The organism is Streptomyces sp. NPDC039430, from assembly GCF_055639435.1.
This window is the reverse complement of sequence record NZ_JBVKAK010000001.1, coordinates 835,251-892,921: the sequence shown is the minus strand read 5'-3', so window position 1 is coordinate 892,921 and position 57,671 is coordinate 835,251. Positions and strand designations below refer to the sequence as shown.

At 70.9% G+C, this 57,671-nt stretch carries 41 protein-coding genes and 1 pseudogene (2 of these 42 cut by a window edge); 25 read left to right on the top strand and 17 right to left on the bottom strand.

The window, feature by feature from the left end; all coding sequences use genetic code 11:
• Window positions 1-847 carry the 3' portion of a beta-N-acetylhexosaminidase gene (locus tag ACZ7LS_RS03780; protein WP_385136708.1) on the top strand. Its footprint begins 836 nt before the window's first position, so 847 of the gene's 1,683 nt are visible here — the last part of the coding sequence; its start codon lies off the left edge, out of view; the stop codon is at window positions 845-847.
• Window positions 848-956: 109 nt separating this feature from the next.
• On the opposite strand, the gene ACZ7LS_RS03775 is transcribed toward ACZ7LS_RS03780, so the two are convergent.
• The 4 genes from ACZ7LS_RS03775 to ACZ7LS_RS03760 are packed head-to-tail and all read right to left on the bottom strand — an operon-like array spanning window position 957 to window position 6,696.
• Window positions 957-2,132 (bottom strand): acyl-CoA dehydrogenase family protein, encoded by a 1,176-nt coding sequence (locus ACZ7LS_RS03775; protein ID WP_382521431.1) that lies wholly within the window; start codon window positions 2,130-2,132, stop codon window positions 957-959.
• 6 nt (window positions 2,133-2,138) lie between these two features.
• The gene (locus ACZ7LS_RS03770; protein ID WP_385136710.1) at window positions 2,139-3,086 is read right to left on the bottom strand and encodes a hydroxymethylglutaryl-CoA lyase; all 948 of its coding nucleotides are present in this window, start codon (window positions 3,084-3,086) and stop codon (window positions 2,139-2,141) included.
• The gene (locus ACZ7LS_RS03765; protein ID WP_385136712.1) at window positions 3,083-5,056 is read right to left on the bottom strand and encodes an acetyl/propionyl/methylcrotonyl-CoA carboxylase subunit alpha; all 1,974 of its coding nucleotides are present in this window, start codon (window positions 5,054-5,056) and stop codon (window positions 3,083-3,085) included. The genes ACZ7LS_RS03770 and ACZ7LS_RS03765 overlap by 4 nt, the downstream gene beginning before the upstream one ends.
• An 8-nt stretch (window positions 5,057-5,064) precedes the next feature.
• Window positions 5,065-6,696, bottom strand: coding sequence for a carboxyl transferase domain-containing protein (locus ACZ7LS_RS03760; RefSeq protein WP_382521440.1), 1,632 nt, complete (start codon window positions 6,694-6,696; stop codon window positions 5,065-5,067).
• A gap of 155 nt (window positions 6,697-6,851) precedes the next feature.
• On the opposite strand from ACZ7LS_RS03760, the gene ACZ7LS_RS03755 reads away from it, so the two are divergent.
• Window positions 6,852-7,469, top strand: a complete 618-nt coding sequence (locus tag ACZ7LS_RS03755; RefSeq protein ID WP_382521443.1) for an SACE_7040 family transcriptional regulator — start codon at window positions 6,852-6,854, stop codon at window positions 7,467-7,469.
• A gap of 154 nt (window positions 7,470-7,623) precedes the next feature.
• Window positions 7,624-8,403: a phosphatase gene (locus tag ACZ7LS_RS03750; RefSeq protein WP_382666230.1), complete on the top strand. Its 780-nt coding sequence runs from the start codon at window positions 7,624-7,626 to the stop codon at window positions 8,401-8,403.
• 68 nt (window positions 8,404-8,471) lie between these two features.
• Here ACZ7LS_RS03750 and ACZ7LS_RS03745 read toward each other — a convergent pair whose 3' ends face one another.
• Together ACZ7LS_RS03745 and ACZ7LS_RS03740 are read right to left on the bottom strand one after the other, a co-directional pair.
• A complete protein-coding gene (locus ACZ7LS_RS03745; protein WP_382521448.1) occupies window positions 8,472-9,629 on the bottom strand; it encodes an acyl-CoA dehydrogenase family protein in 1,158 nt (385 codons plus the stop codon).
• A 195-nt stretch (window positions 9,630-9,824) separates the two neighbouring features.
• Window positions 9,825-11,261, bottom strand: a complete 1,437-nt coding sequence (locus ACZ7LS_RS03740) for a PucR family transcriptional regulator (protein WP_382521451.1) — start codon at window positions 11,259-11,261, stop codon at window positions 9,825-9,827.
• Window positions 11,262-11,389: 128 nt separating this feature from the next.
• Here ACZ7LS_RS03740 and ACZ7LS_RS03735 point away from each other — a divergent pair, with 128 nt between their 5' ends.
• From ACZ7LS_RS03735 to ACZ7LS_RS03705, 7 genes are all read left to right on the top strand, one after another.
• Window positions 11,390-12,886 carry a sodium:solute symporter family protein gene (locus tag ACZ7LS_RS03735; protein WP_382521454.1) on the top strand — a complete coding sequence of 499 codons (1,497 nt, stop codon included), beginning with the start codon at window positions 11,390-11,392 and terminating at the stop codon, window positions 12,884-12,886.
• 228 nt (window positions 12,887-13,114) lie between these two features.
• Window positions 13,115-14,149, top strand: coding sequence for an agmatinase (gene speB, locus ACZ7LS_RS03730; protein WP_382666225.1), 1,035 nt, complete (start codon window positions 13,115-13,117; stop codon window positions 14,147-14,149).
• Window positions 14,146-15,825 carry a thiamine pyrophosphate-binding protein gene (locus ACZ7LS_RS03725; RefSeq protein WP_385136715.1) on the top strand — a complete coding sequence of 560 codons (1,680 nt, stop codon included), beginning with the start codon at window positions 14,146-14,148 and terminating at the stop codon, window positions 15,823-15,825. Before speB ends, ACZ7LS_RS03725 begins: the two co-directional genes overlap by 4 nt.
• Before the next feature lie 255 nt (window positions 15,826-16,080).
• On the top strand, window positions 16,081-16,944 hold the full coding sequence (locus ACZ7LS_RS03720; protein ID WP_385136717.1) for a serine hydrolase: 864 nt from the start codon (window positions 16,081-16,083) through the stop codon (window positions 16,942-16,944).
• Window positions 16,945-17,043: 99 nt separating this feature from the next.
• Entirely contained in the window at window positions 17,044-21,057 is a 4,014-nt protein-coding gene (locus ACZ7LS_RS03715) for an ABC transporter ATP-binding protein (protein WP_385136719.1), read from the top strand.
• Window positions 21,058-21,262: 205 nt separating this feature from the next.
• Window positions 21,263-21,616 carry a hypothetical protein gene (locus tag ACZ7LS_RS03710; protein ID WP_382521659.1) on the top strand — a complete coding sequence of 118 codons (354 nt, stop codon included), beginning with the start codon at window positions 21,263-21,265 and terminating at the stop codon, window positions 21,614-21,616.
• A 104-nt stretch (window positions 21,617-21,720) separates the two neighbouring features.
• Window positions 21,721-23,160, top strand: a complete 1,440-nt coding sequence (locus tag ACZ7LS_RS03705) for a S28 family serine protease (RefSeq protein WP_382521469.1) — start codon at window positions 21,721-21,723, stop codon at window positions 23,158-23,160.
• A 169-nt stretch (window positions 23,161-23,329) separates the two neighbouring features.
• Here the strand turns inward: ACZ7LS_RS03705 and ACZ7LS_RS03700 are convergent, their stop codons facing one another.
• Window positions 23,330-25,198, bottom strand: coding sequence for a glycoside hydrolase family 3 protein (locus ACZ7LS_RS03700; RefSeq protein WP_385136721.1), 1,869 nt, complete (start codon window positions 25,196-25,198; stop codon window positions 23,330-23,332).
• 146 nt (window positions 25,199-25,344) lie between these two features.
• A complete protein-coding gene (locus ACZ7LS_RS03695; protein WP_382521475.1) occupies window positions 25,345-26,253 on the bottom strand; it encodes a LysR family transcriptional regulator in 909 nt (302 codons plus the stop codon).
• A gap of 98 nt (window positions 26,254-26,351) precedes the next feature.
• Here ACZ7LS_RS03695 and ACZ7LS_RS03690 point away from each other — a divergent pair, with 98 nt between their 5' ends.
• Entirely contained in the window at window positions 26,352-27,449 is a 1,098-nt protein-coding gene (locus ACZ7LS_RS03690; protein WP_385136723.1) for an EamA family transporter, read from the top strand.
• Window positions 27,450-27,584: 135 nt separating this feature from the next.
• Here ACZ7LS_RS03690 and ACZ7LS_RS03685 read toward each other — a convergent pair whose 3' ends face one another.
• From ACZ7LS_RS03685 to ACZ7LS_RS03675, 3 genes are all read right to left on the bottom strand, one after another.
• A complete protein-coding gene (locus ACZ7LS_RS03685) occupies window positions 27,585-28,382 on the bottom strand; it encodes a sugar phosphate isomerase/epimerase family protein (protein WP_385136730.1) in 798 nt (265 codons plus the stop codon).
• A gap of 2 nt (window positions 28,383-28,384) precedes the next feature.
• Window positions 28,385-29,362 carry a bifunctional helix-turn-helix transcriptional regulator/GNAT family N-acetyltransferase gene (locus ACZ7LS_RS03680; protein WP_382880260.1) on the bottom strand — a complete coding sequence of 326 codons (978 nt, stop codon included), beginning with the start codon at window positions 29,360-29,362 and terminating at the stop codon, window positions 28,385-28,387.
• Window positions 29,363-29,608: 246 nt separating this feature from the next.
• Entirely contained in the window at window positions 29,609-30,769 is a 1,161-nt protein-coding gene (locus ACZ7LS_RS03675; protein WP_382521485.1) for a LacI family DNA-binding transcriptional regulator, read from the bottom strand.
• Between the two features lie 167 nt (window positions 30,770-30,936).
• Between ACZ7LS_RS03675 and ACZ7LS_RS03670 the strand changes: the two genes are divergently transcribed.
• The 5 genes from ACZ7LS_RS03670 to ACZ7LS_RS03650 all read left to right on the top strand — a co-directional run bounded on the left by ACZ7LS_RS03670 (window position 30,937) and on the right by ACZ7LS_RS03650 (window position 38,120).
• Window positions 30,937-32,088 carry a Gfo/Idh/MocA family protein gene (locus ACZ7LS_RS03670; RefSeq protein WP_385136725.1) on the top strand — a complete coding sequence of 384 codons (1,152 nt, stop codon included), beginning with the start codon at window positions 30,937-30,939 and terminating at the stop codon, window positions 32,086-32,088.
• Window positions 32,085-33,254 carry a dihydrodipicolinate synthase family protein gene (locus tag ACZ7LS_RS03665; RefSeq protein WP_382875062.1) on the top strand — a complete coding sequence of 390 codons (1,170 nt, stop codon included), beginning with the start codon at window positions 32,085-32,087 and terminating at the stop codon, window positions 33,252-33,254. Before ACZ7LS_RS03670 ends, ACZ7LS_RS03665 begins: the two co-directional genes overlap by 4 nt.
• Window positions 33,255-33,298: 44 nt before the next feature.
• Window positions 33,299-34,090, top strand: a complete 792-nt coding sequence (locus tag ACZ7LS_RS03660) for a sugar phosphate isomerase/epimerase family protein (protein WP_382521661.1) — start codon at window positions 33,299-33,301, stop codon at window positions 34,088-34,090.
• 348 nt (window positions 34,091-34,438) lie between these two features.
• Window positions 34,439-36,697, top strand: a complete 2,259-nt coding sequence (gene recD2 / locus ACZ7LS_RS03655; protein ID WP_382521492.1) for an SF1B family DNA helicase RecD2 — start codon at window positions 34,439-34,441, stop codon at window positions 36,695-36,697.
• A 124-nt stretch (window positions 36,698-36,821) separates the two neighbouring features.
• Window positions 36,822-38,120 (top strand): citrate synthase, encoded by a 1,299-nt coding sequence (locus ACZ7LS_RS03650; protein ID WP_030352513.1) that lies wholly within the window; start codon window positions 36,822-36,824, stop codon window positions 38,118-38,120.
• 516 nt (window positions 38,121-38,636) lie between these two features.
• Here the strand turns inward: ACZ7LS_RS03650 and ACZ7LS_RS03645 are convergent.
• Together ACZ7LS_RS03645 and ACZ7LS_RS03640 are read right to left on the bottom strand one after the other, a co-directional pair.
• Window positions 38,637-38,861, bottom strand: coding sequence for a heavy-metal-associated domain-containing protein (locus ACZ7LS_RS03645; protein WP_382521496.1), 225 nt, complete (start codon window positions 38,859-38,861; stop codon window positions 38,637-38,639).
• 141 nt (window positions 38,862-39,002) lie between these two features.
• Complete coding sequence (locus ACZ7LS_RS03640) at window positions 39,003-39,644, bottom strand: TetR/AcrR family transcriptional regulator (RefSeq protein ID WP_382666206.1); 642 nt, start codon at window positions 39,642-39,644, stop codon at window positions 39,003-39,005.
• Window positions 39,645-39,788: 144 nt separating this feature from the next.
• Here ACZ7LS_RS03640 and ACZ7LS_RS03635 point away from each other — a divergent pair, with 144 nt between their 5' ends.
• Window positions 39,789-42,077: an MMPL family transporter gene (locus ACZ7LS_RS03635; protein WP_385136728.1), complete on the top strand. Its 2,289-nt coding sequence runs from the start codon at window positions 39,789-39,791 to the stop codon at window positions 42,075-42,077.
• Window positions 42,078-42,328: 251 nt separating this feature from the next.
• Here ACZ7LS_RS03635 and ACZ7LS_RS03630 read toward each other — a convergent pair whose 3' ends face one another.
• Entirely contained in the window at window positions 42,329-42,526 is a 198-nt protein-coding gene (locus ACZ7LS_RS03630; RefSeq protein ID WP_030352509.1) for a helix-turn-helix transcriptional regulator, read from the bottom strand.
• Between the two features lie 274 nt (window positions 42,527-42,800).
• Window positions 42,801-43,712, bottom strand: coding sequence for a sugar phosphate isomerase/epimerase family protein (locus ACZ7LS_RS03625; RefSeq protein WP_382521664.1), 912 nt, complete (start codon window positions 43,710-43,712; stop codon window positions 42,801-42,803).
• Window positions 43,713-43,867: 155 nt separating this feature from the next.
• On the opposite strand from ACZ7LS_RS03625, the gene iolC reads away from it, so the two are divergent.
• From iolC to ACZ7LS_RS03585, 8 genes are all read left to right on the top strand, one after another.
• Window positions 43,868-44,953: a 5-dehydro-2-deoxygluconokinase gene (iolC, locus tag ACZ7LS_RS03620; RefSeq protein ID WP_382876340.1), complete on the top strand. Its 1,086-nt coding sequence runs from the start codon at window positions 43,868-43,870 to the stop codon at window positions 44,951-44,953.
• The gene (locus ACZ7LS_RS03615; RefSeq protein ID WP_382521507.1) at window positions 44,950-45,831 is read left to right on the top strand and encodes a Cgl0159 family (beta/alpha)8-fold protein; all 882 of its coding nucleotides are present in this window, start codon (window positions 44,950-44,952) and stop codon (window positions 45,829-45,831) included. Before iolC ends, ACZ7LS_RS03615 begins: the two co-directional genes overlap by 4 nt.
• Window positions 45,832-45,847: 16 nt before the next feature.
• Window positions 45,848-46,906: a 5-deoxy-glucuronate isomerase gene (gene iolB, locus ACZ7LS_RS03610; protein ID WP_385136310.1), complete on the top strand. Its 1,059-nt coding sequence runs from the start codon at window positions 45,848-45,850 to the stop codon at window positions 46,904-46,906.
• Window positions 46,903-48,777 carry a 3D-(3,5/4)-trihydroxycyclohexane-1,2-dione acylhydrolase (decyclizing) gene (iolD, locus tag ACZ7LS_RS03605; RefSeq protein ID WP_382521512.1) on the top strand — a complete coding sequence of 625 codons (1,875 nt, stop codon included), beginning with the start codon at window positions 46,903-46,905 and terminating at the stop codon, window positions 48,775-48,777. The genes iolB and iolD overlap by 4 nt, the downstream gene beginning before the upstream one ends.
• A 14-nt stretch (window positions 48,778-48,791) precedes the next feature.
• Window positions 48,792-50,291 (top strand): CoA-acylating methylmalonate-semialdehyde dehydrogenase, encoded by a 1,500-nt coding sequence (mmsA, locus tag ACZ7LS_RS03600; RefSeq protein WP_385136313.1) that lies wholly within the window; start codon window positions 48,792-48,794, stop codon window positions 50,289-50,291.
• A 498-nt stretch (window positions 50,292-50,789) separates the two neighbouring features.
• Window positions 50,790-52,631 carry an asparagine synthase (glutamine-hydrolyzing) gene (asnB, locus tag ACZ7LS_RS03595; RefSeq protein WP_385136316.1) on the top strand — a complete coding sequence of 614 codons (1,842 nt, stop codon included), beginning with the start codon at window positions 50,790-50,792 and terminating at the stop codon, window positions 52,629-52,631.
• Window positions 52,632-52,830: 199 nt separating this feature from the next.
• Complete coding sequence (locus tag ACZ7LS_RS03590; protein ID WP_382521521.1) at window positions 52,831-55,467, top strand: alpha/beta fold hydrolase; 2,637 nt, start codon at window positions 52,831-52,833, stop codon at window positions 55,465-55,467.
• The gene (locus ACZ7LS_RS03585) at window positions 55,464-56,324 is read left to right on the top strand and encodes an ABC transporter permease (RefSeq protein WP_382521523.1); all 861 of its coding nucleotides are present in this window, start codon (window positions 55,464-55,466) and stop codon (window positions 56,322-56,324) included. The genes ACZ7LS_RS03590 and ACZ7LS_RS03585 overlap by 4 nt, the downstream gene beginning before the upstream one ends.
• Window positions 56,325-56,367: 43 nt before the next feature.
• Here ACZ7LS_RS03585 and ACZ7LS_RS03580 read toward each other — a convergent pair.
• Window positions 56,368-56,919: pseudogene (locus ACZ7LS_RS03580) on the bottom strand (transposase); the annotation flags it as partial.
• A 221-nt stretch (window positions 56,920-57,140) separates the two neighbouring features.
• On the bottom strand, window positions 57,141-57,671 hold the 3' portion of the coding sequence (locus tag ACZ7LS_RS03575) for an enoyl-CoA hydratase/isomerase family protein (protein ID WP_382521525.1). 330 nt of this gene lie beyond the right edge of the window; the window shows 531 of its 861 coding nt (coding positions 331-861); its start codon lies beyond the right edge, outside the window; the stop codon is at window positions 57,141-57,143.

Here is a 57,671-nt window from a genome sequence, read left to right as displayed (position 1 = left end):
GGTGAGCTACGCGGCCTCCCGGCACCTGGAGGTGATCCCGGAGATCGACATGCCGGGCCACACCAACGCCGCCCTCGCCTCGTACGCCGAGCTGAACTGCGACGGTGTCGCGCCCCCGCTCTACACCGGCACGGCGGTCGGCTTCAGCTCGCTGTGCGCCCCCAAGGAGGTGACGTACGACTTCGTGGACGACGTGGTCCGCGAGCTGGCCGCCCTCACCCCCGGGAAGTATCTCCACATCGGCGGCGACGAGGCCCACTCCACCAGCCACGCCGACTATGTGACCTTCATGGAGCGGACGCAGGCCGTCGTCCGGAAGTACGGGAAGACCGTCGTCGGCTGGCACCAGCTGACCGGCGCCACGCCGGTGAAGGGGGCCGTCGCCCAGTACTGGGGGTACGACGCCACGAGCGCCGCCGAGCGCGCGCAGGTCGCGGCGGCGACGAAGAAGGGCACCCGGCTGATCCTCTCCCCGGCGGACCGGGCGTACCTCGACATGAAGTACGACAGGAGCACCGTGCTGGGCCAGTCCTGGGCCGGTTACACGGAGGTGGACCGCTCGTACGACTGGGACCCGGCCACCTATCTCGCCGGCGCGGGTGTGTCCGAGGACGCGGTGCTCGGTGTCGAGGCGCCGCTCTGGACCGAGACCCTCGCGACCAACGACCAGCTGGAGTCCATGGCTTTCCCGCGGCTGCCCGGTATCGCCGAGCTGGGCTGGTCGCCGGCCGCCACGCACGACTGGGACACGTACAAGGCGCGGCTGGCGGCGCAGGGGCCGCGCATGACGGCGCTCGGGATCGACTACTACCGCTCGCCGCTGGTGAACTGGCCGGCCGGGCAATAGGCCCGGACGGGCGGAGCTTGGCCCGGACCGGCGGAGCCTGGCCCGGACCGGGAGAGCCGGAGAGGGCCGGGCGCCGGGGGATCCGCACACCCCCGGCGCCCGGGGCGCCTCAGCCCGTGGGACTCAGATCCGCCAGGCCCAGCTCCCGCGCGATCAGCATCCGCTGGACCTCGCTCGTCCCCTCGCCGATCTCCAGGATCTTGGAATCCCGCCACATCCGGGCGACCGGATACTCGTTCATGAAGCCGTATCCGCCGTGGATCTGGGTGGCCTCACGGGCGTTGTCGACCGCGACCGTCGACGAGTACAGCTTCGCCAGCGCGGCCTCCTTCTTGAACGGCTCGCCGTGCGTCAGCCGGGAGGCCGCGTCCCGCCAGCCGATCCGCGCCATGTGCGCGCGCATCTCCATGTCGGCGATCTTGAACTGGATGGCCTGGTTGGCGCCGATCGGCCGGCCGAACGCGTGCCGTTCGCGCGCGTACGCGACCGACTCGTCCACACACCCCTGGGCGAGCCCGGTCGCCAGCGCGGAGATCGCGATCCTGCCCTCGTCGAGGATGCGCAGGAACTGCGCGTATCCACGGCCCTCCTCGCCGAGCAGATTGGCCAGCGGGACGCGGACGTCCGCGAAGGACAGCTCGCGGGTGTCCGACGCGTTCCAGCCGACCTTCGAGTACGGGGCCGCGACCGTGAAGCCGGGGGTGCCCGACGGCACGATGATCGAGGAGATCTCCGGACGTCCGTCCTCCTTGCGGCCGGTGACGGCGGTGACCGTGACCAGACCCGTGATGTCCGTACCGGAGTTGGTGATGAAGCACTTGCTGCCGTTGATCACCCATGAGTCGCCGTCGCGCACGGCGGTCGTGCGCGTGCCGCCCGCGTCCGAACCGCAGTCCGGTTCCGTCAGGCCGAACGCGCCGAGCAGCTCGCCCGAACAGAGCCGGGGCAGCCACTCACGCTTCTGCTCCTCCGTACCGAAACGGTGGACGGGCATGGCGCCGAGCGAGACCCCGGCCTCCAGGGTGATCGCCACCGAGGAGTCGACGCGGGCCAGCTCCTCCAGGGCGATCCCGAGCGCGAGATAGTCGCCCCCCATGCCGCCGTACTCCTCCGGGAACGGCAGTCCGAACAGCCCCATCCGCCCCATCTCACGGACGATCTCGTAGGGGAACTCGTGCCGCTCGTAGAAGTCGCCGATCTTGGGCGCGACGACCTCGCGGGCGAACTCCTCGACAGTGCGGCGCAGTTCTTCGTGCTCGGCGGAGAGCCGGTGGTCCAGGGACATCGATGGTCACTCCTTGTGGGAGAGGGCGCGGACGGTACGGGAAGGGCTGGGGCGGCCCAGCCGTTCGGCCAGCCAGTCGCTGGTGGCGACGAGCCGGCCGAGATCGACGCCGGTTTCGATACCGAGGCCGTCGAGCATCCACACGAGGTCTTCGGTGGCGAGATTGCCGGTCGCGCTCTTCGCGTACGGGCAGCCGCCGAGGCCGCCCGCAGAGGCGTCCACGGTGGTCACTCCGTGCTGGAGCGCGGCGAGGGTGTTGGCGAGCGCCTGGCCGTACGTGTCGTGGAAGTGCACCGCGAGGGCGTCGGTCGGCACGCCCTCCTCGTTCAGCTCGGCCAGGAGCGTCTGCACATGGCCCGGGGTGGCGACGCCGATGGTGTCGCCGAGGCTCAGCTCGTCGCATCCCATGTCCCTGAGGGCCTTGGCGACCCTGACGACCTGATGGACCGGGACGGGCCCCTCCCAGGGGTCGCCGAAGCACATCGAGAGATAGCCGCGGACCGTCATGCGGTCCTCCCTGGCCCTCGCGACGACCGGCTCGAACATGGCGAGCGACTCGTCGACCGTCCGGTTGAGGTTGGCCTTGGCGAAGGATTCCGTGGCGCTGCCGAACACGGCGATACGGCGGGCGCCCAGCGCCATGGCGCGGTCCAGCCCGCGCCCGTTCGGCACGAGCACGGGAAGCTCGATATCGGGGGCCCCGCCGAGGTCGGCGAGCATCGGGAACAGCAGCTCGGCGTCGGCCAGCTGGGGCACCCACTCGGGGCGGACGAAGCTGGTCGCCTCGATGGTGGTCAGTCCGGCGTGGGCGAGGCGGTGGATGAACTCCGCCTTGACCTCGGTCGGTACGACGGTCTTCTCGTTCTGGAGCCCGTCGCGCGCGCCCACCTCATGGATACGGACCCGGGGCGGCAGGCCCTGCGCGGGCACCGCCATGGGCAGTCCTTCGGTCATGACTCCTCCTCGGCGGGGCCGGCCGGCGCGACGACGGCCAGCACCTGATCCATGGCGACGGTGGAGCCGGGGGTGACGTCCAGTTCGGTGACCGTGCCGTCGTGCGGCGCGGAGATGACGTGCTCCATCTTCATCGCCTCGACGACCAGCAGACTCTGTCCGGCCGTCACCTCGTCCCCGACGGCCACCTTCACGACGGTGACCGTCCCGGGCATCGGCGCCGTCAGCGCGTCCACACCGCCCGCCCCGGCGGCCCCGCGCAGGGCGGCCTCCACGGGGTCGAAGTCCTGGACGTGCCAGCTGTCCCCGTCCCTGCCGAGCCAGTCGCCCGCGCGGTGGAAGGTGTGGGTCACCCCGTCCACGGTGACCGTGACCCGGCCGGGCTCCACCCGGGACCGGTCCGCGGGCGGCGCCTCGCGTGTCACGGGGTCATGTCCCGGCACTCGCAGGGGATGGCCGACCGGGTGGGGCACGCCGCCCAGGCGCCAGCCGTCCGGTACGGAGAAGGGGTCCACCCATCCCGCCGTCGCGGGCGGCAGCAGCCCCGCCTGACGGACCGCCGCCGCGGCCGCGTACACCTCGGGCGGGACCGCCTCCGCCAGCAGCCCCGCCGCCTCGCGCTCGACCAGACCCGTGTCCAGCTCGCCCGCGACCACCGAGGGGTGGGCCAGCAGCCTGCGGAGGAACCCGGCGTTCGTCGGGACCCCGAGCGTGACCGTCTCCGCGAGCGCCGCGCGGAGTCTGCGCAGGGCCGTGGCGCGGTCGGGGCCGTACGCGATGACCTTGGAAAGCATCGGGTCGTACGCGCTGCCGACGTCCGCGCCCTCGGAGAGGCCCGAGTCGGTCCGTACGCCGTCGCCCTCCGGCTCGCGCAGGGCGAGGACCGTACCGCCGGAGGGCAGGAACCCGCGGGCGGGATCCTCGGCGCAGACGCGCGCCTCCACCGCGTGACCCTCGAACGCGATGTCGCCCTGGCCGAAGGGCAGTTCCTCGGCGGAGGCGATCCGCAGCTGCCACTCCACCAGATCCAGGCCGCGCCGTCCCCCGACCGACACCGCCAGCTCGGTCACCGGATGCTCGACCTGGAGGCGGGTGTTCATCTCCATGAAGAAGTACGACGACGGGTCGCCGCCGGGGACGATGAACTCGACCGTCCCCGCGCCCTCGTAGCCGCACGAGCGCGCCGCCCGGACCGCCGCCTCGCCCATCGCCGCGCGCGTCGCCCCGTCCAGCAGGACGGACGGCGCCTCCTCGACGACCTTCTGGTGGCGGCGCTGGAGCGAGCACTCGCGCTCGCCCAGATGCAGCACGTTCCCCCGGCCGTCCGCCAGGACCTGGATCTCGATATGGCGCGGGCGGTCCACCCACCGCTCCACCAGGAGCGTGTCGTCCCCGAAGGAGGAGCGCGCCTCGCGCCGGGCCGCCGCGATCTCCTCGGCGAGCGCCGCCTCGGCCCGCACCAGCCGCATGCCCTTGCCGCCGCCGCCCGCCGAGGGCTTCAGCAGCACCGGCATCCCGATCCCGCGCGCCGCCTCGGCCAGCTGGTCATCGCTCAGTCCGCCGCCGGAGGAGCCCGGCACCACCGGGACCCCGGCGGCCCGTACGGTCTCCTTGGCGCGGATCTTGTCGCCCATCAGCGCGATGGCGGGCGCGGGCGGGCCGACGAAGACCAGCCCCGCGTCCGCGCAGGCGCGCGCGAAGCCGGCGTTCTCGGCGAGGAAGCCGTAGCCGGGGTGGACCGCCTGCGCGCCGGTACGGGCCGCCGCCTCCAGCAGCCGGTCGACGCGGAGATAGCTCTCGGCCGCGGCGGCGGGCCCGATCCGTACCGCGGTGTCGGCCTCCCGTACATGCCGGGCGTCCGCGTCCGCGTCGCTGAACACCGCGACCGAGCGCACGCCCAGGGCCCGCAGGGTGCGGATCACGCGGACCGCGATCTCGCCGCGGTTGGCGATCAGAACCGTGTCGAACATTCCCACCCTCACATCCGGAAGACGCCGAAGCCGGGCGCCTCGCTGTCCCTCAGGGGCAGCGGGGCGTTGGCACACGCGGTCAGGGCCAGACCCACCACTTGGCGGGTGTCCAGCGGGTCGATGACGCCGTCGTCCCAGAGGCGCGCGGTCGCGTAGTAGGCGTTGCCCTGGGTCTCGTACTGCGCGCGGATCGGGTCCTTGAAGGACTCCTCGTCCCCGGCCGGCCACTCCTCGCCGCGCGCCTCGATCTGGTCGCGCTTGACGGTGGCCAGCACCGAGGCGGCCTGCTCGCCGCCCATCACCGAGATCTTCGCGTTGGGCCACATCCACAGGAAGCGGGGGGAGTAGGCCCGGCCGCACATCGAGTAGTTGCCCGCGCCGTACGAACCGCCGACCACGACCGTCAGCTTCGGCACCCGCGCGCAGGCGACGGCCGTCACCATCTTCGCGCCGTGCTTGGCGATCCCGCCCGCCTCGTAGTCCCGGCCGACCATGAAGCCCGAGATGTTCTGGAGGAAGAGCAGCGGGATGCCGCGCTGGTCGCACAGCTCGATGAAATGCGCGCCCTTCTGGGCGGACTCGGAGAACAGGATGCCGTTGTTGGCGACGACGCCCACCGGATGGCCGTGGATCCGCGCGAAGCCGGTGACCAGCGTCGTCCCGAACTCGGACTTGAACTCGGCGAACCGCGAGCCGTCGACCAGCCGCGCGATCACCTCGCGGACGTCATAGGGCGTACGGGAATCCACCGGCACCGCGCCGTACAGCCCGGCGGGGTCCACCTTCGGCTCCTCCACCGGCTCGACGGACCAGGGGAGCGGGCCGCGCGCGGGGAGCGTGGAGACGATCGTCCGGACGACGCGCAGCGCGTGCGCGTCGTCCTCGGCGAGATGGTCGGTGACCCCCGAGACCCGGGAGTGGACCTCGCCGCCGCCCAGCTCCTCGGCCGTGACGACCTCGCCGGTCGCCGCCTTCACCAGCGGCGGGCCGCCCAGGAAGATCGTGCCCTGCCCGCGGACGATCACGGCCTCGTCGCTCATCGCCGGGACGTACGCCCCGCCCGCCGTGCAGGAGCCGAGCACCGCGGCGATCTGCGGGATGCCGGCGCCGGACATCCGGGCCTGGTTGTAGAAGATCCGGCCGAAGTGGTCGCGGTCCGGGAAGACCTCGTCCTGCATCGGCAGGAAGGCGCCGCCGGAGTCGACCAGATACACACAGGGGAGGCGGTTCTCCAGAGCCACCTCCTGGGCGCGAAGGTGTTTCTTCACCGTCATCGGGTAGTACGTACCGCCCTTGACCGTGGCGTCATTGGCGACGATCACCACCTCGCGCCCGCTGACGCGGCCGATCCCGGCGATCACCCCGGCGGCCGGGGCCGCCCCGCCGTACATCCCCTCGGCCGCGAGCGGCGCCAGCTCCAGGAAGGGCGAGCCGGGGTCGAGGAGGGTGTCCACCCGGTCGCGCGGGAGCAGCTTCCCGCGCGCGGTGTGCCGGGCGCGGGCCTTCTCGCCGCCGCCGAGGCGCGCGGCGACGAGCCGGGAGCGCAGCCCGTCGGCCAGCTCCTGATGGGCCGCTTCGTTGGCCCGCCATGCCTCGGACGCCGGATCGGCGGCGCTCGCCAGCACTGGTGCCTGCCGCATCGCTCGTAGCCCCCCTCGCTGGGTTCAGTGGTGTGGTGGTGGTGCGTGCGTCGGTGCGTGTATCCGGTGTGTGTACCGGTGCGGAGTGTTAGTGAGCGTTAACGTGACGTCTCCAGGTTAACGACCGCTAACGGCCCTGTCTAGAATGATTTCCCATGAGCACCAGGACCGCGGCCCCGACCCGCCGCGAGCAGATCCTCAGCGAGGCCGCGCGCCTCTTCGCCGAGCGCGGCTTCCACGGCGTCGGTGTCGACGAGATAGGGGCGGCCGTCGGCATCAGCGGGCCCGGTCTGTACCGCCATTTCGCGGGCAAGGACGCGATGCTCGCCGAGCTGCTCGTCGGCATCAGCGGACGGCTGCTGGACGGCGGGAAGCTGCGCGTACGGGGCGCGGGCGCGGCCGGCGACCCGGCCGCCGTGCTGGCCTCGCTGATCGACGGGCATATCGACTTCGCCCTGGACGACCGCCCGCTCATCACCCTCCACGACCGCGAGCTGGACCGTCTGAGGGACAGCGACCGCAAGCTGGTGCGCCAGCTCCAGCGGCAGTACGTGGAGCTGTGGGTCACGGTCGTACGGGAGCTGTACCCGGCCGTCCCCGAATCCCAGGCGCGCGGCGCGGTCCACGCGGTCTTCGGCCTGCTGAACTCGACACCGCACCTCGGCTCGCCCGGCGGCGGCCTCCCGGGCCGCGCCGCGACGGAATCCCTGCTGCGCCGCCTGGCGCACGGCGCGTTCGCGGCGCTGGGCGCCACGGGCGAGCCCGCGCGGTAGGAGGCGGTCCGGGGGACGCCGCCGGTCGTGGGCGCGAGCGCGCGCCGCGACGACGGGCGGGTACCGGAGTCCGGGCTGGTCGAAGACCGGCCGAAGACAGTCCGGGAACGGGGACACCCGGCGCGGCGCGGGGGTCGGACGGCACAATGGACGCATGCCGATACCGAGCCGTGCCGCCCTTGTCGACCATCTCGTCCGAACGCGTATCGCCGGGGATGTCGCCACACCCCGCGACAACAACCTCTCCCACTACCGCAAGCTGGCCAATGGCGACCGCCACTACTGGCTGGGCCTGGAGCTGGGGGACCGCTGGACCGACGAGCAGGACGTGCTCGCCGTGATGGCCGAGCGGTGCGGGGTCAGCGACGACCCCGGGCACCGGGCCGGCCAGGACACCATCGATCCCGAGCTGACCGTGGACGGCCTGGAGCGGCTGGCCGCCCGGCTGCGCAAGGCAGTCGCGGGCAAGCAGCGCGTGCTGTTCGCGACCGGCCACCCGGGCGGGCTGCTGGACGTGCACCGGCAGACCGCGGACGCCCTGCGCGCCGCGGGCTGCGAGATCGTACGGATCCCGGGCGGGCTCACCGCCGACGAGGGCATGGTCTTCCAGTTCGCGGACATCGCGATGCTGGAGCGCGGCGCGACCCTCTGGCACACGCACTCCCCGGAGCCGATGCGGGCGATCCTGGACGGTCTGGAGCGCGAGGGCAGACCACAGCCCGATCTGGTGGTCGCGGACCACGGCTGGGCGGGATGCGCGGGACAGCGTGGCCTGGACTCGGTCGGATACGCGGACTGCAACGACCCGGCGCTCTTCATCGCCGAGGCGGAAGGCACGCTGGAGGTGACCGTTCCGCTCGACGACCATGTCACGGACCCGCGCTTCTACGACCCGATGACCGCCTACCTGCTGAACGAGGCGGGCCTGCTCTGACCGTACGGCCGAACCGGCCCGCCCCCTCTCTTGCAGCCTTACAGCTCCATCGACTTGCTCTTGCAGCCCTACAGCCCCATCGACTTGGCGATGATCATCTTCATGACCTCGCTGGTGCCGCCGTAGATCCGGTTGACGCGGTTGTCCGCGTACAGCCGGGCGATCGGGTACTCGTTCATATAGCCGTAGCCGCCGTGCAGCTGGAGGCACTTGTCGATGACGCGGTGCGCGACCTCGGTGGTGAAGAGCTTCGCGGACGCGGCCTCGGCCGCGGACAGCTCGCCCAGGTCATGGGCCTCCAGCGCGCGGTCGACCACAGCCTCCGCCGCGTCCACCTCGGCCTTGCACGCGGCCAGTTCGAACTTCGTGTTCTGGAACGACGCGACGCTCTTGCCGAAGACCGTCCGCTCCTGGACGTACGCCTGCGCGAACCGGACCGCCGCGGCGGCCTGCGCGTACGCGCCGACGGCGATGCCCAGCCGCTCCTGCGGCAGATTCTGGCCGAGGTAGGAGAAGCCCTTGTTCTCCTCGCCGAGCAGGTCCTCGACCGGGACCTTGACATCGGTGAAGGACAGCTCGGCGGTGTCGGAGATCCGCAGCCCCAGCTTGTCGAGCTTGCGGCCGACCGCGTACCCCTCGGACTTCGTGTCCACGACCAGCAGCGAGATGCCATGGCGGCGGTCCTCGGCGGTCGGGGCGGCGGTACGGGCGCAGACGATCACGCGGTCCGCGTGCACGCCGCCGGTGATGAACGTCTTCGAGCCGTTCAGGACGTAGTGCGTGCCGTCCTCGGAGAGCCTGGCGGTGGTCTTCATGCCGGCCAGGTCGGAGCCCGTGCCCGGCTCGGTCATGGCGATGGCGTACATCGCCCGGCCGCTGACGAAGTCCGGCAGCCAGCGCTTCTTCTGCTCGTCGGTGGCGTACGCCTTCAAGTAGGGCAGGCAGAGCGCCACATGGACCCCGGAGCCGCCGAAGGAGACACCCGCGCGTGCGCACTCCTCGGTGATGACCGCCTGGAACTTGAACGATTCCTCGCCCGCGCCGCCGTACTCCTCGGGCACCTCGATGCCGAAGACGCCCAGCTCGCCGAGTTGGTGGTAGAAGTCGCGGGGCGCCTGCCCCGCCGCGTACCACTCGTCGTGGACGGGGACGACCTCGGCCTCGATGAAGGCGCGGATGGTCTCCCGGAACGCCTCGTGGTCCTCGTTGTAGACGGTACGACGCACTGGAGTGCCTCCCCCTCGTGGCTAAGCGCTTGCTCATCCAAGTTACCCGGCGGTTCGTTCCGGTGTCCAGGCCCCGGGAACGGTCGGCTCATCGGCCGGCCGGGCAGCGCCTGCGGGCACGTCCGACGGACACGGCCTATGGACGCGGCCTGCGGACACGGCCTCTGGAGCCGCCCGCCTGACCGGCCCGCGCCGTCACGCCCAGCGCAGCGCGAACCACAGCTCCATCCGTACGTCGGCGTCGTCCAGGTCCGTGTCCAGCAGGGCCGCGCAGCGGGCGATCCGCTGGCGGACGGTGTTGCGGTGGACGGTCAGGGCCACCGCCGTACGGTCCCAGCTGCCGTGCAGCGAGAGCCAGACGCGCAGCGTCTCGGCCAGGGCCGGGGAGCCGGCAAGCGGCGCGAGGCGGGCGCGGGCGTGGGCGGCGGCCTCCTCGGGGGCGAACAGGCCGCTGAGTCCCTCCCCGTGGTGGCGCACGAGTGGGGTACGGGTGGCCTCGGCGCGGCGCAGCGCGCGCCCGGCGCGGGCGTCGGCCGCGGCCAGCTCCGCGGGTTCCACCGGCTCGCTGACGCCCAGGGTCCAGCCGGGCCTGGCGGTGACCTCGCGGTCGGTGATCACCCGGGTCGTGGTGCCGTCCGTCTCGACCAGCGCGCTGCCGAGCGCCGCCGCCAGGGCGCCCGCCGCGAAGGGCGTGGCGCCGCCGCGCGCGTGGACCACGCTCCACGGCCCCGGCCCGAGCAGCGGCGCGGCCTCGGCGGGTGTGGCCCCGAGCAGCATCCGTACGAGCGCCGCCGAGCGGCCCGCCTCGGCCGCGCTCTGATGGGGCGCCGTGAGCAGCGACAGCAGGACGACGGCGACGCCGGCGACGGTGTGGTCCCCGGCCTCCCGTCCGCCGGTGGCGACGCCGAGGACGAGGCCCTGGCCGCCGCCGAGCGCGTAGGCGGCGAGATGGGCGCCCTGGGCGGTGTCGGTGGCGGACGCCGGTCCGCCGCGTACCACGCGGGCCAGCCGCGCGAGGGCCGTGCGGACCCCGGGCGACGGAGCCTGGCCCGTGGTGTGCAGCTCCGCGCCGTCCGGCGCGAACAGCACCGCGCGGCCCCCCAGCCGCACCGCCAGCTGCCGCAGCACGGCGGGCACCGGGTCCTGGCGCGCGGCGGCGGCCGCCAGCCCCTGCTGTGCCTGGGTCACCCGGCGCAGTTCGCGGTGGCGTGCCTCCGCCATCAGCCGCCACACCCCGCGTGCGACGGTGGTGAACGGGGTACGCGGCGGTACTTCGAGCAGCGGCAGACCGTGCCGGTCGCAGGCCTCGACGAGCGCGGGCGGCACCGTGTCGTACACCGGCGTCACCCCGAAACCGAGCGCCGCCGCGCCCGCCTCGACCACCCGCGCCGCGTACTCGTCCGCGTACGCGTCGCTGAGCTGGACACCGGCGGTCAGCAGCAGCTCCCCGCCGAGCAGATACGGGTACGGGTCCGCCATCTCCGAGGTGTGCACCCAGTGCACCACCTGCGAGCCGTCGTCCGGCGGCCCGGCGATCCGGCGCAGCCCGAGATCCCGGTCCGCGAGCAGCGCGGCCAGCGGGATCGGCGGGGTGGGCGGGGGAGCGGCGGGGCGCGCGGTGGGGTTCGTCATGGACGTTCCATCCGTCATTCGTCTGCGAAATGGATGAAACGTACACTTCAGCGATGCTTTCCGGCCACCTACCGTCATGACCCACAAGAACGCGGGATGAAGAGTGTGAGTCGAGACGGAGGAAGCCCATGGCTGTCGATTACGCGGTGATCGTCGTCTATCTGGCCGGCATGCTGGCCATGGGCTGGTGGGGCATGCGCCGCGCCAAGTCCAAGAGCGAGTTCCTGGTCGCGGGCCGCAGGCTGGGCCCCTGGATGTACTCCGGCACGATGGCCGCGATCGTCCTCGGCGGCGCCTCCACGATCGGCGGGGTGGGCCTCGGCTACAAGCACGGGCTCTCCGGCGCCTGGATGGTCTTCACCATCGGCCTCGGCCTGCTCGCCCTCTCCGTCTTCTTCTCCGCGCGGATCGCCCGGCTGAAGGTCTACACCGTCTCCGAGATGCTCGATCTGCGCTACGGCGGCCGGGCCGGGGTCATCTCGGGCATCGTGATGTGGGCGTACACGCTGATGCTCGCGGTCACCTCGACCATCGCCTACGCCACGATCTTCGACGTCCTCTTCGATCTGAACCGCACCGTCGCGATCATCCTGGGCGGCGCGATCGTCGTCGCGTACTCGACGCTCGGCGGCATGTGGTCCATCACGCTCACCGACATGGTGCAGTTCGTCGTCAAGACCGTCGGCGTGCTGCTGCTCCTGCTGCCCATCGCGGTGGTCAAGGCGGGCGGGTTCGGCGAGATGAGGGCGCAGCTGCCGGACGAGTACTTCGCGCCGTTCGGCATCGGCGGCGAGACGATCTTCACCTATGTGCTGATCTACACCTTCGGCATGCTGATCGGACAGGACATCTGGCAGCGGGTGTTCACCGCGCGCGGCGACAAGGTGGCGCGCTGGGGCGGCACCGTCGCCGGTACGTACTGTCTGGTGTACGCGCTGGCCGGAGCGGTCATCGGGACCGCGGCCAAGGTGCTCTACCCCGATCTGGGCAGCGCGGACGACGCGTTCGCGACCATCGTCAAGGACGAACTGCCCATGGGCGTAAGGGGGCTGGTGCTGGCCGCCGCCCTCGCGGCCGTGATGTCGACCTCCTCCGGCGCGCTGATCGCCTGCGCGACCGTCGCGAACAACGACATCTGGTCGCGGCTGCGGAGGGCCGGCGGCCGGGGCGGCGGGGCGGACGGCGGACCGGGCGGCGCCGAGCACGACGAGGTCAGGGGCAACCGGCTGTTCATCCTGATCATGGGGACCGGCGTCATCGCCATCGCGATCGCGCTGAACGATGTCGTCGAGGCGCTCACCGTCGCGTACAACCTGCTCGTCGGCGGACTGCTGGTGCCGATCCTCGGCGGTCTGCTCTGGAAGCGCGGGACGGTGTACGGCGCGCTGGCGGGCGTGATCGTCGGCGGCGGGGCCGTGGTGGGGCTGATGGCGGCGTACGGCATCCTCGCCAACGAGCCCGTCTACTACGGACTGTTGTCCTCGCTGGCCGCCTATCTGATCGTCAGCCTGGCGACCAGGCCGACGGACGAGGCGGTGCTGGCCGCGTGGCGGCGCCGGCTCGCGGGCGAAGCGGATGACGAGAGCCCCGGGACCCCGTCCGAGCCGGCCCTTCCCGTGAGCTGAGGGCGGAACCCGCGGGCGAGACCCGAGGGCGGCGGACACGCGACCCGGACCGGCCCACTGTCAGTGGGCCGGTCCATCCTTGACAGAGCATCACACGGCATCACAGAGCATCACACAGCGGCACGCAGCGGCACGCAGCGGCTGTATCGGTACATGACAGTACGCAGTGGTGCTCGGCAACACACAGCCGCGCGGAGCCGCGCGAGCACTACCCGGAGAGGCCCGACGATGAGCGGCAACGGAAACGAACCCCAGGTCACTTCCCAGGTCACCGGCGACGGAGGCGGCGACGGAGGCCGCGACGGCGGTCCACGCGGCCCGGTCGACTCGTCCCGCGTCCCGAGGTACGCGGGCCCGGCCACCTTCGCCCGGCTGCCCCGGCTCGACGAGGTCGGCACCGCCGATGTCGCCGTCGTCGGCGTTCCCTTCGACACCGGCGTCTCCTACCGTCCCGGCGCCCGCTTCGGCGGAAACGCGATCCGGGAGGCGTCGCGCCTGCTGCGCCCGTACAACCCCGCCCAGGACGCCTCCCCGTTCGCGCTCGCGCAGGTCGCCGACGCCGGGGACATCGCCGCCAACCCGTTCAACATCAACGAGGCCGTCGACACCATCGAGGCCGCCGCCGACGAACTGCTCGGCACCGGCGCGCGCCTGATGACCCTCGGCGGCGACCACACCATCGCGCTCCCGCTGCTGCGCTCGGTGGCGAAGCGGCACGGCCCGGTCGCGCTGCTCCACTTCGATGCCCATCTGGACACCTGGGACACCTACTTCGGCGCCGAGTACACGCACGGGACACCGTTCCGCCGGGCCGTCGAGGAGGGCATCCTCGATACGGAGGCGCTCTCCCACGTCGGTACGCGCGGCCCGCTCTACGGCAAGCGGGACCTGGACGACGACGCCAGGATGGGCTTCGGAATCGTCACGTCCGCCGATGTGATGCGCCGGGGCGTGGACGAGATCGCCGACCAGCTGCGGCAGCGCATCGGGGACCGTCCGCTGTACATCTCCATCGACATCGATGTGCTGGACCCGGCGCACGCGCCCGGCACCGGCACGCCCGAGGCGGGCGGACTGACCTCCCGTGAACTCCTCGAAATAGTGCGAGGACTGGCCTCCTGCGATGTGGTCTCGGCGGATGTCGTCGAGGTGGCGCCCGCGTACGACCACGCCGAGATCACCTCCGTCGCCGCCTCCCACACGGCGTACGAACTGACGACGATCATGTCCCGGCAGATCGCCGCGGGGAAGGCGACGAAGTGACCCACGACCACGATCACGACCACGGGCCCCGGCCCCTCACCCCCGAGCAGACCGCCGCCGCCCTGGCGCCGCCCGCCGGGCGCAACGGCGGTGACCTGGTCGTCGAGACGCTGTACGGGCTCGGCGCCACCACCGTGTTCGGGCTGCCGGGACAGCACGCGCTGGGAATGTTCGACGCCCTGCGCCGGTCCTCGCTCCAGTACGTCGGCCTCCGCGTCGAGAACAACGCGGGGTTCGCCGCCGACGCGTACGGCAGGGTCACCGGCGAGGTCGCCCCGCTGCTGCTCTCCACCGGCCCAGGCGCCCTGACCTCGCTCGCCGCGCTCCAGGAGGCGGCCGCCGCCTCGGCGCCCGTCCTCGCGATCTCCAGCCAGATCCCGACGGCGGGACTCGGCGGCGGCCGGCACGGCTATCTGCATGAACTCCGCGACCAGCAGGCGTCCTTCCGCGACATCGTGAAGTCCGTGCACCCCGTCCGCGCCGCCTCCCAGATCCCGTCCGCGATCGCCGCCGCCTGGGAATCCGCGCTCACCGCGCCGCACGGCCCGGTCTGGGTCGAGATCCCGCAGGACGTCCTCCTCGCCGGGACGACCCTGCCGGTCGTCACCGCCATGGACGCGACCCCGCGCGAGCTGCTGCCCCGTCCCGAACTGACCGCCGTGGCCGCCCACGCGCTGTCGAACGCCGCCCGTCCGGCGATCATCGCGGGCGGTGGAGTCGTCCGCGCCGACGCCGGCGGCAAGCTCCGGGCGCTCGCCGAGAAGCTGTCCGCGCCGGTCGTCACCACCTTCGGCGGCAAGGGCGCCTTCCCCTGGGAGCATCCGCTCTCGCTCCAGTCCTGGCTGGAGGACCGCCACACCACGGACTTCCTCGAAGACGCGGACGTCCTGCTGGTGATCGGCTCCGGGCTCGGCGAACTCTCCTCGAACTACCACACGTTCCGCCCGCGCGGCCGGGTGATCCAGATCGAGGCGGACCTCGGCAAGCTGGAGTCCAACCACCCCGCCCTCGGCATCCACGCCGACGCGCGCAACGCGCTGTCCGCGCTGCTGGACGCGGTGAGCGAGCGCCGGGACCCGGCGGGCGCCGAGTCGGTCCGTACGGTCCTGGCGAAGGTACGGGCGAGGATCGCCGCCCAGGACCTCCCCCTGGAGCAGCGGGTGCTCGCCTCCGTACGCGACGCGCTGCCCGCCGCGTCCCCCAGCTTCTGGGACATGACGATCCTCGCCTACTGGGCCTGGTCCGCCTGGCCGGGCCCGATGCACTCGGGCCAGGGCGCGGGCGGCCTCGGCTACGCGTTCCCCGCCGCCCTGGGCGCGGCGGCGGCCGACCGTACGAAGCCGGTCCTCGCCGTGTCGGGCGACGGCGGCGCGATGTACTCGCTCGCGGAGCTGGCCACCGCCCGCCAGTACGACCTGCCGGTCACGTGGCTGATCGTGGACGACGGCGGCTACGGGATCCTGCGCGAGTACATGACGGACGCCTTCGGCGAGGCGACCGGTACGGAGCTCTCCCGCCCGGACTTCGTGGCGCTGTCCGAGTCCTTCGGCGTCCCGGCGGTCCGTACCACCCCGGAGTCCCTGCGCGAGGACCTCGCCGGGGCGCTCGCGGAACCGGGCCCGTCGGTGGTCGTTCTCCCCGCCCTGCTCAGGATGTTCGCCCCGACCCACCTCTGACCGGAGTCCGCCCCGACCCACCCCGACCCATCTCCGACCGTCGGAGTCCGGCGCGGGCGATCTCTGACCGGAGCCCGGCGCGGTCGGGGAGCGAGGAGCCGGCGGTGACCGGCGGGACGGTTGCGGCAAGACCGACAGTTGTGACAATCGCGACACCATCTGGCCGTACAACCATTCACTCGTCCGTGTGCATCATGGTCGGCGAGCGCGCCGCGCGGAGCGCGCTCGCCGACGCTCCAGGGGCGGGAATCCTTCATGACGCACCAGCGCATACCCCGGCATGCCCGGGGCCCGCTCGCCGCCGCCCTGGCGGTGGGTGTACTCGTACCGGTGACCGCGGGGACGGTGCCCGCCGCCGCGGCGGCCCCGGCCGTCGCCTGCACCTCGGACAAGGCGGGGCTCGCGGCCACGCTCGCCAAGGACATCACCGCGTCGCTCAGCGGCCGGAAGTCCACCACGGCCCTCGCGGTCCACGACCGCACGACCGGCACGCGCTGCACCCTGCACGCCACACAGCAGTACGACTCCGCCAGTGTGGTGAAGGTCACTGTCCTCGCGACCCTGCTCTGGGACGCGCAGAAGACGAACCGCAAGCTGACCCGGCGTGAGACCGATCTCGCCACGGCCATGATCACAAAATCGGACAACGCGTCGACCAGCACGCTCTGGAAGCAGCTCGGCCCGACGAAGGTCAAGGGCTTCCTCAAGGCCGCGGGGATGACCAGGACCGTCCCGGGCGCGAAGGGCTCCTGGGGCCTCACCCAGATCACCGCGCAGGACGAGAGGCAACTGCTGTCCCTGATCACCGCGGAGAACACCGTGCTCAGGGCCGCCTCGCGCGCCTTCATCCTGGACCGGATGGGCAAGGTCGTCACGTCCCAGCGCTGGGGCGTACCGGCGGGCGCCCCGGCCACCGCGACCGTCCAGCTCAAGAACGGCTGGCTCCAGCGGTCCACCCACGGCTGGCGCGTGCACAGCATCGGCGCGTTCACGGGCAAGGGCCACGATTACACGATCACCGTGCTCACCTATGACGACAAGACGATGAGCGACGGCGTCAACACCATCCAGGCCGTCGCCAGGGCCGTCCACAAGGACCTCGCCCAGGCCGGCGCCTGAACGCCCTTCCTGGGCCCGGAGGCGCAGACTCCGGCGGCGAGGTCCTAGGACCATCTGCCGGTGCGTCCGGGACCGCGGACCGGTATGTGTTGCGGAGGGATGAAATCCGCGACGGCCCGCGTTGGTGCCTTCCGGCAGATCAGCTCGATCGGGAGGCACTCAGTGGCGGCGGAGCAAGGGTGGGCACGGCGGCTCACCGGGTACGCGTGGCGGTACCGGCGCAACGTGGTGCTCGCCCTCGGGTCCTCCCTCGCCGGGATGGCGGTGATGGCCCTCGTCCCGCTGATCACCAAGGTCGTCATCGACGACGTCATCGAGGGCGGTGACCGCTCCCTCCTCGTCTGGACCGGGCTGCTGATCGTCGCGGCCCTCGCCGTCTACGTCACCACCTTCGTCCGCCGCTACTACGGCGGACGGCTCGCCCTCGACGTCCAGCACGATCTGCGTACGGAGATGTACGACACGATCGCCCGGCTCGACGGACGGCGTCAGGACACGCTCTCCACCGGCCAGGTCATCGGCCGCGCCACCAGCGACCTCCAGCTCATCCAGGGCCTGCTCTTCATGCTGCCGATGACCATCGGCAATGTGCTGCTGTTCCTCATATCCCTGGTGATCATGGCGTGGCTGTCGCCGCCGCTGACGCTGATCGCGCTGGCCGTCGCCCCCGCCGTCTGGTTCATCGCCCGCCGCAGCCGCACCCGGCTGCACCCCGCCACCTGGTACGCCCAGTCGCAGGCCGCGACGGTCGCCGGGGTCGTGGACGGCGCCGTCTCCGGCGTACGCGTGGTCAAGGGGTTCGGCCAGGAGGACCAGGAGACCGGAAAGCTCCGTGAGGCCGGCCGCAAGCTGTTCGCCGGGCGGCTGCGCACCATCGGGCTCAACGCCCGCTACACGCCCGCCCTCCAGGCCGTCCCCGCGCTCGGGCAGGTCGCGATGCTGGCGCTCGGCGGCTGGCTGGCCACCCGGGGACAGATCACGCTCGGCACGTTCGTCGCGTTCTCCACCTATCTCGCCCAGCTCGTCGGCCCCGTCCGGATGCTCGCCATGGTGCTGACCATCGGACAGCAGGCACGGGCCGGGGTGGAACGGGTGCTGGAGCTGATCGACACCGAACCGACCCTTCAGGACGGTACGAAGGAACTGCCGGCGGACGCCGAGGCATCGGTCGAGTTCGACGACGTGTCGTTCGCGTACGAGGACGGACGGACCGTTCTCGAAGGCTTCTCGCTGGAGATGCGGCCCGGCGAGACCGTCGCCGTCGTCGGCTCGTCCGGCAGCGGCAAATCCACCGTCTCGCTGCTGCTGCCCCGCTTCTACGACGTGACGCACGGCGCGGTCCTCGTCGGCGGCCACGACGTGCGCGAGCTGACCCTCCACTCGCTGCGGGCCGCCATCGGGCTCGTACCGGAAGACAGCTTCCTCTTCTCCGACACCGTCCGCGCCAACATCGCCTACGGAAAGCCGGACGCCACCGAGGAGGAGATCCTCCGGGCCACCCGCGCCGCCCAGGCCCATGGCTTCATCTCGGAACTGCCCGGCGGCTACGACACCAAGGTGGGCGAGCAGGGCCTCACGCTCTCCGGCGGCCAGCGCCAGCGCATCGCGCTCGCGCGCGCCATCCTCACCGACCCGCGGCTGCTCGTCCTCGACGACGCCACCTCCGCCGTGGACGCCCGGGTGGAGCACGAGATCCATGACGCGCTGCGCGCGGTGATGGCCGGCCGTACGACGCTGCTGATCGCCCACCGCCGCTCCACCCTCGGACTCGCGGACCGTATCGCCGTGCTGGACGGCGGCAGGCTCGCCGACATCGGTACGCACGAGGAGCTCCAGGGGCGCTCCGCCCTCTACCGGCGGCTGCTGACCGAGCCGGACGAACTGGGCGGGGCCTCGCCCGGTCACACGGCCCTCGCCGTCGAGGCCCTGTCCGGGACCGGTGGCGAGACGGGAGTGACCGAGCCCGCGGCGTCCGCCGGATCCGCCGAGTCCCCGGATTCCCCGGAGTGCCTCGACGCGTTGGAGTCTGCGGAGTCCGTGGCGGACGCCCGCGCCCTCCAGGCCGAGATCGACGCGGAGTTCGACGCCGAGCGTGGTGTCACCCCCGCCCTGTGGGAACGGGACGAGGCGCCCGGCGGCGGTTCGTCCGACTCCGCGGCCCCCGGCGCCACCCCCGAACTGCTCGCCCAGGTCGAGGCGCTGCCCCCGGCCACCGACCTGCCCGCGATCGACGAGGCGCGCGCCGTGGCCGCCGAGGACGCGTACGGGCTGCGCCGGCTGCTGCGCGGGTTCGGACTGCCGCTGCTGGTCAGCCTGGCGCTCGTCGCGGTGGACGCGGGCATGGGCCTGCTGCTCCCGGTCCTCATCCGGCACGGCATCGACCAGGGCGTCGAGCGACTGGCCCTCGGCGCCGTCTGGACGGCCGCCTCGCTCGGTCTGCTGACCGTACTGATCCAGTGGGTGGCGCAGACCGGCGAGATCCGCAAGACGGGCCGCACCGGCGAACGTGTCCTCTACGCGCTGCGGCTCAAGATCTTCGCGCAGCTCCAACGGCTCGGGCTCGACTACTACGAGCGTGAGCTGACGGGCCGCATCATGACCCGCATGACGACCGATGTCGACGCTCTGTCGACCTTCCTGCAGACCGGGCTCGTCACCGCGTTCGTCTCCGTCGTCACCTTCTTCGGCATCCTGGTGGCGCTGCTGGTCATCGATGTGGAACTGGCGCTGGTGGTCTTCGCGACCCTGCCCGTGCTGATCGTCGGTACGTACTTCTTCCGCCGCAAGAGTGTGCGGGCGTACGAACTGGCCCGTGAGCGCATCAGCGTCGTCAACGCGGACCTCCAGGAGTCCGTGTCCGGGCTGCGGATCGTCCAGGCGTTCCGGCGCGAGAAGGACGGCGGCGAGCGCTTCGCGGCCCGCAGCGACCACTACCGCTCGGCGCGGGTACGGGGCCAGTGGCTGATATCGGTCTACTTCCCCTTCGTCCAGCTGCTGTCCTCGGTGGCCGCGGCGGCCGTGCTGATCGTGGGCGCGGGGCGGGTCGAGGCGGGCACGCTGACGACCGGCGCGCTGGTCGCGTACCTCCTCTACATCGATCTGTTCTTCGCGCCCGTGCAGCAGCTCTCGCAGGTCTTCGACGGCTACCAGCAGGCGACCGTCTCGCTGGGCCGGATCCAGGAACTGCTGCGGGAGCGGACGTCGACGGCCGCCTCGAAGGCGCCGCTGGACGTGCTGTCGCTGCGCGGTGAGATCGCCTTCGAGGGCGTCGAGTTCTCGTACGGAGGCGGTATCGACGGGGACGGCCGGAAGGGAAGCGGCGTCGGGGGACCCGGGAACGAAGGAGCGGCCGTCGACGGAACGGGCGTCGAGGCCGCCGGCTTCGAGGGGAGCGGCATCGCCGGAAGAGCCGAGGCCGCGCTGACCGGGGTGGATCTGCGGATACCGGCGGGCCAGACCGTCGCCTTCGTCGGTGAGACCGGCGCGGGCAAGTCCACTCTGGTCAAGCTGGTCGCGCGGTTCTACGACCCGACCGCGGGCCGGGTGACGGCGGACGGTACGGACCTGCGCGAGCTGGATCTGACGGCGTACCGGCACCGGCTCGGTGTCGTACCGCAGGAGGCGTATCTCTTCGCCGGTACGGTCCGGGACGCCATCGCGTACGGGCGCCCCGAGGCGACCGACGCGGAGGTGGAGGCCGCGGCCCGCGCGGTCGGCGCCCACGAGATGATCGCCACGCTGGACGGCGGCTATCTGCACGAGGTCGCCGAGCGCGGCCGCAATCTCTCCGCGGGACAGCGCCAGTTGATCGCCCTGGCCCGCGCCGAACTGGTCGACCCGGACGTCCTGCTGCTCGACGAGGCGACCGCCGCGCTGGACCTGGCGAGCGAGGCGCTGGTCAACCAGGCCACCGACCGGCTGACCGGCCGCCGTACCACCCTGGTGGTCGCCCACCGGCTGACCACCGCGGCCCGTGCCGACCGGGTGATAGTGATGGACCACGGCCGGGTGGTGGAGGACGGCACACACGAACAACTGCTCGCGCTGAACGGCCGGTACACCCGGCTGTGGAGCAGCTTCCTCGGCGAGGAGGAGCCCGCGGCGGTGCGGTGAGACGGTGTCCGGTTGTGTTCGATTGTGACTGGTTGTGCCTGTTGCGCGGGGGGTACGGGGGCGCACGGGGAGCGATTCCGCAACCGTCCTGGCTCCCCACGCGTCGTACGGATGTACACCTGAGGAGTTATGGGGGGCATTCGTGTTCGGTTCGGCTGGGACGGCCGCGAGCGGAATCGGGATCAGGAGGGCGCTGCTGCACTGTCTGGTGGTGCTCACCGCCACGGGAGCCACGGTGCTGGCCGGTCCCGGTGCGTCAGGAGCCGAGGCCGCGTCGGTCTGTTCGGGCCGGCCGCAGAAGACCGTGGGCTTCGCCACCGGTGAGCTGCGGGTCTACAAGAACCGCGGCTACGCCTGCGCCGTCACCGTCGCCAAGAAGCCGGGGACCAGGCGCGCGATGTCGGTCAGCCTCCAGCCGCGCGGGGGCAACCCGGTCGTGGACAGCGGCGACTACACACAGCGGGCCGGCCCGGTGACGGTGCACGCGCTGAACCGCTGTGTACGCGCGACGGGGGTCGTCTCGGGGAGGAAAGGCTCGACGGGCTGGATCCTCTGCTGAGGATTGCGCGGGAGCCCGGCGGGATAAAACGGTCAAGAGGACTGGCGGTTCGGACGGTGACCGGGCTAGGTTCACGGCGTCTGTCATGAACACAGGGAGTGTGAATGCGCAAGGCGCTGAGATGGGTGTTGTCGTTCGTGCTGGTCATAGGCACGGTGGCGACAGCCGGCGCGGCCACCGCCGCCGATCGGAGTGCGGATCACAAGACCGCCGCCGACACCACCGACATCAAGGACCGAATCCTCGCGATCCCGGGGATGAGCCTGATCCAGGAGAAGCCGTACGAGGGTTACCGCTACTTCGTCCTCAACTACACGCAGCCGGTGGACCACCGGAAGCCGTCCAAGGGCACGTTCCAGCAGCGCGTCACGCTGCTGCACAAGGACACCAGCCGGCCCACGGTCTTCTTCACCGGCGGCTACAACGTCTCCACCAACCCGAGCCGCAGTGAGCCGACCCGGATCATCGACGGCAACCAGGTGTCGATGGAGTACCGCTTCTTCACCCCGTCGCGCCCGCAGCCGGCCGACTGGTCGAAGCTGGACATCTGGCAGGCGGCCAGTGACCAGCACCGGATCTTCACCGCGCTGAAGAAGATCTACCCCGAGAACTGGCTCTCCACGGGCGGTTCCAAGGGCGGCATGACCGCCACGTACTTCGAGCGCTACTACCCGCGCGACATGGACGGCGTCGTCGCGTACGTCGCGCCCAATGACGTGTGGAACAAAGAGGACTCCGCGTACGACCGGTTCTTCGAGCGCGTCGGCACCAAGGAGTGCCGCGACAAGCTCAACGCCGTGCAGCGCGAGGCGCTGATCCGGCGCGAACCGCTGGAGAAGAAGTTCAAGGAGTGGGCGGACGCCAACGGCGCCACGTTCAACACGATCGGCACGCTCGACAAGGCCTACGAGGCCACCGTGCTCGACTTCGTCTGGGGATTCTGGCAGTACAGCCTGCTCTCCGACTGCGACACCATCCCGGCGGCCACCGTCTCCGACCAGGAGATCTACGACACCGTCGACACGATCTCCGGCTTCTCCGCCTACACGGACCAGGGCCTGACGACGTACACGCCGTACTACTACCAGGCCGGTACCCAGCTGGGCTCGCCCGACATCAAGCAGCCGCACCTGGGCAATCTGAGCCGGTACGGCTACCAGCCGCCGCGGAACTTCGTACCGCGCGACATCCCGATGAAGTTCAATCCGCTGACGATGCCGGATGTCGACAACTGGGTCCGTCACCACGCGAACCAGATGCTGTTCGTGTACGGCGAGAACGACCCCTGGGGCGCGGAGAAGTTCCGCCTCGGCAGCGGCGCGCGTGACAGCTATGTGTATGTCGCGCCGGGCGCCAACCATGGCGCCAATGTCGCGGGTCTGGTCCCGGACCAGCAGGCGAAGGCCACGGCCCGGATCCTGGCCTGGGCGGGCGTCGCGCCGGCCGCCGTGCAGAAGGACGAGTCGAAGGCGAAGCCGCTGGCTCCGTTCGACTCCAAGCTCGACCGTCAGAAGGTGGAGCGGCAGCAGACCTTGAGGCCGTAGCGCGCCGGCTCCCCGAGCCGCCCGCCGTTGCCGCGCTGTCCGCGGTGCCGGCAGTGCCGCGGAGTCAGCGGTGCCGCGGAGTCAGCAGTTCCGCAGTGCCCGCCGTTCATGGGCTCGATGCCCCGTGAACGGCGGGCACTGCGCTGTCTCCCGCGCGGGTCAGCGGCGGTCAGTAGCCCAGTCCATGGCCGAGGGGATACAGCACCCGCGCCGGATCGTCCGCGCGCTGCACCGGCACCGGCAGCCGGCCCTTCGGGCGCGCCCGGCCCGCGATCACCCGTGCCGCGGCCCGCAGTTCGACATCCGTCCATGAGTACGCGGCGAGGCAGGAGGTGACACCGGTCAGCCACGCGATGTCGTACGGATTGCGGATGGCGACCGCGACGACGGGAACGCCGCTCGCGGCCAGCGCGCTGACCAGCGTGCGCTGCGTGCTGGTGGCCGAGACGTTGTACGTGGCCACGACCACCGCGTCCTTGCCCCGCGCGGCCGCCACCGCCTCCTCGACGCGCGCCGCGGTCGGTGCCGTACCGGTGGACAGGGCCGTGGCGGTGAAGCCCAGTTCGGTCAGGGCGGTGGCCAGCACGGTGGTCGGCGGACCCGTCGTCCCGGAGGGCGAGGCCGGATCGGCGCCCACGACCAGCAGATTCCTCTCCCGGCGGCGGCTCAGGGGCAGCAGCCCGCGCTCGTTGACGAGCAGGGTGGTGGTGTTCTCGGCGATCCGGTCGGCGGCGGCGAGATGCGCCCGGGTGCCGACCTCGCGGTCCACGTCCCGGGGCGAGACGTAGGGTTCACCGCGGAACAGCCCCAGCCGGTCCTTCAGTTCGAGGATGCGCAGGACCGACTCCTCGACGCGCCGCTCGCTGAGCTCGCCCCCCTTGACCGCGGCCACGACGGCGTTCCACGCCACGCGGAGATCCGGCGGATTGAGCAACTGGTCGACGCCCGCCTTCAGCGCGAGGACGGGCACCCGGTCGTCGCCGTACTTCTGCCGTACGCCCGCCATCCCGAGCGCGTCGGTGACCACCAGGCCGTTGTAGCCGAGCTGTTCGCGGAGCACGCCGGTGACGATGGGGTGCGAGAGGGTCGCCGGGTCCTCGCTCGGATCGAGGGAGGGGACGACGATGTGCGCGGTCATGATCGAGGTGACACCGGCGGCGATCGCGGCCCGGAACGGCGGCGCGTCCAGCTCCGCCCACTGTTCGCGGGTGTGGTGGATGGTGGGCAGCGCGTAGTGGCTGTCGTCCTTGGTGTCGCCATGACCGGGGAAGTGCTTGGCGGCGGTGGCGATGCTGGCGCTCTGGTACCCCTTGACCTGGGCGGTCACCATCCCGGCCACCGCCTGCGGATCGGCGCCGAAGGACCGTACGCCGATGACGGGATTGGCCGGGTTGACGTTGACGTCCGCGTCGGGCGCGTAGTTCTGGTTGATGCCCATGGCGGCCAGCTCCTTGCCCGCGATCCGGGCGGCCTCCCGGGCGTCGGAGTGCGAACGGGACGCGCCGAGCGCCATGGCGCCCGGCAGCAGCGTGGCGGGCTCGCCGACCCGGGCGACGATGCCGTGCTCCTGATCGGTGGCGATGATCAGCGGCACGGGGACGCGCTGGGCGAGGCCGGCCTTCTGGATGCCGTTGGAGAGACCGGCGATCTGGTGCGGATCACGGGTGTTGTGTGCCCAGGCGAAGTAGATGATGCCGCCGACGTGGTACGTGGAGATCAGCTCGGCGGCCGTACGGATCCCGATCTCGGCGAGGTTGGAGTCGATGTCGGCCTGGTCGGGCGCCGTGGCGGAGTGGCCGTACACCCGCATGACGAAGAGCTGGCCGACCTTCTCCTCCAGGCTCATGCGGCTGATGAGGCGGCGCAGGCGAGCGCGGCGGTCGAGAGGGTCACGGCGGTCGAGGGGGAGCCGGTCGGGGGCTCGCTCGTGGGGCGGGGGAACGGCGGCGGCCCCGGGGGCGGTGGCGGTGGTAACAGCCGCCGCCGCTACGGCGGTTGCGGTGAGGAGGGCGCGTCTGGAAATGGTCCGGTCGTGCACTGGTGCTCCTTCCGGCCGTGCGCTGCGAGGAAAGTGAAAAAAACTTCCAAGATTTACGGATATCCGGAAAGTAACTGCCAGTCAAGAGACGCGCCACGGCGGGCGCCCGCGAGCCACGACGGCCGGACGCGGCCCGGGGGCGAGGTTCAGGCGGCGGTGACCGCCGGCCAGTGCCGCCGCAAGGTCTCCACGGTCGCCGTCACCGCCGGACGTCTGGCCGCGCCCGTCCGCCAGAGCGCGTACAGCCTGCGTATCGGTACGGGGTCGAGCGTGATCGCGCGTACCCCCTCGGGTAGTGGCCCGCGCCCCAGGCGCGGAATCATGGCGATGCCGAGCCCCGCCGCCACCAGCGCGAGCTGTGTGTGGCTCTCCTCGGCCTGGTGCGCGAGATCGGGCTCGCAGCCGGCCGCGCGCAGCGTACGCGTCAGCCAGTCGTGGCAGACCGTCCCGGGCGGCTGACAGATCCAGCGCTGTCGCGACAGATCCTCCCGCCGTACGGACGGCCGCTCCGCCAGCGGATGCGCCGCCGGTACGAGCACATCGCACGGGTCGTCCCCGATGACCGCCTGCTCCACGCCCTCGGGGGCGGGCAGCGGTGCGATGTCCCAGTCGTGCGCGACGGCCAGATCGATCGCCCCGCGGGCCACCAGATCGATGGAGAGATGCGGATCGATCTCCCGCAGCCGGACATCCAGGGTGGGGTGCCGTACGGCCAGCTCCGCCAGGACGCCGGGGAGCAGGCCGCGGGCCGAGGAGGCGAAGGCCCCGACGACGAGTTGCCCGGTCGGCTGCCCCCTGCGCTCCTCCAGGGTGGTCTCGGCGCGCTCCATTATCCCGAGCAACTCCTCGGCGGTGGAGGCGAGATGGCGCGCCTCGTCAGTGAGCGCCACACCTCGCCCACGCCGCTCCAGCAGGGTCGTACGGGTCTCCCGCTCCAACTTGGTGATCTGCTGAGAGACAGCCGAGGGCGTATAGCCGAGAGCGGCGGCCGCCGCCGCCACGGAACCGTGCACGGAGACGGCGTGCAGAGCACGCAGTCTGGCCAGATCGAGCATCACTGCCCCCTTTCTCGGAGAATCATAAGCAACGCTGAATTCCACCATGAAGAAATCCGCGCTGGTGCTACATAGTCCGGTCCGATGATCCTCGGTGCATGCGCACCACTCATATCGCTCTCGCCGTTCTCGTCGCCGCCGTCTGGGGAGTGAACTTCGTCGTCATCGAGGTCGGGCTCGGACACTTCCCGCCGCTGCTCTTCTCCGCACTGCGCTTTCTGGCGGCGGCGCTGCCCGCGGTCTTCTTCGTGGGCCGCCCGAAGGCCGCCTGGAAGTGGGTGATCGGGGTCGGACTGGTGTTGGGTGTGGCCAAGTTCGGACTGCTCTTCGTCGGTATGGACCAGGGCATGCCGGCCGGTCTCTCGTCGCTCGTCCTCCAGATCCAGGCCGTCTTCACGGCCCTGTTCGCGGCGGTCGCCCTCGGTGAACGGCCGGGCCGCGTAAGGCTGCTGGGCATGGCTGTCGCGCTGGCAGGGATCGCTGTGGCGGCGGTCGACGAGGGCGCCTCGGGCCCGCTGCTCGCCTTCACGCTGGTCATCGCCGCCGCGGCCTGCTGGGGCGTCTCCAATGTGCTCACCCGCAAGGCGTCCCCGCCGGACGCCCTGAACTTCATGGTGTGGGTGTCGGCCGTACCCGTACTGCCGCTGCTCGGTCTCTCGCTGCTGTTCGAGGGCCCGGACGCCGACCTGGCCGCACTGCGCGCCCTGGACGGCACCGGCATCGGCGTCATCCTCTACGTCGCCTGGGTCACGACCGTCTTCGGCTTCGGCGCCTGGGGCTTCCTGCTGCGCCGCTACCCCGCCTCGTCTGTTGCCCCGTTCTCCCTGCTCGTCCCGGTCTTCGGGATGTCGTCGGCGGCGCTGCTGCTGAGCGAGTCCGTCAGCCCCCTGCGCTGGTGCGCGGCGGCGCTGCTGGTCGGGGGAGTGGCCCTCACCTCACTGTCCCGCACCGGGGGCCCCACCTCACCGCTCCCCGCCGAGCAGGCCCCTGCCGCGCCGCCCCTCGCCGAGCCGGTGTCCGATCAGCCGACGCCCGTCGCGCCCGCCTCCGTCGCCTCCGCCGCGCCGGCTCCGGTCGGGCCCGCTCCCGGTCCCGCCACCGCCACTGTCACTGTCACCTCCACCTCCCGCGCCACCTCTGCCTCGAACGGCCCCGCCGGGCCCCTGGCGCCGGGATGCTCGCCGACCCGGGCCTGATGCCGAGGCCCGCCCCCGATATCCCGATCCCCCGATGCCTCCCGACGCCGCTGCCCCGCCTTTGCCCCGCACCACTGGCCTTTGCCCCGCACCACTGGTCGCCCGACCTCACCTCGGCTTCCCCGCCGGGCTCCGTCAGCTGTGGCGGCTCTGCGCGATCAGCGCCTCCAGATGCTCCCGCCCCGCCGCCAGCAGCCCCGGCAGCTCCTCCGCCTGCGGATACCAGCGCTTCTCGTACTCCCAGCACACCCAGCTGTCGTCGTCGAGCAGCGCCAGGCACTCGCCCAGGGGAAGCACGCCCGCTCCCAGCGCCAGCGGCGTCGTGTCCTCCGCCGAAGCGATGTCCTTCACCTGGACATAGCCCAGGTACGGGGCGAGCGCCGCGTACGTGGTGGCCGGCGCCTCGCCCCCCAGCCAGGTGTGCATCACATCCCACAGCGCCCCCGCGTGCTTGTGTCCCACCGGCCCGAGCACCCGGGCCGCGTCCGAACCCGTGCGGTGCGAGTCATGTGTCTCCAGCAGGATCCGTACGCCGAAGTCCGCCGCCAGCTCGGCCGCCGCGGCCATCCGTCGCGCGGCCGTCGCGTCGGCCTCGGCCGCGGGCTGGTCGCCGCCGCCCGGGAAGACACGGACGAAGGAGGCGCCCAGATCCCTTGCCAGCCACAGCAGTTCGTCCAGCTCCTGGCGCAGCCGCTCCTCGTCGGCGTCGGCCGCCGCCACCCGCACGTACCCCGCGACCGTCAGGAGCTCGATTCCGGCGCGCTGGAACGCTTCGACCACCGTGGCCCGTTCTCCTGGCCCGATGCCCGGGTGGACCGGCTCCTCCGGGTGGGCGCGCAGCTCCACCCCTTGGTAGCCGGTCCCGGCGGCGAGCGCGAGGACATCGGGGATGGGCAGGCCCGGTACTCCAAGGGTGGAGAAGGCGAATTTCACGGTCATATCCCTTCCTGGCTTGAGGTGGCTCCTGTCCCGAGAGAGAGCCGCCAGTCCTGGCCGACCAGATCCGCTCCGTACGAGTGGTGCGGTGTCTCGGAGACCAGCGTGAATCCGGCGTGCTGGTAAAGAGTGCGGGCGGCGGCGAGGATGTCGTTCGTCCACAGCGTCAGTTCCTGATACCCCGCCCCGCGTGCGAAATCCACCACCGTCCCGACCAGCCGCTTCCCGAGTCCGTGTCCCCGGGCGCCGGGCTCGACCAGCAGCAGGCGCAGCCGCGCGGTGACGGGGGCCTCGTCCCGTACCTCCGGCGCGTCGTCTCGCACGCACATCACCGACCCCACCGGGATGCCGTCCAGCTCGGCGATCCAGACCCGCTCCAGCCGGGAATCGTGGTCCTCCGCGAAGTCCGCGACGATCCGGGCCACGAGCCCCTCGAACTCGGTGTTCCAGCCGTACTCCGCGGCGTACGCGGCGCCGTGGCGCTGCACGATCCAGCCCAGCTCGCCGGGCATCGGATCGCGCAGGACCGGCTCCGCGCGGTGGGGCTCCGCCCGGGGGTCGGCGCCGAGGATGTCCTGTACGGTCCGCATCGCGTCCGCGAGCCGGGGCCGCTGCGCCGGCTCGACCTGGGCGAGCAGCGAGCCCACCGCCTCCCGTGACCGCTCGTCGAGCAGCGCCGCGGCCTCGCGTCCCTGCTGTGTGAGCGTTATCCGCTGCCGCCGGGAGTCCTGCTCGGACGGCGCGCGCCCGACCAGTCCGTCCTTCTCGAACTTCGTCAGCAGCCTGCTCAGATAGCCGGCGTCGAGCGACAGCTCGACCCGCAGATCGGCGGCGTCGGTGCGCGGCGCGTGGGCCAGCTCGTACAGCACCCGTGACTCGGTGAGCGTGTACGGGGTGTAGAGGTGCTTGCTGTAGTCGAGTGCCCCGATGAGATTCGTGTAGAAGCGGTTGAACGCGCGGATTTCCTGGACGGCCATGATCCACCCCCGGACCTTTTCTTTGACTGAGTCAACGCTACGTCGGTCCGTCGACGCGCGGCAAGGCCCGATCCGCACATTGGCGTCAGCTCGCCATCGGCCTCCGGGCCGCCGCTTCCGGGCACCGCCCCGCCTCTCGCCTCTCGCCCCGCCCCCGCCCCTCGCCCCGGCTCGGCGGCGGTCCAGCGGTCCAGCGGTCCAGGGGTGCGGCGGTCCAGCGGCTCAGCCGGTCAGCCGGTCAGTCGGTCAGTCGGCCGTCGCGCGGCGCCGGTCTGCCCGCGGTGCCGCCGTCGACGCCCGTGCCATCAACTCGGCCGTGATCGTGGCGATCCCACCCGGCGGCGGTGTCTCCGAGCCCATCGCCAGCCGGCCCGCGCGCGCCCCCGCCTCGTGCAGCGGCAGCCGCACCGTCGTCAGTGCAGGCGTCGCGTCGACCGAGAACGGCAGATCGTCGAAGCCCGCCACCGAGACGTCCTCCGGAATGCGCAGCCCCTGGTCGCGTACCGCCGCGCACGCCCCGAGTGCCACCGTGTCGTTGGCGGCGACCACGGCGGTCAGATCCGGTGCGCGGCGCAGCAGTTCCAGCGTCGCCTCGTACCCCGACCGGCGGCTGTAGGGACCGTGCACGACCAGCCCCTCCTGTCCCGGCCGCCCCTCTCCGGGTCTCTCGCCTGGGTCCTCGCCCCGTTCCGCGCCCTGTTCCGCGCCCGACGACGCCGGATCCCCCAGTCCCGCTGCCGCCAGCGCCGACAGGTGCCCCTCCAGCCGGTGCCGGGTCGTCGTCCGCTCCAGCGGGCCCGCGACGTAGCCGATCCGCCGGTGCCCCAACGTGAGCAGATGCTCCGTCAGCAGCCGCCCGCCACCGCGGTTGTCGAAGGCCAGCGAGGCCACGATCGCGTCGCTGCCCGGCAGCGGCGGGCGTCCGCACAGCACCACCCGGGTCCCCGCGTCCGCGAGTTTCGCCAGCTTCGTGGTCATCGCCGCGATGTGGTCCGGGTCTTCGAGCGCCCCGCCGGTGAGGATGACGGCCGCGGCGCGCTGGCGCTGGAGCAGGGTCAGATAGGTGAGTTCGCGCTCGGGCGAGCCGCCCGTGTTGCAGACGATGGCGAGTTTCTCGCCGCCCGCCCGGCCGGTGCCCTCCTGGCCGCCGATCTCGGTCTGCGCCGCGCCCGCCATGATCCCGAAGAACGGGTCGGCGATGTCGTTGACGAGGATGCCGACCAGGTCGGACGTGGCGGCGGCCAGTGAGCTGGCGGGCCCGTTGAGCACGTAGTCGAGATCGTCCACCGCTCGCAGCACGCGCTCCCGGGTGGCGGCGGCGACCGGGTAGTTGCCGTTCAGGACACGGGAGACGGTGGCGGGTGACACCCGGGCGCGGGCCGCCACATCCGCCAGGGTGACTGTCATCGCTTTCCTCCGAGGGGGACGAGGGGGACGAGAGGGAGAAGGGGGATCGAGCTGGTTCGGAGTGAGATCGGTGCGGGATGAGCGCCGGGCTCTTGTCCGGCTCGCTGTCGCAGGCTAGCTTCTTACCTGATAGAAAGCGCTTGCTACGGCCATATGGAGGGAACTTCGTGACACGCAGGACAGTGCGGATCGCCATGAACGGCGTCACGGGGCGGATGGGGTACCGGCAGCATCTGCTCCGCTCCGTCCTCGCGATCCGCGAGCAGGGCGGGCTGGACCTCGGGGGTGGCGAGGCGCTGTGGCCCGAGCCCGTACTCGTAGGCCGCCGCGAACACGCCGTCAAGGAGATCGCCGAACGGCACGGCCTCACCGAATGGTCCACGGATCTCGACGCCGTCCTCGCGGACGACACGATCGACATCTACTTCGACGCCCAGGTCACCTCTGCCCGGGTCGAGGCCATCAAGAAGGCGATCGCCGCCGGCAAGCACATCTACACCGAGAAGCCGACCGCGGCCGATCTCGACGGCGCCCTCGAACTGGCCCGGCTGGCCCATGACGCCGGGATCAAGCACGGTGTCGTCCAGGACAAGATCTTCCTGCCGGGTCTGCTCAAGCTGAAGCGCCTCATCGACGGCGGCTTCTTCGGCGAGATCCTCTCCGTGCGGGGAGAGTTCGGCTACTGGGTCTTCGAGGGCGACTGGCAGGACGCCCAGCGCCCGTCCTGGAACTACCGGTCCGAGGACGGCGGCGGCATCGCCGTGGACATGTTCCCGCACTGGGAATACGTCCTGCACGAGCTGTTCGGCCGGGTCACCACCGTCCAGGCGCATGTCACCACCCACATCCCGCAGCGCTGGGACGAGCAGGGCAAGCCCTACGCGGCGACCGCCGACGACGCCGCCTACGGCATCTTCGAACTGGACGGCGGAGCGGTCGCCCAGATCAACTCCTCCTGGACGGTCCGGGTCAACCGCGACGAGCTGGTCGAGTTCCAGGTCGACGGCACACACGGCTCGGCCGTCGCGGGTCTGCGCCGCTGCCGCGTCCAGCACCGCAGCGCCACCCCCAAGCCCGTCTGGAACCCCGATCTGCCCGCCACCGAATCCTTCCGCGACCAGTGGCAGGAAGTGCCGGACAACGCCGAGTTCGACAACGGATTCAAGGCGCAGTGGGAGCTTTTCCTGCGCCATGTGGCGCTCGGTGAGGCGTACCACTGGGACCTGCTCGCGGGCGCGCGCGGCGTGCAACTCGCCGAGCTGGGGCTGCGGTCCTCGGCGGAGGGCCGCCGATTCGACGTACCGGAGCTGTCGCTGTGACCCTCCGACTGCCTTCCCCCGGCGGTGGATCGCGTACGTACACGCCTCGCTCCGAGCCCGCCCGCCTCGCCGCCGACGGGGCACCCCTCGCCTCTCGTACGGTCTTCTCCGCGGCCCATGTCGTCGCCGACCCGTACGCCGACATCAGCCCCGACGCGCCCGCCGCCGTCGACTGGGACGCCACCCTCGCCTTCCGCCGCCATCTCTGGGCGCACGGCCTCGGTGTCGCCGAGGCCATGGACACCGCGCAGCGCGGCATGGGCCTGGAGTGGGCGGGTGCGGCCGAGCTGATCCGCCGCTCCGCAGCCGAGGCGAAGGCGGTGGGCGGCCGGATCGCCTGTGGCGTGGGCACCGACCAACTGTCGCCCGGAACGGGCGATTCCGGTTCCCTGGACGGAGTCCGGGCGGCCTACGAGGAGCAGTTGGCGCTCGTCGAGGAGACCGGCTCGCAGGCCATCCTGATGGCCTCCAGAGCCCTCGCGGCGACCGCGAAGAGCCCCGACGACTACCTCACCGTCTACGCGCATCTCCTGCGGCAGGCGGCGGAACCGGTCGTGCTGCACTGGCTCGGCCCGATGTTCGACCCCGCGCTGGAGGGCTACTGGGGCAGTACGGACCTCGACGCGGCCACCGAGACGTTCCTCCAGGTCATCGCCGAACACCCGGACAAGGTCGACGGCGTCAAGATCTCCCTGCTGGACGCACGGCGAGAGGTCGAGCTGCGCCGCGGACTGCCCAAGGGCGTGCGCTGCTACACAGGCGACGATTTCCACTACCCCGAGCTGATCGCGGGTGACGAACGGGGCTTCAGCCACGCCCTGCTCGGGATCTTCGATCCCCTGGGGCCGCTCGCCGCGGAAGCCGTACGCGTCCTGGACACGGGCGACACGAAGGGCTTCCGGGAACTCCTCGATCCGACCGTGGAGCTGTCCCGGCATCTGTTCCAGCCGCCGACCCGCTTCTACAAGACGGGTGTGGTGTTCCTCGCCTGGCTGGCCGGGCACCAGGACCATTTCACGATGGTCGGCGGCCTCCAGTCGGCCCGCTCGCTGCCCCATCTGGCGCGGGCGTACGAACTGGCCGACGGGCTCGGTCTGTTCCCCGACCCGGCGGTGGCGGAGGCCCGGATGGCATCCCTGCTCAGCGTGTACGGAGTGGACCAGTGACCGATGGCCCCGAGGCGGAGCTGAAGCGCTTCAGCATCAACCAGATGACGGTGAAACAGCTGTCGCTCCCCGAGCTGACCGAGGCGTGCGTGGACCTCGGTGTGCCAGGGGTCGGGCTGTGGCGCGAGCCCGTCCAGGCGTACGGGATCGAGGCCACCGCCAAGCTCGTACGGGACGCGGGCCTCGCGGTCACCACGCTCTGCCGCGGCGGCTTCCTCACCGCCGTCGACCCCGGCCGGCGGGCCGGGGCGCTGGCCGACAACCGCGCGGCGATCGACGAGGCCGCGGCGCTGGGCACGGACACCCTCGTCCTCGTCTCCGGCGGGCTCCCGGAGGGAAGCCGTGACCTCCCGGGGGCGCGCGAACGTATCGCGGACGCCCTGGGCGAACTGGCCCCCTACGCGGCGGAGCGCGGGGTGCGGCTCGCCATTGAGCCCCTGCACCCGATGTTCGCGGCCGACCGCTGTGTGGTCTCCACTCTCGACCAGGCGCTCGACCTGGCAGAACGGTTCCCCGCCGATCAGGTGGGGGTGGCCGTGGACACGTACCACATCTGGTGGGACGACCGGGCGCCCGCGGCCGTCGCCCGCGCGGCGTCGCGGATCTTCACCTTCCAGCTGGCCGACTGGACGACGCCGCTTCCGGCCGGGGTGCTCAACGGGCGCGGCCAGATCGGGGACGGCGCCGTCGATATGCGCGCCTGGCGGGAACGCGTCGACGCGGCGGGCTATACCGGTCCGGTCGAGGTGGAGCTGTTCAACGACGAACTGTGGGCGCGGGACGGCGTGGACGTGCTCACCGAGGTCATCGAACGGTACGTACAACACGCTCTGTAGAGGCGGTAGAGGCGGTAGAGGCGGTAGACGCGATGTCGCGGCGGGCTCCGCGCGACGGCCGCGCCGCTGTCTCCGGTGATCCGCGCAGGCCCGGCCGTAAACCCGGAAAATTACGCAGAGGAATCGTGCAACCCTTCTGGGGTGACGTGTGTCGTATACGTCGACAGGGCTTTCGGGGGAGGGATCCGGGGGGATCAGGAAGGCTCTGTCGAGGGGGCGCGCGTGGGGCCCGGTCCAGTGGACCGGGCCCCTAGTAGCAGCCACAGGCGCTGTCCACAGGCGGGTAGTTGTCCCGGGCGTTGTCCACAGGCCGCCCATGATGTCGGAGCCTGGCGGTAGCGTCGGATCATGTCCAATCCCGCTGTGCTCGAAGCCGTCCTTGAGCGGATCACATACGCCAATGAGGAGAACGGCTATACGGTCGCCCGCGTCGACACCGGCCGTGGAGCCGATCTCCTCACCGTGGTCGGCTCGTTGCTCGGCGCGCAGCCGGGCGAGTCACTCCGTATGGAGGGCCGCTGGGGCTCGCACCCCCAGTACGGCAAGCAGTTCACGGTGGAGAACTACACCACGATCCTGCCGGCCACGATCCAGGGCATCCGCCGCTATCTCGGCTCCGGTCTGATCAAGGGAATCGGCCCCGTGTTCGCCGACCGGATCGTCGAGCACTTCGGCCTGGACACCCTCGACATCATCGAGCAGCAGCCCAAGAGACTCGTGGAAGTCCCCGGTCTCGGTCCCAAGCGGACGAAGCGGATCGCCGCCGCCTGGGAGGAGCAGAAGGCCATCAAGGAGGTCATGGTCTTCCTCCAGGGGGTGGGCGTCTCGACCTCCATCGCCGTCCGCATCTACAAGAAGTACGCGGACGCCTCGATCTCCGTCGTCAAGAACGAGCCGTACCGCCTGGCGGCCGACGTCTGGGGGATCGGCTTCCTGACCGCCGACCGGATCGCCCAGGCCGTCGGTATCCCGCACGACAGCCCGGAGCGGGTCAAGGCCGGGCTCCAGTACGCCCTGTCCCAGTCCACCGATCAGGGGCACTGCTTCCTGCCGGAGGAGCGGCTCATCGCGGACGCCGTGAAGCTGCTCCAGGTCGACACGGGACTGGTCATCGAGTGCCTCGCCCAGCTGGCCGCCGAGGAGGAGGGGGTCGTACGGGAGAAGGTGCCGGGGCCGGAGGGCGGCGAGGAGGAGGTCACCGCGGTCTATCTGGTCCCCTTCCACCGCGCCGAGCTGTCCCTCTCCGCCCAGTTGCTGCGGCTGCTGCGCACCGGAGAGGACCGGATGCCGGCCTTCCAGGACGTGGTCTGGGACCGGGCGCTGACATGGCTGGCGGGCCGTACGGGCGCCGAGCTGGCCCCCGAGCAGCAGCAGGCGGTCCGGCTCGCGCTCACCGAGAAGGTCGCAGTTCTGACCGGTGGTCCCGGCTGCGGCAAGTCCTTCACGGTCCGGTCGATCGTGGAGCTGGCGCGGGCCAAGAAGGCCAAGGTGGTGCTGGCGGCGCCCACCGGACGGGCGGCCAAGCGGCTCGCCGAGCTGACCGGGGCCGAGGCGTCCACCGTCCACCGGCTGCTGGAGCTCAAGCCGGGCGGGGACGCGGCGTATGACCGGGACCGCCCGCTGGACGCCGACCTGGTGGTGGTCGACGAGGCGTCGATGCTCGATCTGCTGCTGGCCAACAAGCTGGTCAAGGCCGTGGCGCCGGGCGCGCACCTGCTGCTCGTCGGGGACGTGGACCAGCTTCCCTCGGTCGGGGCGGGCGAGGTCCTGCGCGATCTGCTGGCCGAAGGCGGTCCCGTGCCGCGCGTCCGGCTCACCCGGATCTTCCGGCAGGCCCAGCAGTCGGGGGTGGTCACCAACGCCCACCGCATCAATTCCGGGGTGCCGCCCATCACGCAGGGCCTCGTCGACTTCTTCCACTTCGTGGAGGAGGAGACGGAGGACGCGGGCCGGCTGACCGTCGAGGTGGCGGCCCATCGGATTCCCGCCAAATTCGGTCTCGACCCGCGGCGCGATGTGCAGGTGCTGGCGCCGATGCACCGCGGCCCGGCCGGCGCGGGTGCGCTGAACGCCCTGCTGCAGCAGGCCATCACCCCGGCCAGGCCCGATCTCCCCGAGAAGCGGCTCGGTGGCCGGGTCTTCCGCGTAGGCGACAAGGTCACCCAGATCCGCAACAACTACGAGAAGGGGGAGAACGGCGTCTTCAACGGCACCGTCGGCGTCGTCACCTCGCTCAACATGGACGATCAGCGGCTGACGGTGCTGACGGACGAGGACGAGGAGGTGCCGTACGACTTCGACGAGCTGGACGAGCTGGCGCACGCGTACGCCGTGACGATCCACCGCTCCCAGGGCAGTGAGTATCCGGCCGTGGTCATTCCGGTCACCACCGGTGCCTGGATGATGCTCCAGCGGAATCTGCTCTACACGGCGGTCACCCGTGCCAAGAAGCTCGTCGTGCTGGTCGGCTCCCGCAAGGCCATAGGACAGGCGGTACGCACGGTCTCCGCGGGCAGACGCTTCACTGCGCTCGGCCACCGGCTGACGGGGCTTTCGGCATCTCGGCTTTCCACAACTGGGGCGAAGGGGGCAGGATGGGTAGCTTGACGGCACTGAGTGCCGCCAAAAGGCCTAAAGGCCGACCCCGAGTGCACTCTCCTGAGCCAAATGGGGGATGGTAGAGACAGTCAGGGCACCTCGAAGAAGAGGCACTACGTCGGTGAGGGATGACGTGAGCGAGAAACGCGACAACGCGGTAGTACTGCGGTACGGCGACGGCGAGTACACCTACCCGGTGATCGACAGCACCGTCGGCGATACGGGCTTCGACATCGGGAAGCTCCGTTCTCAGACCGGTCTGGTGACGCTGGACAGTGGATACGGCAATACGGCCGCCTACAAGTCCGCGATCACCTATCTCGACGGCGAACAGGGCATCCTGCGCTACCGCGGCTATCCGATCGAGCAGCTGGCGGAGCGTTCCAGCTTCGTCGAGGTGGCGTATCTGCTGATCAACGGCGAGCTGCCGACGGTCGACCAGCTGGCCTCGTTCAAGAACGAGATCACCCAGCACACACTGCTGCACGAGGACGTCAAGCGGTTCTACGACGGCTTCCCGCGCGACGCCCACCCGATGGCGATGCTGTCCTCCGTGGTCAGCGCGCTGTCCACGTTCTACCAGGACAGCCACAACCCGTTCGACGAGAAGCAGCGCCACCTCTCCACGATCCGGCTGCTCGCCAAGCTGCCCACCATCGCGGCGTACGCGTACAAGAAGTCGATCGGCCACCCCTTCGTCTACCCGCGCAACGACCTCGGGTACGTCGAGAACTTCCTGCGGATGACCTTCTCGGTCCCGGCGCAGGAGTACGTGCCGGACCCGGTCGTGGTCTCCGCCCTCGACAAGCTGCTGATCCTGCACGCGGACCACGAGCAGAACTGTTCGACCTCCACCGTGCGTCTGGTCGGCTCCTCGCAGGCGAACATGTTCGCCTCGATCTCCGCCGGCATCAGCGCCCTGTGGGGCCCGCTGCACGGTGGCGCCAACCAGTCGGTGCTGGAGATGCTTGAGGGCATCCAGGCCTCCGGCGGTGATGTGGACTCCTTCATCCGCAAGGTGAAGAACAAGGAAGACGGTGTGAAGCTCATGGGCTTCGGGCACCGCGTCTACAAGAACTTCGACCCCCGGGCGAAGATCATCAAGGCGGCGGCGCACGACGTCCTCTCGGCTCTCGGCAAGTCCGACGAACTGCTCGACATCGCGCTCAAGCTCGAAGAGCACGCGCTCGCCGACGACTACTTCGTCGAGCGGAAGCTCTACCCGAACGTGGACTTCTACACCGGTCTGATCTACCGGGCCATGGGCTTCCCGACCGAGATGTTCACCGTGCTCTTCGCGCTCGGCCGGCTGCCCGGCTGGATCGCCCAGTGGCACGAGATGATCAAGGAGCCGGGCTCCCGTATCGGCCGTCCGCGCCAGATCTACACCGGCGAGGTCCTGCGCGACTTCGTCCCGGTCGAGTCCCGCTGACCCACGCTTTCCGCGCCCGGGCCCTCGTGGCCCGGCGCGCCCGCTCGTACCGCGCATGTCCGTCCACGCCGGATGTACGCAGCGAAAAGCGCCCCGCCGCCGATCCCCCCACGGGTCGACGAACGGGGCGCTTTCCATATCCCCGGAGCGGATTCCCCCCACGGGATCCGGGCCGGGCGTCTGCCGTAACCATCAACGGCTACTAGCGGTCGGACCGGGGTACGTACGGGAGGGCCGCTCAAAGCTCCCCGGTGCACGTGCCCCGGCCAATCGCGTGCATGAGACGTCCCCCAAGACATCTCACACGATCCCGTCGAACGTCCCCCAAGACGTTCTCTGGCATCGTCCTCTTAGACTCGCGAGTCGACCTAATGGTTACCCCTCAATCTATGTGATCTAGATCTCTTTGTGAAGGTCCTGTGGTGCATGTGAAGGACCGCAGGCACATAGAAGGTGCTAACCACATAAACGGAGGAGCAGGCGGGTTCGTGCCTCCGATCGTGGGGGCGGGCCCGTTCAGGCCAGTTCGTAACCGGCCTCATCGACGGCGGCGCGCACGGCGTCCTCGTCCAGCGGGGCCTGGGAAACGACGGTCACCCGTCCCGTGGCGGCCGTGGCCTCCACGGATGTGACGCCCGCGATGCCTGAGATCTCGCTGGAGACGGCTCCCTCGCAGTGGCCACAGGTCATGCCGGTGACCTGGTAGACGGTGGTGACCTGGTTCTTCGTCTCGGCGGTCATGGTGTTTCTCCTCTTCGGGGCTGACGCAGGGGCGGGTGGTGGTGCGCCAGGGGCGCGCGTGGGCCGCGTGGCGTCCCGGCACCTACGACTGTACCCCTAGGGGGTATGAAACCGAACCCGGCCCTGATGGCCGATGACGTCTCAGAGGTCCCTGACGAGCGGGCACAGGTAGCGGAAGAGCACCGACTTCAGCTCGGCGGTGTACGCGTCCCGTTCGGCGGGCTCCACGGCGAGGATCAGATCCATGCCCGCCTTGAACACGGCGAAGACCGTGTGTGCGACCCGGGTGATGTCGGGCTCGGGTGTGGAGGGGAGGTAACCGGCGAGGACTTCCTCGACCCGGGTGAGCATGGAGGAGTGCAGGGCGTCGTGCTCCCGGGTGACCTGGCCGGGGATGTCGGGGCCGTGCATGAGGACGTTGAAGGCGGGGTTCTCGAAGTTGAACTGGATCAACGGGTCGAGGACGGCGTCCAGCAGCTGGTCCAGCGGCAGTTCGAGATGGGCCGGGGTGAACGCGTGCCCGTAGGTGGCGCGCCAGCGGGTCAGCAGGTGGTCGCCCAGCTCGACGGCGATGGCTTCCTTGTTCGGGAAGAACTGATAGAGCGTGCCCGGGGAGACGCCTGCCTCGCGGGCGATGGAGTTGGTGCTCGCCGCGGTGTAGCCGGTGGTGCAGAAGACGTTGGCCGCCGCTTCGAGGAGCTGGGCGATGCGGCGCTCACCGCGGGCCTGGCGGCGGCGCGGCTTTGCCGTCCCGTTCTCGCTGCCGTTCTTGGCCTCCGGCATGTGAATCCCCGGCTTTCCTGGATCGGTTGACAAACGCGAGTGGTGGCTCGCATTATTGATTAATGCGAGCGATGACTCGTGTTTGTCTATTCTATGGCAATGACTGACCCGTGCCACGGGTCACGGTGAAGGGGACACCGCACCATGTCCGAAGTCAATACTGGACCGAGTCTTGGGGGATGGACCCGGTTCGTCACCGCGCGCCCGAGGCTCTCGCTGCTGGTCGCGCTGATGATCACGGCCCTGGCCGTGTTCGCCGGGAGCGGGGTCGCCGACCGGATGGGAAGCGGCGGCTGGGCGGATCCGGACGCCGAGTCGACGTACGCGACGCAGGCGCTGGAGCGGGAGTTCCCGGCCTCTCAGCCCAATCTGTTGCTGCTCGTGGACAGCGGCAGCCGGAGCGTGGACGACCCCGCGGTGGCCGCCGAGGCCAAGCGCCTCACCGACCGGCTCGCGGCCGAGCCGGGCATCACCGGGGTCGGTTCCTACTGGGGGACCGGGTCGGCCGCGCTGCGCGCCGAGGATGGCCGGGAAGCGCTGATCGCGGCGAGGATCGAGGGTGACGAGACGACGGCCGCGGCGTCCCTGGACCGGATAACACCGGAATTCCGCGGCACGCACGGGCCGTTGGAGGTCTCGCTCGGCGGACCCGTCGCGGTACAGCACGAGATGCAGGACATCATCCAGGAGGATCTGCTGCGGGCCGAGCTGATCGCCCTGCCGGTGACGCTGGTACTGCTGGTGATGGTCTTCGGCAGCGCGGTCGCCGCTCTGCTGCCGCTCGGGCTCGGTGTCGTCGCCATCCTGGGGACGAACGCGGTACTGCGCGGGATCACCGAACTGACCGATGTCTCGGTCTTCGCGCAGAACCTCACCACGGCCCTCGGGCTCGGACTGGCCGTCGACTACGCCCTGTTCATCGTGCGCAGGTTCCGCGAGGAGCTGGCCGAGGGTGCCGAGGTGCGGGACGCCGTGGGCGTCACACTGCGCACCGCCGGGCGGACGGTGCTGTTCTCCGCGCTGACCGTGGCGGTGTCGCTGGCGGCCATGATGGTCTTCCCTCAGTACTTCCTGCGCTCCTTCGCCTATGCCGGCATCGCGGTGGTGCTGCTGGCGGCGGCTGCCGCGCTGATACTGCTGCCGGCCGCGCTGATGCTGCTGGGGCATCGGGTCAACGCGCTGGATCTGCGGGTGCTGCTGCGCCGGAAGCGCCGGAAGTCTGGGGCGCGCGACGGATCGGAGGCCACGGGCGTGTCCGCCGAGCCGGGGGCCGGCTGGGGGCGTATGGCCGCTCTGGTGATGCGCCGGGCGCCGGTCTTCGCCCTCGCCACGGCGGCCGGGCTGGTGGTGCTCGGACTGCCCTTCCTGGGGGCCACGTTCGGCACCGCCGACTACCGGCAACTGCCGTCAAGCGCCGACTCCCGGGTGGTCCAGGAGGAGATACGGGACGGCTTCCCCGGCAGCCCGAGCGGCGGCCTGGAGGTGTTCGTGGAGGGCGCTGCCACGCCCGCCGAATACGCCGACTACCGCGGCCGGATAGAGGCTCTGCCGGGGGCGCTCCGTGTCGACGGCCCCGTCACCTCGGGCGAACACGGGTACTTCACGGTGCTGGCCGAGGGGGAGGCGGTGGGACAGGAGGCCCAGCAACTCGTCCGGGACATCCGCGCGGAACCGGCCGCGTTCGACACGTCGGTGACCGGCACCGCCGCTGTCCTGGTCGATTCCAAGGGCGCGATCGCCGACCGGATGCCCTGGGCGGTGGCCATCATCGTGGTGGTGACCCTGCTGCTGGTCTTCCTGCTCACCGGCAGTGTGCTGATACCGGTCCAGGCGGTCGTGCTCAACGCGCTGAGTCTCACGGCGATGTTCGGGGCGGTGGTCTGGGTCTTCCAGGACGGCAACCTCTCCGGGCTGCTCGGCTTCACCGCCACCGGCGACATCGAGACGACCCTGCCGGTCCTCATGTTCTGTGTCGCCTTCGGGCTCTCCATGGACTATGGAGTCTTCCTGCTCTCCCGGATCAAGGAGGAGTACGACCGCGGCGGCGATCACGAAAAGGCGGTGACCTTCGGCCTCCGTCGCACCGGTGGACTGATCACCGCGGCGGCCGTGATCCTCGCGGTGGTCATGGTGGGCATCGGTACCTCCCGGGTGACCAACACCAAGATGCTGGGGCTCGGGATCGCGCTCGCCGTGCTCATGGACGCGATGGTGGTCCGCAGCCTGCTCGTGCCCGCGGTGATGAAGCTGACGGGCAGGGCGACCTGGTGGGCCCCCGGGCCGCTGCGCCGCTTCCACGACCGGTTCGGGCTGAGCGAGGGCGAGTCCAAGCCGGCCGTCGAAGGGAATGCGGGAGATCCGGCGCGGACGGAGCCTTCTGCCGACGGCCAAGGCCAGGACCAGGGCCGGGACCGGGACACGGCGAACGTCTGACCGGAGCGGAACGGGGGCGTGCGGAACGGGGGCGGGCGGAGAGGCGGAAAGCGGGGGGGCGGGGGGGGGGGGGGGGGGGGGGGGGGGGAAAAGGGGGGGGGGGGGGGGGGGGGTGGGGGTGGGGGGTGGGGGGGGGGGGGGGGGCAGAAAAGAAGGAGAGGGGGGGGGGGGAACGAAGGCAAAAAGACCAACACCCGCCCCCCCCCCCCCCCCCCCCCCCCCCCCCCCCCCCCCACGGCCGGCGGCTCGGCTCAGCCTCTGTTGCTTCTGTTACCGGGACGCTGGGCCACCCAGGCGCGGACGGTGTCCGCGTACCAGTAGGGCTTTCCGTTCTCCACATGGTCGGGCGGCGGAAGCAGTCCGTGCTTGCGGTACGAGCGGACGGTGTCCGGCTGCACCCTGATGTGCGCCGCGATCTCCTTGTAGGACCAGAGCCGTTTGTCCGTCATCAGTGGCACCTCCCCGCGTCCGCCGCAGGAAGGCCGGTGGGCCGTCGGGGGAGCTGCGGCACGACGCTGGTGATCACCCAGCCTGTGCCCAACGAGCGACACAGAGTGATGGAGAGAGTGGATTTGTCACCTCCCTGTGACGGAAGGACCGTGTAATCGAGATATGCGTGACGGTAGAGGGATCTTTGTGGCGCATGCGGTACATATGACGCGTGCACCTCATGTGTTGCGTGGATCCCCTGTGACGCGGATGCTCACGACCGTCGCCGTGACGTCAGGCGCCGCAACTCCGCAGGAAACGGCGGGTGCGTGCGGCGATCGGGAAGGGCTTGTCGGGAGGGCACGGATACATGTCCTGCTCGACGATGGCGAAGAGGTCCACATCCAGCCGCCGTGCCGCGTCGAGTACCGGCTCCAGCGCGGGAACGCCGCCCGGCGGCTCGCACATCACCCCGCGGCCGACCGCCGGCCCGAACGGCACCTCGTCCGCGACGACCTCGGCGAGGATCTCCGGGTCCACCTGCTTGAGATGGAGATAGCCGATCCGCTCCCCGTAGGTCTCGATCAGTTTGACGCTGTCGCCGCCGCAGTAGGCGTAGTGCCCGGTGTCCAGGCAGAGTGAGACCAGATCGGGATCCGTCGCGTCCAGGAAGCGGCTGACGTTCTCCTCGCTGTCGATATGGGTGTCGGCGTGCGGATGGACGACGATGCGCAGCCCGTACCGGTCCCGCACCTCACGGCCGAGCCGCTCGGTCTGCGCCGTCAGATCGCGCCACTGTTCCGCCGTCAGGGTCCGGTCCTCCAGCACCTCGCCTGTCTTGTCGTCGCGCCAGAACGAAGGGATGACCACCAGATGGCCGGCCCCCATCGCCCGGGTGAGCGCGGCGATGTCCGCGACATGCGCCCAGGTCTTCTCCCAGACGGCGGGGCCGTGGTGCAGTCCGGTGAAGACGGTTCCGGCGGAGACCTTCAGCCCGCGCCGGGAGGTCTCCTCGGCCAGTCGGACGGGATCGGAGGGGAGGTAGCCGTACGGGCCTAGTTCGATCCACTCGTAGCCCGCCTCGGCGACCTCGTCGAGGAAACGCCGCCAGGGAACCTGCTGGGGATCGTCGGGGAACCACACGCCCCAGGAGTCGGGGGCCGACCCGACCCGGATGCGGTTGGACGTGGGTACGGAAGAGGTCATACCGGTCAGCTTTCCGGTCACGCGGAAAGAGTGTCAACCCCTTCGTCCGAATGTCAGGACAAAACATTGACAGGGCTCGGAGGCGGGCATTAGATCGGGGAGCGACGTGGATGTGGGAGTGACGTCGGAGTGACCGGCGAACCGAAGGGACACGCATGCCTGAGCCGTACGACGTCATCACCATGGGCAGGATCGGGGTGGACCTCTATCCGCTGCGGACCGGGGTCCCGCTGGCCCAGGTCGACACCTTCGGCAAGTTCCTCGGTGGCTCCGCGACGAATGTCGCCGTCGCGGCGGCCCGGCTCGGCAGACGCGCCGCCGTCATCACCCGTACCGGCAGGGACCCGTTCGGGGACTATCTGCACCAGGCGCTGCGGGAGTTCGAGGTCGATGACCGCTGGGTGACCGCGGTGGACGAGTATCCGACCCCGGTCACCTTCTGCGAGGTGTTCCCGCCGGACGACTTCCCGCTCTACTTCTACCGGCTGCCCAAGGCCCCGGACCTGGAGATCCGTCCGGACGAACTGGACCTGGACGCCATCCGTTCGGCCCGTATCTTCTGGATGACCGGCACCGGCCTGTGCGCGGAACCCAGCCGAACGGCGACCCTCGCGGCACTGGAAGCGCGGGGGAAGTCGGGGATCACTGTCTTCGATCTCGACTGGCGGCCGATGTTCTGGCCGAACGGCGCGAATCCGGGAGACCCGGGGGACGCGGAGCCGGACGGCGCGGAGCCGGGGGCGGTGTACGCGCGGGCGCTGCGGCACGCCACCGTCGCCGTGGGCAACCTCGACGAGTGCGAAGTGGCCGTGGGCGAGCGTGAACCCCATGCCGCCGCGCGGGCGCTGCTCGCCGCCGGAGTCGAGCTGGCCGTCGTCAAACAGGGCCCCAAGGGCGTGCTCGCCGTCCATAGGGACGGCACCTGGGCCGAGGTGCCCCCCGTCCCCGTCGATGTCGTCAACGGACTCGGCGCGGGGGACGCGTTCGGCGGCGCCCTCTGCCACGGACTCCTCGCCGGCTGGGATCTGGAGCGCGTCATGCGGTACGCGAACGCCGCCGGGGCCATCGTCGCGGGCCGCCTCGCCTGCTCGTCCGCGATGCCGTACGACGAAGAGGTCGCGCGGACGCTCGCGGACGGGCGGGTTCCGGCCGGGGATCCCCCGCCGGATCCCGCTGAGACGCCGTCCGCCGCGTCGTCCACGGCGCGGTCTTCGGCGCGATCCCCCGAGGACCTCTCGTGAGCGGCGTCGATGTGTCCGAGCTGGTCCGGCTGCGTACGTACCACCCCGAGGCCGTCGCCGAGGCCGCCGCCCGCCGTACCCGCCGCCCCCTGCTGCGCGCCGACGGCCGGCTCATGATCATCGCGGCCGACCATCCGGCCCGCGGCGCCCTGGCCGTCGGGGACCACCGCCTCGCCATGGCCAACCGCGCCGATCTGCTGGAGCGGCTCTGTCTGGCGCTGTCCCGGCCCGGTGTCGACGGCGTCCTGGCCACCGCGGACATCCTCGACGACCTGCTGCTCCTCGGCGCCCTGGAGGACCGCGTCGTCGTCGGCTCGATGAACCGCGGCGGGCTCGCCGGCGCCGCGTTCGAACTCGACGACCGCTTCACGGGACACCGCCCCGAGGACCTCGCCAGGCTCCGTTTCGACGCGGGCAAACTGCTCCTCCGTATCGACTACGAGGACCCGGGCTCCCTCGACACCCTCCACTCCACCGCACGCGCCGTCGACGCCATGGCCGAACGACGGCTGCCGGTCTTCGTCGAGCCGTTCATCTGCTACCGCGCGGACGGCCGGCTCCGCACCGATCTGAGCGCGGACGCGGTGACGCGCTCGATCGCGATCGCCTCCGGACTGGGCGGTACCTCCGCGTACACCTGGCTGAAGGTTCCCGTTACCCAGGACCCCGACGATATGGCCCGGGTGATGGAGACCTCGACACTCCCGGCCGTCCTGCTGGGCGGCGAGATCGGGGGCGATCAGGAGGGCGCGTACGAGAAATGGCGCAAGGCGCTGCAACTGCCCACCGTCCGGGGACTGGTCGTCGGCCGTTCACTGCTCTATCCGGTCGACGGGGATGTGGCCCGTGCCGTCGATACGGCCGTGGGTCTGCTCTAGGGGGTACGGAGACTTCATGACGACCAACCACGAACCGTACGGCCGGTACGTACCCGCGGGCAGCGCCGCGTCGGGACCGTACGCCCTCGACATCGATCCACGGCGGGCCGGCTGGTCACACAGCAGTCTGCGCGTCCTGGAGCTCCCGCCCGGCGGCACACACGAGCTGGCCGCCGGGGACAGCGAGTGGATCGTTCTTCCGCTCACCGGTGGTTGCACGGTGGGCACGGAGGGCAAACTCTTTGAACTGCGGGGCAGGGAAAGCGTGTTCAGCGGAGTCACGGACTTCGCGTACGTGCCGCGTGATGCCCACGCACAGATCGCCTCCGGTGCGGGAGGCCGCTTCGCCCTGGCAGGAGCGAAGTGCGAGCGACGACTCCCCGCTCGCTACGGCCCCGCGCCGGAGGTTCCGGTCGAGCTGCGCGGCGCGGGCGGCTGCTCGCGCCAGGTCAACAACTTCGGCGCGGCGGGGGTCTTCGCGTGCGACCGGCTCATCGCGGTCGAGGTGCTCACCCCGGGCGGCAACTGGTCGTCGTACCCACCGCACAAGCACGACGAGCACCGGCCGGGCGTCGAGTCCGAGCTGGAGGAGATCTACTACTTCGAGATCGACGGCGACGGCCTCGGCTATCACCGGGTCTCCCCCTCCCGCCCCGGCGGGACGGATGTTCTCGCCGAGGTCCGTACGGGCGACACCGTCCTGATCCCGGACGGCTGGCACGGCCCGTCCATCGCCTCGCCCGGCCGCGACATGTACTACCTCAATGTGATGGCGGGGCCGGGGGAGTCGCGGGAGTGGCTGATCAGCGACCACCCCGACCACGGCTGGATCAGGGACACGTGGCCGGGGCTGGCCGTCGACCCCAGGCTCCCGCTGTACGAGCCGGCATCGGCCGGGCCCGAGCCCGGACACCCGGCCGCAAGGCCGGGGGCGGTGAAACCCGGGCCAGTAAGCCGCGGCGCCGCACAGCCCGAGACCGCAGCGGTAACGGCAGGCGCAACCGGGACCGCAGCCGTAACGCCAGACGCACCCGTACCCGTAGCCGCACCCGCAGCCGAGGAGGATTCCCGATGAGTACGCGCCGTCTCACCGTCGCCCAGGCGCTGATCAGCTTCCTGTCCCGGCAGTACACCGAGCGGGACGGCCACAAGCAGCGTTTGATCAACGCCACTTGGGGCATCTTCGGCCATGGCAACGTGGCGGGTATCGGCCAAGCCCTTGTCGAGTCCGCCTCGGAAATGAGGTACTTGCAGGGACGCAATGAGCAGGCCATGGTCCACGCCGCCGTCGGCTATGCCCGCCAGAGCAACCGCCTGTCCGCCCATGCCGTGACCACCTCCATCGGTCCCGGCGCCACCAACCTCGTCACCGGTGCGGCTCTCGCCACCATCAACCGCCTCCCCGTGTTGTTGCTGCCCGGTGACACCTTCGCCACCCGTCCCGCCGACCCCGTCCTGCAACAGCTCGAACTGCCCAGCGCGGGCGACATCTCCGTCAATGACGCCCTGCGGCCCGTCTCCACGTACTTCGACCGTGTCACCCGCCCCGAGGCACTGATCCCGGCCGCGCTCGCCGCGATGCGCGTGCTCAGCGACCCCGCCGAGACCGGGGCCGTCACCCTCGCCCTGCCCCAGGACGTGCAGGCGGAGGCGTACGACTGGCCGGAGGAGTTCTTCTCCGAACGCGTCTGGCGAGTCCGCCGTCAGGCGCCCGACCCCGACGAACTCGCCGAGGCGGTACGGCTGGTACGGGAAGCGCGCCGTCCGCTGCTCGTCGCGGGCGGCGGAGTGCACTACAGCGCGGCGGAGGACGTGCTCGCCGCGTTCGCCGCGGAGACCGGTATTCCGGTCGCCGCCACCCAGGCCGGCAAGGGCTCGCTGCCGTACGACCATCCCTGCGAGGTCGGCGGCATCGGCCACACCGGCACGGCCACCGCGAATGAACTGGCCAGGACCGCTGATCTGGTGATCGGCGTCGGCACCCGCTGGTCGGACTTCTCCACCGCGTCCAGCACGCTCTTCTCGAACCCCGCCGTCCACTTCCTCAACATCAATGTCACCGGCTTCGACGCCCACAAGCTCGCGGCCGACCCGCTGGTGGCCGATGCCCGTACGGCCCTGCAACTGCTCGCCGCGGGGCTCGTGGGCCACCGTGTCGCGCCCGCGTACGCCACCGAGTACACCGAGGACAAGGAGCGCTGGGAGTACCGCGTCACCGCCGCGTTCACCGCCGACGAGGATCTCGTACGCCCCACCCAGGCCCAGGTCCTCGGCGCGCTCGACGCCCTCGTCACCGACGAGGACATCGTCATCAACGCGGCCGGGTCGCTCCCCGGCGATCTCCACAAGCTGTGGCGGGCCCGCTCCCACGACCAGTACCACGTCGAGTACGGCTACTCCTGCATGGGCTACGAGATCCCGGCGGCCATCGGCGTGCAGCTCGCGGCGCCGGGCCGGCCGGTCTGGGCGCTCGTCGGCGACGGTACGTATCTGATGAACCCCACCGAAATCGTCACGGCTGTCCAGGAGCGGCTGCCCTTCAAGGCCGTGATCCTCCAGAACCACGGCTACGCCTCCATCGGCGGCCTGTCCGAGACGGTCGGCGCGGAACGGTTCGGCACGGCCTACCGTTTCCGGGCCGACGACGGGACATACACCGGCGCCCCGCTGCCCGTCGATCTCGCCGCCAACGCGGCCTCCCTCGGCGTGCGGGTGATCCGTGCCAAGACGGTTCGTGACCTGCGTGAAGCCCTGGCCGAGGCGCGTGCCGCCGACGTTCCCACATGTGTCTATGTGGAGACCGAAACGGCAGACACTGTGTCGGGCGTCCCTCCGGCCCAGGCGTGGTGGGATGTCCCCGTGGCCGAGACCGCGACGCGCCCGTCCGCGGTCAAGGCCCGTGAGCAGTACGACCGGCACGTAGCCGCCCGCCGCCGCCAGCTGTGAAGGAGCCAAACGGAATGAAGACCGTCAACCACTGGATCGGTGGCAAGACCGTCGAGGGCGCGTCGGGCAACTGGGGCCCGGTGACCGACCCGGCGACCGGCGCCTTCACCACACAGGTCGCGCTCGCCTCCGCCGAGGAGGTGGACAGCGCGGTCGCCGCCGCGAAGGCCGCGTACGCCACCTGGGGGACCTCGTCCCTCGCCCAGCGCACGGGCATCCTCTTCCGCTACCGCGCGCTGCTCGACGCCCGCCGCGACGACATCGCCGCGCTGATCACCGCTGAGCACGGCAAGGTGCACTCGGACGCGCTCGGCGAGGTCGCCCGGGGCCTGGAGATCGTCGAGCTGGCGTGCGGGATCACCACACAGCTCAAGGGCGAGCTGTCCACACAGGTCTCCAGCCGCGTCGATGTCTCCTCGATCCGTCAGCCGCTGGGCGTGGTCGCGGGCATCACGCCGTTCAACTTCCCGGCGATGGTGCCGATGTGGATGTTCCCGCTGGCGGTGGCCTGCGGGAACACCTTCGTGCTCAAGCCCAGCGAGAAGGACCCCTCGGCGGCGAACCTGCTGGCGGAGCTGGCCGCCGAGGCCGGGCTGCCCGACGGTGTGCTGAATGTCGTGCACGGCGACAAGGTCGCGGTGGACGCGCTGCTCGCGCACCCGGATGTGGCGGCGGTGTCGTTCGTCGGCTCCACCCCCATCGCCCGCTACATCCACACGACGGCCTCCGCCAACGGCAAGCGCGTCCAGGCGCTCGGCGGCGCCAAGAACCACATGCTGGTCCTGCCGGACGCGGACCTCGACGCCGCCGCGGACGCGGCGGTCTCGGCCGCCTACGGTTCCGCCGGTGAGCGGTGCATGGCGATCTCCGCCGTCGTGGCGGTGGGCGCGATCGGTGACGAACTGGTCGCCAAGATCCGTGAGCGCGCCGAGAAGATCAAGATCGGCCCCGGCAACGACCCGGCCTCCGAGATGGGCCCGCTCATCACCAAGGCCCACCGGGACAAGGTCGCCGGCTATGTCACGGGCGCGGCGGCCCAGGGCGCCGAAGTCGTGCTGGACGGTACGGGGCACACGGTCGAGGGCTTCGAGGAAGGCCACTGGATCGGGCTCTCGCTGCTCGACAAGGTTTCCACGGACTCCGACGCGTACCGCGACGAGATCTTCGGCCCGGTACTGGTCGTGCTGCGTACGGAAACGTACGAGGAGGGCGTCGATCTGATCAACGCCTCGCCCTTCGGCAACGGCACGGCCATCTTCACCCGCGACGGCGGCGCCGCCCGCCGCTTCCAGCTGGAGATCGAGGCCGGCATGGTCGGGGTGAACGTACCGATCCCGGTGCCCGTCGGCTACCACTCCTTCGGTGGCTGGAAGGACTCCCTCTTCGGCGACCACCACATCTACGGCAACGACGGCGTGCACTTCTACACGCGCGGCAAGGTCGTCACCACCCGCTGGCCGGACCCGTCCGAGGCCCCGGCGGGCGTGGACCTCGGCTTCCCGCGCAACCACTGACACACCGCTCCCGGCTCCTGAGCGCGCCCGTGGCCCGTACGACGTCCCGCGTCGTACGGGCCACGGGCGTTCACCACGTTCACCACGTTCACCACGTTCGCCCGCCTGCCCCGCCTGCCCGCTCCGCCCGCTCGCCCGGCCGCCTGTTCGCCCGCCCCCACGCACGGGTGTGGCCGACGGCCGGTTGATGAAGTCTTTGCCCGTGGCCCGATCGTGCCGCCCTCTCCGGCGCGGCGCGCCACCACGGCCGTGGTGGCGCGCCAAATCCGGGTCCAGACGGATTCATTACCTTCGCGGCGTACGGCTGAAAGCGCCCGCTTCGCGTAACCGGTCGCCGGGCCACCGCGTTGACCGAGCGCAGTCGTATGACTCACGCTCGTTACATAGGTGCTGGATACAACTGATCTGGCCCGGTGCCCCGTCCTGCCGTGAACCCCAGGCTTGTCCACGGTCTCTGACCTGGCGCTCCGGCCTGGGATCGGAAGCAGGAGGACACACATGTGTGGCATCACCGGCTGGGTCTCCTACGACCGTGATCTGCGTTCCGCGTCCGAAACATTGGATGCGATGACGGAAACCATGTCCTGCCGGGGTCCCGACGACCGCGGCACCTGGATCAGCGGCCCCGCGGCCCTCGGCCACCGCCGGCTGGCGATCATCGACCTGCCGGGCGGCCGTCAGCCCATGACGCTCGACACCCCGCAGGGCCCTCTGGTCCTCGTCTACTCCGGCGAGACCTACAACTTCACCGAACTGCGGCGCGAACTGACGGGCCGCGGACACCGGTTCATCACCGACTCCGACACCGAGGTCGTCCTGCACGGCTATCAGGAGTGGGGCGCGGCCATGGCGGAACGCCTCAACGGCATGTACGCCTTCGCGATCTGGGACGGGCGCGACGACACGCTCGTGATGATCCGCGACCGGATGGGCATCAAGCCCTTCTACTACTATCCGACCCCCGACGGTGTGCTGTTCGGCTCCGAGCCCAAGGCGATCCTCGCCAACCCGCTGGCCCGCGCCCGCGTCCGGCTGGACGGACTGCGCGAACTCTTCGCCTTCGTGAAAACGCCCGGCCACGCCGTGTGGGACGGAATGCGCGAGGTCGAGCCCGGCACCGTACTGACCCTGAGCCGGAGCGGGCTGCGCCGGCAGGTCTACTGGTCGTTGCGGACCCGCCCGCACCCCGACGACCGCGACACCTCGGTGGCGCGGGTACGCACCCTTCTCGACGACATCGTGCGGCGCCAGCTCGTCGCGGACGTACCGCGCTGCACGCTCCTCTCCGGCGGCCTCGACTCCTCCGCGATGACGGCGCTGGCCGCGCGCCAACTGGCCGAGACCGGCGAGCGCGTCCGCAGCTTCTCCGTCGACTTCGTCGGCCGTACCGAGAACTTCGTCGCCGACGAACTGCGCACGACCCCGGACACCCCGTTCGTCCACGACGTCGCACGCGCGTCGGGCACGGAGCACCAGGACATCGTGCTCGACTCCCAGACCCTGGCCGACCCCGAGGTACGCAGCCGGATGGTCCGGGCCCGCGACCTCCCCATGGGCTTCGGCGATCTGGACTCCTCCCTCTACCTCCTCTTCCGGGCCATCCGGAAGCACTCGACCGTCGCGCTCTCCGGCGAATCGGCCGACGAGGTCTTCGGCGGTTATCTCCAGTTCTTCGACGAGGAGGCGAGGCACGCGGAGATGTTCCCGTGGCTGGTACGCCTCGCCGACCACTTCGGCGACGACGCGGACGTACTGCGCACCGACGTGAGCACGGTCGTGAACCTGCCGGACTTCCTCCGCGAGAGCTACACGACGGCCGTCGCCGGCATCGAACGCCTCAGCGGCGAAAGCGACTTCGAGTACCGGATGCGCAAGATCTGCTACCTCCACCTGACCCGTTTCGTACGGATCCTGCTGGACCGCAAGGACCGCGCGAGCATGGCCGTCGGCCTGGAGGTCAGGGTGCCGTTCTGCGACCACCGGCTCGTCGAGTACGTCTACAACGCCCCGTGGTCCCTGAAGTCCTTCGACGGCAGGGAGAAGAGCCTGCTGCGGGAGGCGACGGCCGACCTGCTGCCGAAGTCGGTGTACGACCGGGTGAAGAGCCCCTACCCCTCCACGCAGGACCCCAAGTACGCCGTGGCCCTCCAGGAACACGCCAAGGACCTGCTCTCCCAGCCGTCCCACCGGGTCTTCGACCTCGTCGACGCCGACCGGGTCCGACGAGTGACGGAACGTGACACGCCGCAGATCACCCAGGCATCGCGCCGCGGCCTGGAACGCACGCTGGACCTGGCGATCTGGCTGGACCTCTACAACCCGGAGATCACTCTGACCTGAGGACCCGGCCGGGGTCCGGGCACGGGGGTACACGGACGAAGTGGGCCGTGTCCGTACGGGACTCTCGCGCCACGCCCTGCGCCCAGGGCCCGCATACCGCGTCTGGTGTACGGCGGGGCGCCCCGTACTACCCCGGGATGCCTTCGAGTTCCGACCGGTGTCCGTACGGCCGGGGCCGGGGCCCGTTTAGGGTTCAAGCATGGAGCTACGAACCCCCCGCCGGTTTCGGCTGCGCGCGCGATGGCTCGCGGGCCTCGGCGTAGCCGCTGTGCTCGTCGGAGCCGGGACCTGGACCGCCGTCGCCTCGGACGGTGCGCCCGCCGTGCACCGCACGGACCAGGTGCTGTCGATGGACGGCGCCCGGATCGACACCTCGTACTTCACCGCGGGCAGCGGGCGCCGGCCGGCCGTGCTGGTCGGGCACGGCTTCGGCGGCAGCAAGGACGACGTACGGGCCCAGGCCGAGAAGCTCGCCCGGGACGGGTACGCGGTGCTGACCTGGTCGGCGCGCGGTTTCGGGAAGTCCACCGGCGAGATCGGGCTCAACGACCCCGACCACGAGGTCAAGGACGTCTCGCGGATGATCGACTGGCTCGCCGCCAGACCCGAGGTGCGGCTCGACGCGAAGGGCGACCCCCGGGTCGGGGTGACCGGCGCCTCGTACGGTGGTGGCATCTCGCTGCTCGCCGCCGGATACGATAAGCGGGTCGACGCGATCGCCCCGCTGATCACGTACTGGAACCTCGCCGACGCGCTCTTCCCCGACGGCGTCTTCAAGAAGCTCTGGGCCGGGATCTTCTTCTCCACCGGTGGCGGCTGCCAGACGTTCCAGAAGGAACTCTGCGACATGTACCAGCGGGTCGCCGTCTCCGGGACACCGGACGACGCCGCTCGCGAGCTCCTGGAAGAGCGCAGCCCGTCCGCCGTCGGCGACCGTATCGATGTGCCCGCGCTGATCGTCCAGGGCCAGACCGACTCCCTCTTCCCGCTCGGCCAGGCCGACGCCATGGCGAAGGCGATCAGCGCCAACGGCGCACCCGTCGACGTCGACTGGATGGCGGGCGGGCACGACGGCGGTGACCCGGAGACCGGCCGCCTCCAGGGCCGGATCACCTCCTGGTTCGACCGTTATCTCAAGGACGACAAGGGCGCGGACACCGGGCCCGCGTTCCGCGTCAGCCGGACCGGAGGCGTCGACTCCACCAATGGCCGGGCCCTGTTGCGCGGTGCGACCAGCGACCGCTACCCCGGCCTGGCGAGCGGCACCACCGGCGTCCCGCTCAGCGGCGGCACCCAGACCTTCGCCAACCCGGCGGGCGGCAGCCCGCCGGCCATCTCCGCCGTACCGGGCGTCGGCGGCGGACTCTCGCAGCTCTCCTCCCTCGGCGTCGGGCTCTCCCTCGACTTCCCCGGACAGCACGCGCGTTTCGACTCCGCGCCCCTCGACCGGTCGTTGCGGATCACCGGCTCGCCGACCATCCGGGCCACCGTCAGCTCCGACAGCGGCGACGCGGTGCTCTTCGCCAAGGTCTACGATGTCGGGCCCGACGGCCGCCAGCAGGTGCTGCCCTCGCAGCTCGTCTCGCCCGTACGGGTCGAGGACGCGGCCAAGGGCAGGACGGTGGAACTCACACTGCCCGCCGTGGACCACCAGGTCGTGCCGGGACACCGGCTCCGGGTCGTCCTCTCCGCCACCGACCTGGGCTACGCCTCACCCGCCGCCCCCGCCACCTACCGGGTCTCCGTCGACGGCCCGCTGACCGTACCGACCGTGCCCGCGCTCACCGCCGGATCCACCGCACTGCCCTGGTGGACCTGGGGGCTGCCGGCCGCCGGCGTACTGATCGCGGCCGCACTGCTGCTCACCGCCCGGCGCCGCACCAGCGCCCCCGCGCCCGATCCCGCGCTCGCCGAGGTGCCACTGCGGATCACCGGCCTGACGAAGCGGTACGCCGGGGCCGCCGACCGCTACGCGGTCCGTGATCTCTCCTTCCAGGTCGAAAAGGGCCAGGTCCTCGGCCTTCTCGGCCCGAACGGCGCGGGCAAGACCACCACCCTGCGCATGCTGATGGGGCTGATCAGCCCCGACGCCGGCGAGATCCGTGTCTTCGGGCACGCCATCAGGCCGGGCGCTCCGGTGCTCTCCCGGGTCGGCTCGTTCGTCGAGGGCGCGGGCTTCCTGCCGCATCTGTCGGGCCGGGCCAACCTGGAGCTGTACTGGCAGGCCACCGGCCGGCCCGCCGAGGACTCCCATATCGAGGAGGCCCTGGAGATCGCCGGACTCGGCGACGCGCTGGCGCGTGCCGTACGCACGTACTCGCAGGGCATGCGGCAGCGGCTCGCGATCGCCCAGGCCATGCTCGGCATGCCGGATCTGCTGATTCTCGACGAACCGACCAATGGCCTCGACCCGCCCCAGATCCGCGAGATGCGGGACGTGATGATCAGGTACGCGGCCGGCGGCAGGACCGTGATCGTCTCCAGCCACCTCCTCTCCGAGGTCGAGCAGTCCTGTACGCATCTCGTCGTCATGCACCGTGGGCAGCTCATCCAGGCCGGCCCGGTCGCGGAGATCACCGGAGCGGGCGACACCCTGCTCGTCACCACCGCCGAGGAGATGCCGGAGCCGGTCGTCGGGAAGATCGCCGCGCTGGCGGGCATCGGCTCGGCGGTCCGCACGGACGACGGACTCGGTCTGCTCGTACGGCTCGACGGGGCGAGCACCAACGCCCTGGTCACGGAGTTGATCCGGCTGGATGTCCCGCTGACGGGTGTCGGACCGCACCACCGCCTTGAGGACGCGTTCCTCACCCTGATCTCAGGAGGCTCCGCATGAGCGCGCTGATGGAATCGGCCCCCGGCTACCGGGCCGGGCGCACCCTGCCGCTGCGGGTCGAGGCGCTGCGGCAGCTGAAGCGCAGACGGACGCTGGCGATGGGCGCCGTGCTCGGCGTCCTGCCCTTCGTCCTCATCGTGGCCTTCGCGATCGGCGGTACCCCGGGCGGCGATGGCGGCAACGACCGGGTGAACCTGATGGACACCGCGACGGCCTCCGGCGCCAACTTCGCGGCCACCTGTCTCTTCGTCTCCGCGGGCTTTCTGCTGGTGGTGCCCGTCGCGCTGTTCCACGGAGACACGGTCGCCTCCGAGGCGAGCTGGTCCTCGCTGCGGTATCTCCTCGCGGCGCCCGTCCCCCGGGCCCGGCTGCTCTGGAGCAAGCTGGCGGTGGCGCTCGGCATGAGCGCGGCGGCGATGCTGCTGCTGCCGCTGGTCGCCCTGGCGGCGGGCACCGCGGCGTACGGCTGGAAGCCGCTCGAACTGCCGACGGGCGGCTCGCTGGCCATCGCCGACGCGCTGCCCCGGCTGGGGCTCGTCGTCGCGTTCATCTTCGTCTCCCAACTGGTGACCGCCGGCCTCGCCTTCTGGCTGTCCACCAAGACCGACGCACCACTGGGCGCGGTCGGCGGGGCGGTCGGACTGACCATCATCGGTAACGTGCTGGACGCCGTGACGGCGCTCGGTTCCTGGCGGGACTTCCTGCCGGCGCACTGGCAGTTCGCCTGGGCGGACGCGCTTCAGCCGCAGCTGGAGTGGAGCGGCATGGTGAAGGGCACCGCGATCTCGGTGACCTATGCCGTGGTGCTGTTCGCGCTGGCTTTCCGGGGCTTCTCGCGCAAGGACGTGGTGTCCTAGCCGGGACTTCGGACTGAGAGGTGGCGCGGAAAGGGGTGCGGGATGGCCGGCGGTTCGGGCGTTCGTCCCAGCGGTGAGTCATCCATGCTCGCCGGATCAGGCTGCGCACGGTGATGATCGTGTCGGTAAGGTCGAAGAATGCGTTGACGACGGGGGCGCGCCGCTCGTAGCAGCGGGCGAGCCGGTGGAAGGCGTTCTGCCATGCATGGGTGCGTTCGACGTGCCAGCGCTGACTGGCCTGGATGGGCGCCTTCTCGCCTTTGTGCGCGATGCGGCCGTGCAGGCCGCGTTCGTCGAGCATCGTGCGGGTCTTGTTCGAGTCGTAGCCGGCGCCCAGGTGGACGGTGACCTCGTCGGGCAACGGACCCAGGTCGTTCAGGCGGTCCAGGGTCGGGGCGAGCAGCGGGGAGTCATGGCAGTTGGCGCCGGCCAGAACACGACCCAGTGGAATGCCGTATCAGTCCGTCATGCCCGAGCGTTTCAGGCCCTGTTCGCCGCGGTCGACCGGGGAACGCCCGGCCACCTCACCGCCTCCTGGAGCTTTGGTGACGGAGCCGTCTATGGCGATCTGGTCGAGGACGAGACCGACGATCCGGACCGCGCCTGTCCGCGCGGCCGAACAGCGTTGTCAGGCTTACGTCTACTCGCGCCATCCACTCCCCTGCCCACCGTTTCCGGCGCTTCAGTCGGTCATGTTCCCGACAGGCCCGGCGAACCAGGGTGGTCGACCTGACCACTCGACAACGCGCGTGCCGGCAATGGCTGAGGAATTCTTCCCACGGAGCCTCTGCGCACGGATGGCGAGAGCTTGGGCACTCAGATGCTGTTGGCGATGCGCTCGTGGTCCCGTTCGCCCTCGCGGGTCTGGATACCAGCGGCGAGCAGCTTGTGGGCGAGCTCGGTGACCTCATCGCCGAACGCCGCGAACAGGCCCTCGTTCTCAACGGCGTACGCCGCACGCGGAATCGGCGGCGCGACCGCGTCGACCGCAGCCTTCGTGATGGAGATCACCTCCGGCCGGAGGCCGGCGATCCGTCGGGCGAGGGTGTCGACGAAGGAGTCGAGTTCTGCGGCGGGCAGGGCACGGTTGATCAGGCCATACCGTTCCGCGAGCTCCGCGCCCACGAGTTCGGCGCCGAGGATGAGCTCCAGCGCGCGGGCCCTTCCCGCAAGGCGCGTCATGTTCACCGTGCCGCCGCCTCCGGGGAGGATCCCCATCAAGGACTCCGGCTGCCCCTGCCCCGACTTGCCGATCGCCGCGAATCGCATGTCCAAGTACATGAAGAACTCGTTGCCCGCGCCGCGCGCGAAGCCCGCCAGCTTGCCGATGGTGACCTGCGGCAGCGA

Bases quoted from the DNA above. Each gene is read 5' to 3' on its own strand.
- ACZ7LS_RS03775 (WP_382521431.1), bottom strand. From the start codon at position 2,132: ATGTCCCTGGACCACCGGCTCTCCGCCGAGCACGAAGAACTGCGCCGC.
- ACZ7LS_RS03770 (WP_385136710.1), bottom strand. From the start codon at position 3,086: ATGACCGAAGGACTGCCCATGGCGGTGCCCGCGCAGGGCCTGCCGCCC.
- ACZ7LS_RS03765 (WP_385136712.1), bottom strand. From the start codon at position 5,056: ATGTTCGACACGGTTCTGATCGCCAACCGCGGCGAGATCGCGGTCCGC.
- ACZ7LS_RS03760 (WP_382521440.1), bottom strand. From the start codon at position 6,696: ATGCGGCAGGCACCAGTGCTGGCGAGCGCCGCCGATCCGGCGTCCGAG.
- ACZ7LS_RS03755 (WP_382521443.1), top strand. From the start codon at position 6,852: ATGAGCACCAGGACCGCGGCCCCGACCCGCCGCGAGCAGATCCTCAGC.
- ACZ7LS_RS03750 (WP_382666230.1), top strand. From the start codon at position 7,624: ATGCCGATACCGAGCCGTGCCGCCCTTGTCGACCATCTCGTCCGAACG.
- ACZ7LS_RS03740 (WP_382521451.1), bottom strand. From the start codon at position 11,261: ATGACGAACCCCACCGCGCGCCCCGCCGCTCCCCCGCCCACCCCGCCG.
- ACZ7LS_RS03735 (WP_382521454.1), top strand. From the start codon at position 11,390: ATGGCTGTCGATTACGCGGTGATCGTCGTCTATCTGGCCGGCATGCTG.
- speB (WP_382666225.1), top strand. From the start codon at position 13,115: ATGAGCGGCAACGGAAACGAACCCCAGGTCACTTCCCAGGTCACCGGC.
- ACZ7LS_RS03720 (WP_385136717.1), top strand. From the start codon at position 16,081: ATGACGCACCAGCGCATACCCCGGCATGCCCGGGGCCCGCTCGCCGCC.
- ACZ7LS_RS03715 (WP_385136719.1), top strand. From the start codon at position 17,044: ATGAAATCCGCGACGGCCCGCGTTGGTGCCTTCCGGCAGATCAGCTCG.
- ACZ7LS_RS03705 (WP_382521469.1), top strand. From the start codon at position 21,721: ATGCGCAAGGCGCTGAGATGGGTGTTGTCGTTCGTGCTGGTCATAGGC.
- ACZ7LS_RS03695 (WP_382521475.1), bottom strand. From the start codon at position 26,253: ATGCTCGATCTGGCCAGACTGCGTGCTCTGCACGCCGTCTCCGTGCAC.
- ACZ7LS_RS03690 (WP_385136723.1), top strand. From the start codon at position 26,352: ATGCGCACCACTCATATCGCTCTCGCCGTTCTCGTCGCCGCCGTCTGG.
- ACZ7LS_RS03680 (WP_382880260.1), bottom strand. From the start codon at position 29,362: ATGGCCGTCCAGGAAATCCGCGCGTTCAACCGCTTCTACACGAATCTC.
- ACZ7LS_RS03675 (WP_382521485.1), bottom strand. From the start codon at position 30,769: ATGACAGTCACCCTGGCGGATGTGGCGGCCCGCGCCCGGGTGTCACCC.
- ACZ7LS_RS03660 (WP_382521661.1), top strand. From the start codon at position 33,299: ATGACGGTGAAACAGCTGTCGCTCCCCGAGCTGACCGAGGCGTGCGTG.
- recD2 (WP_382521492.1), top strand. From the start codon at position 34,439: ATGTCCAATCCCGCTGTGCTCGAAGCCGTCCTTGAGCGGATCACATAC.
- ACZ7LS_RS03645 (WP_382521496.1), bottom strand. From the start codon at position 38,861: ATGACCGCCGAGACGAAGAACCAGGTCACCACCGTCTACCAGGTCACC.
- ACZ7LS_RS03640 (WP_382666206.1), bottom strand. From the start codon at position 39,644: ATGCCGGAGGCCAAGAACGGCAGCGAGAACGGGACGGCAAAGCCGCGC.
- ACZ7LS_RS03635 (WP_385136728.1), top strand. From the start codon at position 39,789: ATGTCCGAAGTCAATACTGGACCGAGTCTTGGGGGATGGACCCGGTTC.
- ACZ7LS_RS03630 (WP_030352509.1), bottom strand. From the start codon at position 42,526: ATGACGGACAAACGGCTCTGGTCCTACAAGGAGATCGCGGCGCACATC.
- ACZ7LS_RS03625 (WP_382521664.1), bottom strand. From the start codon at position 43,712: ATGACCTCTTCCGTACCCACGTCCAACCGCATCCGGGTCGGGTCGGCC.
- iolC (WP_382876340.1), top strand. From the start codon at position 43,868: ATGCCTGAGCCGTACGACGTCATCACCATGGGCAGGATCGGGGTGGAC.
- iolB (WP_385136310.1), top strand. From the start codon at position 45,848: ATGACGACCAACCACGAACCGTACGGCCGGTACGTACCCGCGGGCAGC.
- iolD (WP_382521512.1), top strand. From the start codon at position 46,903: ATGAGTACGCGCCGTCTCACCGTCGCCCAGGCGCTGATCAGCTTCCTG.
- mmsA (WP_385136313.1), top strand. From the start codon at position 48,792: ATGAAGACCGTCAACCACTGGATCGGTGGCAAGACCGTCGAGGGCGCG.
- asnB (WP_385136316.1), top strand. From the start codon at position 50,790: ATGTGTGGCATCACCGGCTGGGTCTCCTACGACCGTGATCTGCGTTCC.
- ACZ7LS_RS03590 (WP_382521521.1), top strand. From the start codon at position 52,831: ATGGAGCTACGAACCCCCCGCCGGTTTCGGCTGCGCGCGCGATGGCTC.
- ACZ7LS_RS03585 (WP_382521523.1), top strand. From the start codon at position 55,464: ATGAGCGCGCTGATGGAATCGGCCCCCGGCTACCGGGCCGGGCGCACC.